Source organism: uncultured Butyricimonas sp., from assembly GCF_959596855.1.
Classification (GTDB): domain Bacteria; phylum Bacteroidota; class Bacteroidia; order Bacteroidales; family Marinifilaceae; genus Butyricimonas; species Butyricimonas muris.
On sequence record NZ_CAUFYA010000018.1, the window covers coordinates 1 to 57,671 of the forward strand.

Genomic DNA, 57,671 nt, shown 5'->3' on the forward strand with positions numbered 1-57,671 from the left:
CCTATACCCCACATAAAGAAGTTGTTTCCAACATTGAAATCACGGTAAAGAATAGTGCGTCTATCTTCACACGACCTGCCAATTAACCGAAATTAACAAGGAGAGGATAGTACTGAAAAAAGTACCATTATAGAATCAGAGTTATACTTTCTATATATCAACTCCCATTCATCTCCTATTCAACTCCCATTCAACTCCTATTATAAAGGTAAAAAAATAGTAATTGAATAGGAAATAAATCGAAATTGATTTATCGTTAATACTTAGTAAAACTATCTATTATATTAACTCCTACCCTATCTCATACAGGTAATAGAGAGAATTACTCGATTACCGCTACCTCTTCCAGTTCTTCGCGCGTGCCGACATGCTTACTGTTCCGGTTAATACGATCCATGATCACGGCGATAGCACCGTCACCCGTCACGTTACAAGCCGTACCGAAGCTATCCATGGCGATATACAACGCAATCATCAACCCTTGTGCCGTTTCATCGAAACCGAGCATGGACTGCAACAATCCCAGTGCTGCCATAATAGCTCCTCCCGGAACCCCGGGAGCGGCAACCATAGCGATACCCAGCATAAAGATAAAGCCCGCCATCATCCCGAAAGAAATCGGCATACTCGACATAAGCATGATCGCCATGGCACATGCCACGATCTTCATCGTACTACCCGAAAGGTGTATCGTCGCGCAGAGCGGTATCACGAACGCCGCCAGTTCTCGGTTCACGCCGTTTTTAATCGACTGTTCCAATGTAACGGGAATCGTGGCAGCCGAGGATTGTGTTCCCAATGCCGTCATGTAAGCCGGAAGCATATTACGGAACAAGCGGAACGGGTTTTTCTTTGACACGAACCCGGCAATAAAGAACTGAATGAACAACAGTACAATGGTCAGGAAGAATATGACCACGATAATTTTCACGAACACGCCCAGCACGCCGGACACCTGACCGGAGCCGGAAATATTCAAAAATATACCGAAGATATACAAGGGCAACAAGGGAATAATCACGGTGACAATCACTTTGTTGATAATATCCTTGAAATCTTCCATTGCCCCTTTCAGGGTTGCGCCGTTAATCACGGACATTCCCAAGCCAAGAGTAAATGCCAGAACCAGAGAACTCATCACGTCCATCAACGGCGGCATCATCACCGTGAAATAGGGAACCAGCAGCACCGCCGCGGAGGCTTCTATCGGTTGCAATTCTCCGGCATCACCGAGCAACCACGGGTAACTCAGATCACAGGCAAAATAAGTGAAGAAGCCGGAGAAAAGGGTAAAACCGTATGCCAGCAAAGCCGTGATCAACAACAAACGCCCGGCACCCTTACCGAGATCCGCTATACCCGGGGCAACCAATCCCAAGATCAACAAGGGGATGATGAATCCCAAGAAATTACTGAACAGACCATTTATGGTCAAAAATATCCTTACCAACCAATCGGGAAAGAAAAATCCGCATACTATACCCAGAATAATCGCCACGATAATTTTAGGCAATAGCCCCACTTTTATTTTTTTCATACACTCACTGTTTATATTACAAAAATAAGCTACTTTCGTATGACAATATAGATACATCAGCCTATGACAAAAGATAAATGGCACGGACACATCGCTATCTTCTCTGCTAACATTCTCTTCGGATTGAATATTCCGATCGCCAAAACCTTAATGCCGGAATGGATCGACCCCATCGGGCTCACGTTCCTACGCATGTCATTCGGTGCCCTCGCTTTTTGGATCACCTCTTTGTTTGTCTTAAACGAAAAAGTAAGTAAAAAAGATTTATTAATTCTGTTTTTTTGTGCCATTTTAGGCACAACCATGAATCAATTCACTTTCATTAAAGGACTTGGCATGACATCGCCAATCGATGCGGGACTGATCGTGACGATGAATCCCATGATGGTGATGTTGATTTCAGCCTTAATCTTGAAAGAACCGATCACCGCGAAAAAAGCGAGCGGAGTACTTATCGGGGCTTGCGGGGCGGTGCTGATCATCTGGCACTCTTACGCGGTAGGGACTTCGGGTGGTTCCGGCAGCTCGATGACGGGTAATTTACTTTGTTTTATCAGCGTGATCTGTTACGCCACGTATCTAGTTATATCCAAACCTATCGCGCAACGTTACAGTCCCGTGACGTTGATGAAATGGATGTTTCTTTTTTCCACGATTCTCATGTTCCCGTTCAGCATACAGGAAGTGGTAGAAGCAAAACTATTCTCCCCCGACACGACATTCAGCGCTTTGGCAAGCGTGTTTTACGTGGTATTCGCTGCGACATTCCTCGCCTATCTCTTTATCCCGATCGCGTTGAAACGCATCCGCCCGACAACAATCAGCATGTACAATTACGCCCAACCCCTCGTTGCCGCCACACTGGCAATCCTTATGGGACAAGACCGCCTCACGTGGGATAAGCCCGTGGCTGCCGTGCTGGTTTTTACCGGGGTGTATCTCGTGACTCAAAGTAAGTCGCGGGCGGACATAGAGAGAGCATCAGGCAAATGAGGGGGTGAGGATAACCGAAAACTGATCGGCGCCGTGTAGGTTGTCCGGAAACTGCGCTTTTTGATCGGACACCAAGCGGGGATGTATTTCGGGAAGCATCTTACTACCCGCTTCGCTTCTTGCTCCAAAAAGGGATTGCATCCTTTTACCACCTTCACGTCTGTGATAGAACCGTCGGTTTCAATCACGAAACTGACAAAAACCTTCCCTTGGGCATTTATTTTTATTGCCTCAGGGGGATACTTTACATTTTGAGAAATCCATGCCATCACGTTTCCTTGGGCAAATACCGGCATCTGTACGTAAAAACAATCTTTCAGCATCTCCTCGTCTGCTACCTGCCCATAAGACAAAGTGTAGGGCATTACATTCTTCAAGAAATGCCGACGACGGTCGTTCTCGTTCATAAATTCCCGTATTTTTGCCTCTTGTAGAATTTTCAAGTGAGCAAATTTCGGGTAAGCCACCAGATAATTATAAATAAAATTCTTCGGACCAAGTTCCTTCATCAACTTCAACTTCTCACCGTTAAAATAATAGCATACCGCTTCCAGATCGTCGATACGGGTATTCGTCAACTTCGCGGTAATCATTAATCTCCTTGCATGGTCATAGGACTCCTGCCTGATATGTACCCGAAGTTGCTCCACCATCGCGGTATACGCCCGCTTGTCGTTCCCGTACTCTTTTTTCATTGCCTTGATTCGTTCCTGCAAATACTTCATTCCCTCGTCATTCGGGATTTCGGATACCGGGACACGAGTTTCCCGTTCCAACATCTTGCAATAGTTTTCGTACGAGAGCGAATCTTTGAGCGAAGCGGAAACTTCCGCGACCGATACTCCCGTGAACCAACAAGTGAATAACAGGAATAGTCCTGTTTTCCACGCTCTTTTTATCACAAACGCCATAAGTAATATATTATTGATTGAACTTCTTCTATCTGATTCTCTATTGCAGTCTGAAATTAACAGGAGCTACCGAACGAAGTGCCACTCTACGCTTGTGCAGAAGGCAGTATGGGGGCACCGGGAAAGTGATACTTTTGAGAGCTCTTACCGCTTCTTTGTCCAAAACGGGGTCCGCACTACGCAGAATTTCCACCGCGAATACTTTCCCGTCCATCCCCACGGTATAACTCAACCAGACTTTCCCTTGAATATTCCTTTCCTGCGCGACAATAGGATATCTTACCGTTTTTGCTAACGCGTAGTTCAAATCCCTGTACGCAGTCAGAGGCGAGAGTATATGGAAGATACAACCACACGAGCACGAATCGCCGACAACTTCTTCCTGAGCCTGTATTCTAGGACTAATTTCTCGCGTGAAATACAGACGATGTTCCCGCTCGTTCATGCAATCCTTCAACCGTACCTCTTCCTGCATCCGCAGATGCCGGATACGGGGGGAGAGAGCGGCGTATCGCTTTATGAAATTCTCCTTTCCAATCCCTTCAACCAATGCTAATTCCTGTCCGATAATCTGTTCAAATACTGCCGCCAGAACTTTTATGTTAGCACTTTTGAAATTATAACATTCAAGTAACCCTGCCGCACGAGTGGTGACCGCATTCTTTTTCTTTCGTAAATCTTCTCGATAATACAAATAGGCTTCCGCATCCGTACGGAATCGGACACGCTCTCTATCCATCAGAATTTGAAGTATTTCCTGATCTTGTTCTTCAGCCACTTCATCCAGCGGAATCCCGGCTTCCCGATTTAACATTGCCACGTAATCCTCGTAAGAGTGAATTCCCGCCATCGGTTGTTCTATTTTGAAAAGCAAAGGAAAGGTCATGTAAAAACGCACCGCCTTACCGCCAATCTTTGCCGGGCTCCATTTCGGCATTGCCCCGATAACCCGTGTTGCCTCCATTTCCAAAGAGGGATGGGCACCTCGTAACACCTTGACCCCCGAAATACTCCCGTCCGGCTCTATCACGAATGCCATAATCACCCGTCCGGCAATCTCGTTATCCCACGCCTCTTGAGGGTAGCGGATGTTTTCACCCAACCATGTTTCCAATTCACCTTCGAATCGCGGAGCTTCATCCGCCACGAGATACACGGTCGTGTCCCGTTCTACTGTTCCAGAAAAGATTACACTCGCTTTCAAACCGGAAATACCTGCTCCCCCATATATACAGAAAAGCATTGTGATTAAACTATTTATCAAACAACGGGTAGTAGTCATAGTATTTTCATTAAAGTTACACACGCTTAAAATTGTTGATAAATATATAAATAAAAAACAAAAAAGCAAAGAGCCTTTCTCAAAAATCTCTTTGCCTTTTCACTATTTATTTCAAATTTCTCAATACTCTTCCGGGGTATTCCGGTAATCGGCATGGAACAAGCGAAGTTCCCGACGCATACGGTCGAGTTCCCGTTGCATATCGTGCATACGTCCCATCAATTCATGGATGACACCGATACCCTCGATGTTCACGGACAGGTCTTCATGCCAACGCACAAACCGTTCCAGATCTCCCAATTGCTCAACAGGTAAATAACGTTCGCCGTCAACGACCTGAATATCGATTAATCCATCCTCTTCCAGAGAGATGATAAACGACGGATCGACATGACTTTGCCGGCAATATTCTTTAATTATAATCAAATCTGTTTGCATAACTGACACGTTTTATTTAAGACCTTGTAATTCCTTGAACAACGCTTTCTGCTTCTCCGTCAAGTCGGTCGGTATCTGCACGGAGTAAGTCACGATTAGATCGCCGAACTTGCCGTCTTCCTTGTAGACGGGGTATCCTTTGCCTCTCAACCTTACTTTAGCCCCGTTTTGCGTGCCGGGTTTTACTTTCAATTTCACTTTCCCGTCCATGGTGTCTACCATTTGTTCTCCGCCGAGAATTGCGGTGTAGAGATCCAGCGGTGCCGTCACGTACAGATCATTCCCCAAGCGTTTGAACACGGGGTCTTCGGCTATCACGAAAGTGATATACAAATCTCCTGCCGGACCGCCATTCACGCCGGGAGCGCCTTGTCCCTTCAACTTGATGGTCTGCCCGTCCGCCACTCCCGCGGGAACGGTGATCCTTATATTCTTTCCGTTTACCGTTAATATCTGCTTGTGGGTATGTGCCGCATCTTGAAATGACAGGTGTAATTCCGCGTTATAGTCCTGTCCCCGGAATCCGGCAGAACGCCCTCCGCCACGACGGGAACCGAACAAGGATTCGAAGAAGTCCGAGAATTCCCCATCACCCCCCATGCCGGAAAAACCGCCTTCCGACGACCAGTAAGCACCACCGCCGCCACCGAAACCGCCGCCTTGCTGTTGCTGGCGCTGCCTTTGAGCCTCGAACTCATCGGCATGTTTCCAGTTTTCCCCGTATTGGTCATACTTTTTCCGTTTCTCCGGATCGCCCAATACTTCGTTTGCCTCGTTTATCTCTTGAAAACGTAGCTTGGCATTCGGGTCATCCGGGTTCAAGTCCGGGTGATACTTTCTGGCCAACTTTTTAAAAGCCTTCTTGATGGCATCCTGCGAAGCACTTTTATCAACTCCTAAAATCTTATAGTAATCTATATAGGCCATACTTTTATAATTTATACATTCTGTAATATGTTAATACAAACCATGTACCAACTTGTAATATACGTCTGAAAATGACGCATAGTTACACGAGAACTGACAAAGTGGCAAAAAGTAAAAACAGGAAGACCGACACACGATCCCCCTGTTTTCTAACCGGAGAAAATAAATCTTCCAGAAACTTAGAATGGTGTAGGTAATTCCTTTACTTTCTTTGCAAATCCCGGCAAGTCAAACCCGTAATTCTTAAATTGTTCGACGACCATCTTGTAGCGTGCGTTTACCAGAGGATATTTTTCGGGTGGGAATTTCTCCTCAAACTCTTCTTTCGTCCAACGCATTGCCGCACGGGTGAACATCATAAAATCACCTCCTTTCGCCGTGACCATCTGTTCTATATTCCCGTACCAATAATCACTCCAAGAAAATATACAACAGAAAGCAACCCCGGGCTCTGAATAAGTAATAAGACCGACAAAACCCCGAGTCGCGTAATAATTCGGATCTTCCGCATCGGATTTCTCAACCTCCGTCTTATAATCTATCCCCGACTGGAAATCATTCGGTTCCGGCACCAAACCTTTTACAACAGCATTCTCCACGATCTGATTATACACGAAGCTCACAAGTCCTTTTCTAAAATCCTCGACACCCTCGTATGGAAATATAATCTTTATCGTATCGACCAGACCGATAGCCCAAAAATCCAACCCCTTCAAGTTGACACCCAAATCCATCCCATAGGAGGCCATGCCTCCCCCTAAATCTTCAGCCAAATAAAGATAGAGCGGGGAACATGCCTCCACGATCTCTTTTTTCCCCAAGAAAGGAACCAAATAATTCTTTAACAAATCCTCGTATTTCGGCATATGGTCATCTGGAACCGGATGTCCGGTCCAATCTCCACCGGCAGAGATCGTCCAGTTTTTATTCAAATCTCCCGGTGTAAAATCCTTATAAATCACGCAAATACCAAAATCATCATACATTTGCTCAAAAAGTTTATCCCACGATTCACTCCCCTGCGGGAATTCAAAACGCACGGGAGAATAATCCCCGGACGGCACAGCCTTGTCTTCATCGTAACAACCGCCTAAAAAAAGACTTAGTCCCGTGATCAACAACAATAAATATCTCATTTTCATAATCGATGTTTTAAATTATACATTATCGCACAGCTACGCCTTCCCGCTTGGGGGCTAAAGGATTTTGCACCAACGATGAATTTCTCGTTCGTGTCGATTCCGGAATAGGAAGTGTATAAGCAGGATCTTTTTCTTTTAGCGTGTATTCCACCCATTGATTCCCATCCAAGTTCCAGCGATGCTTTATTTCCGGCATCCCGTACCTTCTTAGGTCATTCCAACGATGCCCCTCGAAACAAAGTTCCCGGCGACGCTCTTCACGGATATAAGTGATCAATGCTTCCGCATCGGAAAAAACACTCAATTTCCGATAGTCTTTTCTACGATATCTCATATAGCGTAAATCTTCCAAACGTTCCATGGCTTTTGTCTGCATTTGGGCGTCTCCCGCCTTGTACAAGAATGCTGCCGCCTCCATAGAATTCAAATACGCTTCAGCCACCCGAAGACTCAATACAGATTGAGCGCTTTCAATCACGCTCCGATTAGAATTCACACCATACTTCCCGACAGGACGACGTACCAACGTATCCCAAGGCATGCCTTCGGGAGCTTCTTTTTTACACCCGGGTTCATCAATAATGTAATTGTCTTTTCTCAAATCACTTTCCGAATAACATTTCAACAGACCATGAGAAGCGACATAATTCCACCTGTTTTTAGGTATTCCCTCCCTCGGGAAAACAGTCAAGCAACCATTTTGAGAATAAGAAAATATTTGCTCCGGGCAATTTACATTACAGAAATCATAATAAGGTACGTCTTCCGTGGGTACAAATTCATTCAAATCCTTCAACCGAAAAGCGTAATCGGAAATCACCTTTTCCGCGTACTTGTGAGCTTGTTCCCAATTCTCCATTTCAAGGTACACGCGGGACAATAACAATTGCGCCATCGGCAGACTGGCTTTATAGTCCGGTCTCCATCGTTTTTCCACAGGTATAGTCAAATACAGTCGTTCTGCCTCCAACAAATCTTTCTCGATGCGGGCGTAACATTCTTCCACCGTATTCCGGGACATCAACGATTCCTCGATATTACTATTCAGTTTTAACGGAACGCCCAATGCTTTTTTATCATAAGAATAAGGGGCCCCGAATATATTCACGATATACAAATAATTAAAGGCACGCATAGTAAAAGCCTGTGCTTTCAGCTCATTTCTAGTCTCTTCAAGGCCATTTACATCATCGACATAATCAAGCACGGCATTACACCCTAATATCCTGCTATACCCGTCTCTCCACAGGGCAAACCATTGGTCACTCATACCCGCGGCTCCAAATATCTCAAACATATCGGGTTGCCAACTAAAAGCAGCCAAGGGACCTTCAACCGCACTTGTCCTTCCCTCTATAAATTCGCCCCCGTCAACATCGTCATCCAAAAGCACCAAAGGTCCGGCCATGGCAATATTCAGCGTATATACCTCCGCAATCATCAGTTCCCGCAAAGCGGAAACATCTTCCGGTATAAATTGCGTGTTTGATCTCGGCTCTAAAAAATCACTGCAAGAAGCACACACGAGCAGTATTCCCCAAAAATATAACATCATCTTTTTCATAAACTTCCATTTTAAAATCCAATATTAATTCCCAAAGAATAAGTACGAGGCATGACACTGTTCCCCAATTCCGGATCGAAACCGTTGAATTTCTTGCTGGCAATCACAAATACATTGTTCACGTAAGCACTGATAGACAAATTGGTCAAATAAAGTTTCTTACACCATTCCCCGGAAACACGCCATGTCAATGACATCTGGGTACAACGCAGGAAAGAGGCACTAACTACCCGGAAATCGGATTTATCCCACATCTCATACATATTCGAACTACCTCCATCCGGTCTCTTTACCCAATAATCACTAAAATTGCTGCTCGTGTAAATCGCGGGAACCTTGGTCTTGTTTTCATCACCCGGCTCTCGCCAACGTTTAGCAATTTCTTTATCCACGTTGATAAACGGATCCGGCATAAATACACTTCCTCTTTCTCCCGAGTACAAACTCGGCAACCGTTTTTTACCTCCTAAAAGGACAGAGAAGTCCGCGCCAAAAGAAACGTCCTTGTAACGCAAACGGGTATTCAACCCGCCCGTAAAGTAAGGATCTGTCTGACCGGAATACACCAGATACTCTGTCGGGTCCATTTTTGAATCCGTTTCCTCAAAATCCATGTAATTAAACGTCGGATAACCTGTTTCGGGATCCAATCCGGCAAAGGAGAAAGACCAGATGGCAGATATCGGATAGCCTTTCTTTAAAACACGACTGGAGGAGCCAGACAAATACTCACTTAAATCAGGTGTACTGACTTCATTGACAGAACTGCCTTTATTCCAGTTTTTGGAACTATTGATCCCTATCGTCCACGCGAAATCTTTTCGTTGGAAAGGAGTAAAATGAACCGAATACTCCACACCGTGGTTCGTGATTCTTCCCCCGTTAATGTTCATTGAAGATATTCCATACTCTTCCGGAATCTTTTGCGCGACAATCGCATCAGATGAGCGTCCGTAATATTCAAGGTTCATGGTAATCCCGTTGAACAATTGTAAATCGAATCCCAAGTTCCAAGATTTCGTCCGTTCCCATTTCAAGTTAGGATTAGGTAAAGAACGTATTCCCGCCCCGTACTCGTTAAATGGCTTGAAAACTGTACTATATCTTCCTAAAATCATTTCAGGGCTTACCGTATTTACAGAATTTCCCTGCACCCCGTAAGTCGCTCTGAAATTCAATTGGTTCAACCAACTGATATGATTTTTTATAAAAGGTTCTTCAGCCATCCGCCAAGAAACACCAAAAGAATAAGTCGGGTCCATACGTTTATTCACGTCTTGCCCAAAAGCATTCGAGGCATCGGAACGAATATTCGCGTTGAATACATATTTATCTTTGTAAGAATAAGCCACGGTGGCAAACAAGGAAAGATAGTTATTCACCTGATCCGTTTCTTTCCATCCGCCACTATACAAAGCCTGCAATATACCCCAATCTTTGGGAGTCTCTGCTGTCACCAACTGTTTCAATCCGGTCGGTGCGACCAAGCCATTCCCCCTGTCCGGAGTATACCCCCATACCGTGTTTGCCGTACCGTCCGCATCCTCCGAACGCACCTCAATTCCTGCCATCGCGTTCAACCGATGATCTTCATTGAAAGTCTTGCTAAATACAAATTTGTTTTGAATGTTATAACTTTTATTCGAAAGGTATGAAGTCATGTATTCCCCCCCGAAAGGCAGCATGGCGGATTTAAATTCATCGCTTCCGGGTTCTGCCGTACCGTAATCATATCCCCTGTACTTGGAAGCAATATGATACGTTTGCTCACCCGCGAATGATTTGGAAGTATTCGATACCTCCGTGTAACCAAGTACCAATTCATAACGGAACCATGAAGTAACATCCCAATTCAAGTTGAGGGAGGCATTCGTATTCATATTAAACGCCTTGGCGTAACTATTATCTCGCTCGTTTTCAAAATTATAACTGTAAAGGATGTCTTTACCCGCGGGAGCATAAGGATTACTTCTCAAATAATAGAGGGGAGCGCCGTTCTCGTCATAAGCGGGCAGAGCCCGACTTGTTGATTTGGCATATTCCATCGGGTTGACTCCCGGACCGAAAGTTCGGTTATCTCCCCTTGCTAAAATGACGGAAGCGTCCACGTTCAAATTCTTCAGCAATTGCGCACCCACTCTTAACCGAAGTCCCATTTTCTTGGCAGAGTTGCCAATTTCCTGCCCTTGGTCATCACTAAAGTTAAATGACAAATTATAAGTCACTTTTTCCGATCCGCCCATCAGACTGAGATTGTGATTGTGGCTAAAACCATTTTGTGTCAATATATCAAACCAGTCGGTATTCACGGTTTCCAGCCTCTCCAAGTAAGTTCCATACTCTTCTATCGTGATTTCTTTGCTCGCGACAAGCCTCATCAATCCCTCGTACGACGAAGTCTGTGCCACAGGCTCTGCAATGAAACGTCCCCCGTTCTCGTAGGCTTCCTTGGAGTAATCAATACGCTCGCGGGAATTCATCATGTTGAACATCCCGTAACTGGGTTTCTGTTTGAAAGAAAAATTCGCCGTATAATTCACGCTCAGACGATCGGTTTTACTCTTTTTGGTCGTGATAACGATAACCCCGTTCGAGGCTTTCGAACCGTATATCGCCGTAGCCGAAGCATCTTTCAACACGGTGATCGTTTCTATATCCGAAGGATTCAACCAAGAAATCTGATTACCGAGTACATTTTTCAAATCTTCCGTCATGGTAGAGGATACGTCCAAGGGAAGCGGATCCGGTTGGATAATACCGTCAACCACCCACAACGGATCCTGATTCCCCAATATCGTGGAGGTTCCCCGAATCTGTATTTTAGGATTCGTCCCCACCCGGGAACTGGTATTCATCACGATCATTCCGGCTACCCGCCCTTGCAGCATCTGGTCGACAGAAGTATATACCGGTTGCATGATATCGGAAGCCCTTACCGTCGTGTACGCCCCCACCATATCTTTCCGGTTCACGGTTTGATAACCGGTACTTACCGTCACCTCTCCCAACTGCCGGATATCTTCTTCCATCACGATCACCCACGGAGTTTTCTGTTCATTCTCTTTATAGATCACTTCTTTCGTTCGCAAACCGATAAAAGAGAAGACAAGGCGTATTTCCTTATCTTTTACTTTTGGTATTTCCAAAGTAAATTCCCCTTTCGAGTTTGTTGAAGTCCCCAACTTCATACCTTTCAACAGCACCGTCACTCCCGGAAGAGGAAGTCCTTCAGTATCCTTCACGACACCCGAAATAACCACTTTAGCGACGGTTTTAGTAGAATCCTGTTCAGAGACTTTAAGAGGGACTATCAAGATATAATCATCCTCAAAACGATAAGTCATACCGCTTCCTTTCAAGATTAACTTCAAACACTCTTCCAGTTCCACATCTTTACAATTCAGTACCACCCGTTGGTCATTGGCCAAATGCTCGTCGCTGTAAATTACAATCTTATTGGTTTGACGTTGAAATTCGACCAGAGCTTCCTTTATCGTTGTCTCACCCAAATCTATCGTAACCCTCTTTTGAGAAAAACCATTTCCAAAAGAGAAAAGCACAAAGAAGACATTCATCAACAAAGTCAATCTCATGACAGTATAAAGCTTCCACGACCTGTACCGTAAAGGTTCAGGCCCTTCCTTTTGATTTTTTTCCATAAATTTGAATTTTAAGTTTTTACGTTCTATGTTAGTTTTGGTACCAATCTATGATTATTTCCTGCCCTTTTCTTTTGAATGAAATATTTATAATTTCTTCCAACATCTTGAGCGTATGATCCACGTCGTCATATTTCCGAAATCCCCCGGTAAAGCGAATTTTCTTTATCGCTTCATCTTTAAACGTGTAAGTAACAGGAATCCAGCGACTCAATTTCAACATCAACTGTTCCAGCGGCATCGCGTCAAACCGGAATAAACCACGAGTCCAAGCGACATACACGCTCGTGTCCACGTCACGTATTGTCTTTTCCGATGTTCGGTTATTCAATAAAAATTGCTGTCCGGGCAATAATATGGCTTGTTCCTCTTCACGCCCCACCTGTACGCTTCCGTTCAAAAGAGTAACCTCCGTGTTTTCCTCATCCGGATAGGCTGAAACATTAAACCATGTCCCCAATACCTGAACATCCGCATGATCCGTGTGAACCACAAAAGACTTACCGGGATGCTTCGCCACCTCGAAATAAGCCTCCCCGGATAAAAAGACTTCACGGGTATCACCATTAAAATTCACGGGATACCGGAGTTTGGATTCCGAGTTCAAGACGATTAAACTTCCATCCGAGAGACGCAATTTATATTCCCCGCATTTCGGAACAACGAGTTCGTTATACACGGTCTCTTCCGAAAGAGTATCGATGCTATGTTCCTCGTAAACCAGCAACGCGGAATCCGAACGAATCACCGATCCGGCTTCCCGAATCATCCGGTCTGTCCTATGACCTACATCCACTCGTTCACCTGAAGCCAGAATCAATGTTACATTAGCCTGTCTGGATTCCGTCACTCGCTCTACATGTCCTCTATCCATAAATCGGGACACGAAAAAGGCTCCCATAATCAATACAACAGAAGCTGCAACTCCCGCACTCCATATTTTGAGTAAACGTTTCTTCCGTCTTCCTTTCTTGATTTCAAGTATTTTCTCCCATCCTTCGGATTTTTGTATTTGTTCTCTTTTATAAGCCCATTTGCCACTATACCATAAAGAACAAATTTCCCGGTAAGCATTTCTGTTTTGTTCACTTTCATCCAGCCACGCCTGCAGACACTCCTTCCGGTTCTTGTCAAGCCCTTGACTAAGTTTCGTGAATATCAGTTCATATATTTCCTCTTGTATTGGCATACGAATACATATTTTTCTAGGAAGACAGAAAAAATAGAAAAATGGGTAGGTATTTTTCCGTTTTTTTTCCTAGAAAATCCTAATACATTATCTCCCAATACTAAAACAAGTGTAAGCGACGCAAGAAAAATAGAAGAATTTCGCTGCTTCTATGAGCAAGACGTTCGCGCAGACGCACAATACCTTTATTAAGCAAGAATTTTACGGTATTTACAGAAATGTGCAATTCCTCGGCAGCCTCTTTATATTTCAAGTTCCTCAACATGATACACTCCACGATCTGTCGGGTGCGCTCGGGAAGAAGATTGACTTCTTTCATCACGATGTCCATCCGTTCCTCGTCAATCCGCACGACCATCTCTACCGGGATGTCAACATCTTCCAACATTTCCCGTTTTTGCAAAACATCTTTCTTTTCAAAATAAGTACGACATTTATTCCTTATCGCGGAAAACAGATAAGTCGCCAGATTCTTTTCAGATACCTCCAAGAGATAATCACCCTCCCATAATTTTAAAAACAACTCTTGAACCAGATCTTCGGCAGTAGCTTGGTCCTTCAAGAATTCATCCGCGTATAGAACTAACGGACGATAGTATCGATCAAAAAGTAAATGTATACCTTCTGGTTTATTATTCCGGATTGAATTTAATATGACACTATCCTCTATCACCATATAGTCTTATCTTGGAGTGTCAAATATATGACAAAATTATTGAAATGTCTTATCTTAAGACTGAATTTAACAATGACGAGTCGGGGTATTTACATCCCGACCCGTCATTTAATACTTTGTAATAATTATTGCTGCAAAATATAATTCTCGAAATAGAGTTTAAAACGATCTTTCAATAAATCTTTTATCTGCAACATCTTGTCCATCTCGAGTTGTCTCATCTTGATCTCGGAAGATACAAACTTACTGACAAAATCATCTGTTCCCAGACTTTCAATCAATTTGATCTTCGCGTCAATCTCGTTCTCGTATATTTTTGTCAATTCTTTTACATCCGTCTTTTTCAACTTCAATACTTTGGTTTGAGCTTTCACCACACTGTCAATCTCGCCTTTGATAGCCTGACTCTTTTCCAGCAACAATTTGTAAAGCGTGGCATCATCTCCCAACTGTTTTTTGAAAGCCTCTACGCGGGCTGCCTGTTCCTCCGGCGTTAATTGATTGCCTTGTTTCAGCAACTCTTGCTCCTCTTCCAGATTCTTCAAGTATTGCTCGTAAGTCAATTGCTCCTCTGCCAATTTGAACGTGATCGGCAAAGTCTTGGAAAAACGTACCGCTTCACCGTTCATCATGGCGGGTTTCCATTTCGGCATACTTTGGATCACGCGCACAGCCTCCGCATCCAGAATCGGGTGAGCCGAACGCACGACGGTAACATGAGATATTGCCCCGTCTTTTTCTACCGTGAAAGTCACGAACACTTTACCCTCGATACGCTCCTGTTGAGCCTCTTCCGGGTACATGATATTCTCCCCGAGCCATTGATTCAGATTCCCGTTAAACTCCGGCTGTACATCTGCAACCACATGTACGGTAGTATCACCATCTGCCAAACACACTTCCGTGCCGTGTGCCATTACCGGAGAAGACATCCATCCAAGGCCAACGACCAACGCTACAACAAATATTGTTCTAGCCCAATTGTAATTATTATTTGATCTATGCATAATGTATTTATTAAGTACATACCTATTTAAACAGCCATAAAGCTACAATTATTATCACAAAAACGTACTTGAAATTGAAAATATTTGTCATATGACGAAGCAAAAAATGAAAATTTGACATAATATCCATGACAAAAAGTCCGTAAATCACGATGGCACAGGCTTTGCACTATTCCTTATCGAACGACGGTTCCTAAAAAGAACCGGAGTCCAAAGATAAGATTGAATGTTAAACTTAAAGATAGGAGACTGAAATTATGATGCCTGTAAGAAGAACTCAAAATTGGTTACCAAGTATCTTTAATGATTTCTTTGATAACGAGTGGATGACTAGAACAAACGCAACTGCACCTGCAATCAACGTGATCGAGTCGGAAAAAGATTATAAAGTAGAAGTTGCCGCCCCGGGTATGACAAAAGAAGATTTTAACGTTCGCATTGACGAAGATAATAATCTGGTCATCACCATGGAGAAGAAAATTGAAAACAACGAGGAGAAGAAAGAACAACGCTACTTACGCCGCGAGTTTTCATACTCTAAATTCCAGCAGACAATGATTCTGCCCGACGATGTTGACAAAGAAAAGATTGCCGCCGGTGTAGAACACGGTGTATTAACCATCGATCTACCGAAGATTTCCATCGAGGATATTAAAAAAGAACAAAGAACCATTGAGATAAAATAAGATTAAGGTAACCAATATAAAAAAGTCGGTCAAAAATTGACCGACTTTTTTTATTGACACGCTATTTTTTCTGTGCTTCAATCATTAACAAAAGGGATTGATAATGAATTTTATCCCCTACATTTGCCGTTGCCTGTTTTGTTTTTATCAAATTCTCTATTTTCTTCAACATAGCGGCACAATAAGCAGCAGATTCATCTATATCACTTACATTCACCTCTTTCTGCCAACCGTAATCGCCAGTATCCCCAAACTGACATTTCTCCCGCAAGCAAGCTGCAACATAACCTTTCCCGTGTTCTTCCTCGAGAGCTCGCAATTCCGGCAAATATTCATTAACACAACCCGTTTCATCCAACCCGTAAAGGGCAATCTCATCTACAGAAGGAGCATAAATCATATCTGCAATTTGAAGAGATTTACTTCCTTTTTTATCCATAACTTTTCCGGCTGCAGCTATCGCCTCCTGCACAGCCAACCTCTGCAATATTTTATCACCAGCCGTCAACTTACGCCCTTTCATAGCCGATTCCCAGATTCCGGCAAAAAGATCATCGTAGTAATTCTCCAATGTATAAGGTTGAGTGCTGACATGAGAAGACAATAATATGCCTTTATTAAGTTGGAATAATTTTTTCCCCACTCGAGATTTCAACATAAGAGATTGATTGATTGCCAACGGGAATTTGCTCGTCACATCTTTTTGATCCAACCAATCGCTTTCACGCAATTGTTTAATAACCCATTTCAACGATTTTTGTTGTACATCCCGAGGAACCGCTCTCCAACGCTCACCCGGAGTTCCGTCTTTCACCTCCGTTAAATAAATACCTCCCACGTTAGTCAAGGCATTCAACAAATAACGGGTATACTGGTTACAAAGTCCCGAATACAACTCCTGTCTGTGAGCTGTCGATTCATCATCTTTTATCCAACTATTCAAGTTCTCCAAAATATATTTCAGATTCTTGATCCCGTAATCTCCCGCTTTACAAGCATCATCTCCCAAATCTTCCTCAAGGGCACTCGGGTCATAACGAGAATACACTTGCTGTTTCCCGTAACGGTAGATAGGATCGCCAGCCTTCTCGTCTACCCAGCCTTCCAATATTTTAGCTTCCTCCCGTACTGATTTATCACCCGGGATAGGAGAATACAACCATTTAATGGCATACTCATCATACACACCCATATCCGGGGGTGACAAGCGTACTCCCTCGTCACCCGGCTGCGCCACGTAATTAAAACGGGCGTAATCCATAATAGAGGGTGTCGTACCGTATTTATTCGTGAAGGATGCGGAACGTAACGAATCCACGGGATAAGCACTGGAAGCAGCCATATTATGCATCAATCCCAACGTATGTCCTATTTCATGGGCAAACACGTAAGCCAAGGATTCATCCACCACCTCTTGCGGCAATTTCTTACCCCGCACTCTAGGGTCTAACTGCGCGGTCTGGATAAAACGCCAGCTATTAATCAATTTAATTACATCATTATAAACCAGTACGGTCGCATTAATAATCTCTCCGGTTCTCGGGTCTACCCAAGAAGGTCCCATGGCATTCTCAACCGAGATCGGCACATAACGAATACATGAATATTTCAAGTTGTCGGGATCAAAATTAGGATCATCTTTCGGGAAATCACGTGCAACCATCACATTTTTAAAACCGATTTTCTCGAAAGCCTGATTCCATATCAAAACCGATTGTTTCAAAGGTTCCTTCCATGATTCGGGGAAAGCATCATCAATATACCACACGATAGGTTTCACCGGTTCCACCAGTTCCCCGCGTTCCCATGCCTTCATATCCTTAGGCTCCAATCTCCAACGGTTAGCCAATGCATAACTTTCAATCCCATCTGCCGCCATAGTGATATTTCGTTTGCCGGTAAGAAATATACCTACACGGGAATCTGCGATTCTCGGTTTCATTCGCTCCTCCGGCAACAACAATATCGTACGCATTACTTTAGTCGTCAATTCTCCCGACCCGATATTCTGCCCAAAAAAGGATATACTATAATCATAAGTCATGTACGACGCTATCGTTACGTTATCATCGAAAGCTTTGATCTTATCCAACATACCAAATCCCGGTTTTAACCGAGAAGAGATCCCCAGAATACTGTAATTGCTCTCAACCGGCTTCAAAGCTTCCTCGTCCCCGACGAACAATTCCGTCATATCAAATACAACCGAAGTAGAATCATTATTATAAGCCGCTATCGGGTACTTCTTATAAAACGTGTCCATGTAATTTCGTTTTATGGCAATCTCCAATTCCTTATCCCCCTCCATCTCGGCATTTACGTTCTGGAGTACAATCGTACTATCCATCTTTATAAATCTGACATGCAAAGGATCAAGTGTTTTATACCCGACCATAGCCAATCTGGAATTACTGGATTCCGATGTCGTGGAAGCAATCAATAAATCACGTCCGCAATATTTCAAAGGAAGTTCCACGTAAAGTTTTCCCCCAATCTTGTGCAAAGAAAGAAACTCCCCTGAAGCGGTCTCCCGTCCCGCTTTTTTCATCAACTTCTCGTATTTCGTTTCCTTCGCGACATTCGTCTCTTCTTTGACATTTTTCTTTTTCCTTTCTGCCGCAAAAGATTTACACACGCAAGGTGCCATAAACACCAGAAGTAATAAACCTACAATACTTTTTTTCATACAATACATTTTAAACATACAACATTATTCATAAACAGTGTTACCGATTTTACAAATATCTATACCATATTGCTCCTTCAGACAGTTGACCAGTATTTGATATTTCTCTCGAATCAACGGGTATTCCAAATCCTCAGCCCACTCCCCGGTAGTGCGATATACCAAAGAAGCCAAATAAGCGTTTACATCATCTGTAGAAGTGATTTGGTAAGTATCATAACTCCATTCACTATCCGTTTTCGGATTGTACACGAATCCCCACTCTCTCGCTTCTTCCGAACTACTTGCATAAGATTTCGTGTAATCACTTCCAGCATAAAACTCATCAGGAATAGTTATCACACCATAAGCCACGCAGTATTCCAAGAACGTGGCTTGCAAATAAGATTTAAATTCTCTCTTTTCCGCGGCAGACATATCAGCCACATCCTTCTCCACCTTATTAATGGCTATCTGATTTTCCAGATAACGAGCCGGAATATCTACCCAATTTTCCCACCAAGAGCCAATATCTTCCTTCAACATCCCCGTTAAAAATATCCGATAAGGCATCATTCTTTTCAAAACCTCCGCATCATACAAATCAAACCAAGTAATTTCCAACAAGTTTAATAAATTCACAACATCATTGGGGTCTATCGGCTCATAATCATAATAAGCCCAAAGAGCCGTCTGAGTCCATTCTATATCTTTTTCCGTGTATTTATACAAGAAATAAGTATTGTACTTTTCATACAACTTCAAAATGACCTCATCCGCAGCAGCATTCCCTCCCTGTGGCAACACGTAATCCGGGTCAGTTATTTGAATCTCCCCAATCTCTTTGTCCTCCGCGCAGGCTCCTAAAAACAGGAGTGCAAACAAGAATACATATATACTCGTCTTCATCGTTGTAACATTTTAGATTCTACATTTCTCATTTTCCTTGCCTCAAAGGCTGCTTTGCCGATTCATTTTGCTGCAATCCCGGATTCTCGTCCATCACTTCATTAGGAATCGGTAACGTGTACAAAGGATCTTTTTCCGTCAACACGTAAGTCTGCCAATTCGCCGAACTCCTTGCCTTATACCGGTGAGAAATAGCAGGCATTCCATAACGCCGCAAATCAAACCAACGCACCTCGTCATAACAAAGTTCCAATCGACGTTCTTCACGAATTGCTTCCAGCAATGCCACCGCATCTGTAATTTCCGCTTCATCATAATCCCGATAACGATTCTCCCGCAAATGCTCCAAGTCATCCCATGCCAACCCGATTTGATTATCCTGTACCAAAGCTTCTGCCCGATTCAGGTAAGCCTCCGACATGCGAATCGAATTTGTCGGCATTCTTGGCGTACCGCTCGGGTAACTCAGTCGTTTTTTAGTAACATTCCAGTTCGCATCAAACCAAAGTAGCCGGCGGGTATCATTCGGGTTCGCATCAAACTTTTCACGCAAATCCGAAGAAACAAGAACCGTATTCAATCGACTCGGTGTATTTCCATTACCATACACCCACTCCACTTCCGAATAACTATAATTGGCAATACAAATTGCGCTTGCCGGTAAATTCACGTAATTCGTTAACAAATTACCATGTTCTATCGCCTTCGTGGCAGCAGCAATAGCTTCTTTCCATAACTCCATGTGTAAATAAACACGAGACAAAAGAATATTAACCGTTGGCAAATTTATCCGGAAACTTCCCCTACGCTTGGTATATTTTTCAAACAAAGCTGACGATTCCGTCAAATCCTTCACGATCTGTCCATACACCTCTTCCACCGTACTCCGGGCTTTCCCGTTCGTTTCCATATCAGCCGTTAACTTCAAAGGTACTCCTAATGCCTTTTTATTATAATTATAAGGTTCCCCGTAAAGATTTACCAACATAAAATAATAATAACCTCTCAAAGCCAAGGCTTCCGCCTTCACCCAGTCACGCTCTTCCACATCACCGGTTGCCTCATCAATCCCGTCCAGCACGGCATTCACTCCCATAATCCGCTCGTATGTCGGGGAATAAGTCTCATCATACGAAGATTTATCCACCTCCTGTCGTTCCCACATATCCGGTTGCCATGTAAAAAACGGGAAAACACCCACTGCACCAGCATTATCCGTTTCGTCGTTAAAATTATTATCATTCAGCATAAAATCGTCATCCAACAAATAGAGCGTATTATAAATCGCCTTTGTCGGTGACGGATAGCCTGCCCCCAAAAGCAATTCACTATAATCGGAAACAGTCTTCACGATTACCTCATCCGAGGACTCTTTCTCCAAATAATCGGAACAAGCCCCCAGCCCCAGCAATCCCAATAAGCATATCATGAATTGTAATTTCTTCATCATATCATTATTTATTATTTAACACTCAACTTACCTCTTAAAACATCACTTGTAAAGACAATGAAGTAACCCTTCTCGTCGGCCAATCTCCCGTTTCCGGATCCAACCCGTTCCATTTACTATCGGAAACCCACATAAACGGGTTCGTCATACTTGCCTTAAGCAACAACCGTTGCGCCCCGATTCGAGATAACCACTTCTGTTCAAAATCATAAGACAATGACAAAGAACGACAACGAATAAAATCCGTGTTAGCCACTCGTAAATCGGAATTATTATACATATCATACAACCGTCTTTCCGAACTCGCTACCGTGGCTGTCGTCGGCAAATTGATATAGGCTTTACTCGTCGGAATAGAAGGAATATTGGTTTTATCTCCCGCTTTCCGCCAACGCTTGGCTAAATCCCGGGATACATTCTGCTCCGGGGTTGGAATCCCGTAATTGCTATCCGTGTCATACAACTTCGGCAAACGGGCATGTCCTCCCCACTGCACGTTGAACAAAGCATACAACGACCAATTCCGGTACTTGAACATCATGTTCAAACCTCCCGAAAAATCCGGGGTAAACTTACCGGACTTCACCAAATAGGCCAACGGACTCTCCCCGTCCTCCACATCCATGTAATCAAATTTCGGGAAACCATTCTCATCATCCAGACCTGCATACTTGAAAGAATAGAACGTGGAAAAAGCCTCCCCGTTCACCACGGCACTACCATCCAGATAATCGTTCAAGGTATTAATCCGTTGATTCTTATTTACCTTATTCTTGGTCACGGCCGTATTCAATGACAACTGCCAAGTGAAATCTTTCGTCCGAACCGGAATCACGTTAATCACGAAATCATAACCGGTATTCGTCATCTCACCCCCGTCCACGATAGCTTTCTCCACTCCATTTTCCCGGGGGATATTACGGGAAGAAAGTACGTCGCTGACCTTTTTGAAATAATTCACCGTGAAATTCAATCGTCCTTCCAAGAATGCGGCATCTACCCCCAAATTATAGGTTTTCGTTTTTTCCCATCCAAGATCAGAATAAGGCAACGACTTCACGTTCAACACGTAATCATTATAATATTCATTCACGCCTCCCTGTTCCGCTATCAAATAAGGTGAAACCGTTTCCACCGCGTTACCTTGATAACCGTAAGAAGCTATCAAATCCAAATTATTCAACCACCACAAATCTCTCGCGAAATTCTCCGAAGCCACTCTCCACTTCGCTCCCACCGACCATGTCGGCTCGAAACGTTTATTTTTATCCTGCCCGAAACGATTGGATGCATCAAGACGAGCGCTGACATTCAACACGTAGCGATTATCATAAGCATACACGGCGGAAACATACTCGCTCAGTTTATTGTCAATCTTATTCAACACGGTAGCTTCTCCTTGTGCCAAATCATTATCTACCGGATCACCCAAATATATATACGTCATCGGCAACTTCACGAAAGTTTCGCCCCGATCCCTCAAATACCCGTAACGCTTTCCGGTCGACCCTCTCGTTTTAGTAGAATTAGTTTCGATACCCAACTGCAACGTCATCCGGTGCACATCCTTGAACATTCTATCATACACCAAAGCATTCCGCACCGTGATGGTAGTCACATCCGTCAACCCGGTTTCCAACAATCCCCCGAAAGGCAAACGGGTATACCCGAACTCCTCGGCAGAATTTTCGTAAGCCTCAAAATCATACCCCCGGAGAGTAGAAGCGTAAAAAGAACGCTCCGTGGCATACTTTTTCACGTCAGCCGACGAGGAAGCATAAGACACCAAGCCTTGGTATTCCAATCCCGGCAAAATATTCCATTTCAAGTCCAAGGTTGCCCCCCAACTCTTCGTGTTGTTCTCGCTTCCCGTGTTATCTAGCTCATTCTGAATATTATACAAGTAATTATATTTACTATTAATTACCGTACTTTCGGTTTCCGCCCATTTGTCATGATAATGCAAAGTACCATCCTCGTTATACATGGGGATCACACGGCTCGTGTTATACGCATAATTGAAAGGATCCACGTCATAGGCAAAACCTTCCGCTTTTCGCCAAGTACCCTTCAACAACAAATTCACCATCAATTTATTGTCAAACAAATTCACCGTCGTGTTAGAGGTAGCCGTAAACAACGCCACGTTATTCCCCTTCGCTTCTCCCCTCTCGTCCGTGTATCCCAACGAAGTCCTGTTCTGAATCTTTTCAGAACCACCGCTCAAATTCAAACTATGTTTATGACTAAACGAATTACGGAACAGCAAATCAAACCAATCCGTGTTTCGCTCGGCCATTTTCCTGTATTCCTTATCGAAATCTTCCTTCGAAATCTTTTTATCCAAATAAGATTTCAACAATCCGGCATACCCGACCTCCAAAATCGTGTTAGGATAAACCACCCGATCCTCGTACATTTCCCTCGAGAACTCCATCATCTCCTGTGAATTCATCCGGTCATACAACCCGTAACGAGGTCTCTGACCTATAGAAAAATCCCCGCTATACGATACCGAAACTTTACCCGCTTTTGCCTTTTTTGTCGTGATAACGATGACACCATTAGCCGCCTCGGAACCATAAATAGCGGTAGCCGAAGCATCCTTCAAAACAGTGATTGTTTCTATATCATTGGGATTCAACCATGAAATTGCATTACCCGCTAACTGGGAAATATCATCCGCGTCCACCGAAAACTTCGTGTTATCCTCCGAGTTAAACGGTTGGGGATCCCGTTGCACCACTCCGTCAACCACCCATACCGGTTCCTGACTCCCCAGCAAAGAAGAAGTACCCCTTACGCGTATCTTCGGTGAAGAGCCCACCATACCGGTTCCCGACTGCACCAGCATTCCCGGAACCACCCCCTGCAACATCTGGTCGATAGAAGAAGCTCCCGCCATCATAATATCCGCCACGTTCACCGTGGTTGCCGCTCCCGTGTAATTCCCCTTCGCCGTTCTCCCGTAGCCGGTAATCACCACGTCGTCCAAAGCCTTGATGTCTTCCTCCATCACCACGTTAATCGAATCTTGCCCCACGTACTTCACCTCTACAGTCTTCATTCCCATAAACGAAAACACGAGAGAAACATTATCCGTCATCGGCAAAAGCAAAGAATAATACCCGTTATGATCAGTCGTCGTTCCTAACTTCAAATCTTTCGCCATCACGGCTACCCCGGGGAGAGGCAACTTGTCTTTATCTGACACTCGCCCCACGATATTCAACGACTTTTTCTTTTCCTCCGGAGCTAGTTTCAAAACAATAAACTCATCCATCATCTCGTAAGTCAAACGTGTGCCTTCTAAAATTCTATCCAGCACAACCTTCAAATCCGTCTGCACGAATCCCGCTTCCACGGTTTGCGACTTATCCAACTCGTTGTTACTATACACCACGGTAAGCCCCGTCTGTTCTTTGATCTGTTTAAATAACTCCAAATAAGTCACGATCTTCGCCTCAACCGTGATCTTCGCTTGAGCCTTAACACCGGCAACCGCCAGATGCATGCTTGCCAATAATAAAATTACGCTTAGTTTCATTACTTTCAATAATTTTCGTGGTTCAAAACCTCGCATGAAAAACCACCTCGTTCGCTTTTTTTTCATACTTTTGCAAATAGGTATATTATTATTATTAATAAGCCCTATCCCGGATCGTGCGTCACCACTATTCGGGATAATTTATTTTATATAAGCTTCATCTTTTCACACGAATCACGACTTTCCCTTCCTCCTCCTCGAACTTCACATTTGTCGTCTTCGATATCATATTCAACACGTAATCCAAACTCCTGTATTTAGTCACCGCCCCGGAAAAACGGAATTTCTTTGCCTCCTCATCCATAAAAACAAAAGATACTCCATACCAACGAGATAATTTCACGGTCAATACCTCCAAAGGCATATCCTCAAAATTAAACTTACCGGTTTTCCAATCAATAATCATCCGAACATCACCTTCCCGAATAGTAGTTTTACCGTTCTCTTTGTTTAAAGATGCAACCTCTCCCGGTTCAAGCGCATAAGCCTCCTTTCCCACGTCAAAACTAACTTTCCCGTGCAAAAGCGCCACTTCCATCAAACCGTCATTCTCGTAAGCCGTCACGTTAAATGCCGTCCCCAGCACACGCACTTTCACTTCTCCCAAATGCACGTAAAACGGTTTATCCGGGTTTGACGCCACCTCGAAGTAAGCCTCGCCTTGCAAACTCACTTCCCGCGAATCCCCGTAAAAGCGATTGGGAAACTCCAACCATGAATCCGAATTTATCCAAACTTTCGTACCATCGCTCAACTCCACGAAGTACTCCCCTTTCCGAGGCACCACGATCGTGTTGTTCTCTCGTATCCCCTCCCCGGGCATCCCTTTATCCTCGAATCGAACTCCTCCCGTTGAATCCTGTATCACACCTACACCGGAAATATCCGCCACTTGACGAGTTTCACCTTCCTTTAACTCGATCCTTTTTCCCGACGAAGTCACTAAAATCGCTTTAGCCGATCCGGATTCAACTTGTAAAACACTCGCGAAAACATTTGATTCTCCCTTGATTTCCCGTTGTCCTCTCCAAACGAAAAACGCCCCTACCAACACCATTACCACGGCAGCGACACTACTTCCCCACGCGTACCACAATCTCCTTCGCCTCTCCAAAATCGGGGTTATACGCTTCCACACATCTTCTTGCATCCGCTCCAATCTACTCCGTTTTCCGACAGCATCCACATGCACCTCCGTCCGAAGAATCTCCCGAAAATACTTTTCATGCTCGGGGGAAGCATCCAACCACCGAATCAAACTACTCTTGTCTTGTTCCGGAAGCTCCCCTTGCAGGTATCGGGCAATCCACTCGTCTATTTCATTCCATGTATCCATAACCTATTTTCTTTTCCGTATAGACAATAAAAAAGAAAATCGGGTGAATCAAAAAGAGAAAAAATTCAAAAAAAATCAAGCACCAAGCATAACCATCAATTTATCAGCACCATAACAAGAAACAAATCCATCCGTTCGGCAAAACGCTCCCGCAAATGCCTCATCCCGTTTTTCAACAACGTTTTCACGGAATTTATAGATATTCCCAACGCATCCGCGACCTCTTGATATTTCATTTCATGAAAAAACACGCTTCTAATAATTTCCCGTGTCTGTTCAGGCATTCGCTCTATTTCAGCCTCCACCTCTTGAATCAACGTGTCGTTCCACTTCACCATCTCCTCCTCAACCACTTCTTCCCGCAACACATCCAGTCGATCACGCAATATATCTTTCTTTTTTAATCGATTCAGGCAACTATTCTTTACCGAACGGAACAAGTAAGTCTTCGTGACCTCACTCCGGATTTTTTGATACGTTTTGTCCTTCCAGAAATTTATAAAAACCTCTTGTATAACATCCTCCGCTTCCTCCTCCGAAATCAAAAAACTAAGGGCATACAAAAACATCGGCTTCGAGTATTCTCTATAGACCTGCTCAAACCTATCCGCCAGATTCATTTTATTCACAGACTCTTCCATGCTCCCCACTACTATTTTGAATTAAAGCTTATATCCTGTTCCATACGTTTCTGCCAACCAAAAACCGAAAAACCGGTCATAAACGTGATACACCCCTCCATCCTTAGTTATAAACTCTCTCTCGAGCAATTGTTTTATCGCGGATTGCACGGAACTCGGCGAATGCAATCCATGCCTTTTGACAAATTGCGTCGAGGTTATCTCCATGGCTTTCCCTTCTTTAGCTATTGCAAACAACACCTCTTTCTGCCTTTCGGGCAACATGGCAACCATACTTTGATAAACAGTTTTATTCGCTTCCACCGTTAAATGCAATATCTGGTCAGCAAGGTTTACCGTCATCTCTTCTCCTGCCTCTACCTGTTCATAAAAACGATTAAACAACATCTGCATATACCAAGTATGCCCCTCCAACAAATTATACACGCGTGTGATACACTCCTCCGTAATCTTTTTACCCGCTTCACGAAAATGATGATACACGAACTCCTTATACCGTTCCGGCCGAATGGCTTCCAGATTCAGAAGAGAAGCACTCTGGTAAAACGGTCTTGATGCCGAAAAAAACATATTTTGCATCATGTGGCGTTGGCTACCGGAAAACACAAAATTAGCATTCTTACATCTTTGAATACACGTGCGCAACATTGCCTCCACGTTTTTCTCCGGGTACTTGGCAATCTGCTGAAACTCATCAATAGCCACGATACAACGTTTATCGGCTCTTTCCAAATACATGAAAATCTCTTCAAGAGATAATTCCGGTTGCTTGATATCTCCAATCCCGATATCAAAAACAGGCTGCCCACTCATTGAGTCTAACTTAAATGCCGGACGCAGTGAACTGATAATGGCAAAGAATTGCTCGATAAACTTCTTCCCCTTGGGCTTCAAGGTTTCAAAAATATGCTTGCCAAGAGCGAACACGAATTCCCTTAACGTACCCGTGGCATAAATATCGATAAAAAACGTGTAGAACTCTTCTTGCACCTGCTTACGATGAAAACAATGTTCTATTAACCCTGTTTTACCCATACGCCGGGGAGAAACAATCACCGTATTACGCTCGTTAAAAAAAGCCCGCGTAAGTTCATCACTTTCCATCTCCCGGTCACAAAAATATTCGGCAGAAACATACCCGCTAATTATAAAAGGATTCCTAACCTTTGCTATCATCATCAGATTATTTAAATTGCAATTATTGCAAATATAATAATTGCAAATCAAATAATCACAAGTATCATAAAAAAACTTGGCTCACCGTAAAAGCGAGCCAAGTTCCCTGTGTTCTAAATATACTTTTCAGCACTGACTATTTCTGCAACGGGAAAGTCAATACCTGTTCTTTGTCTTTCTTCACGTCAGACTTGTTGATTTCTATATTTTCCACCAGAATAGAAGAAGGATAAATGATTGAAGACAACACCTCTCCGTTAGAAAGATAATTGCTTACATTCTCCTTGTTGGAAATATTCAACATACGTTTCAAGTTGGGTAACGTGAATCCGGAAACATCACCGAAACGTACTTGCGTTTCGCTTCCGTCTTTCAAATCCACCCGGTAGATGCGGGAAGCCTTTCCTGCCAAGCCGCGCACGATATAAGCGTATTTCAAACCTTCCTCCTTGGCAGCCTTGATCAAAGCGGCTTTCATCTTTTCCGGCTTGGTACCCTTGTCGGCTTTAATATGAATTGTACCGGGAGCCAACGTATAGGTTCCATCCATAGAAGAAAGCGTGAACCGGGAACTACCTGTCGATTGGGGCGCATGTAATGTCGGAACGGTTCCGTTCAACATCGCCTTGAAAATACCGTTCTCCACCAAGGTGATTTCCTTGGGCGGCACGATACCGTCGGCGTCAATATCATAAGCTCCCAATAAAGTGACACCATTGTATTTTTCCAAAGAAGAATAATTCTTCACCGTCAGACGGGTATCGATGATCTTCATATCCAGACGATCATCCAAAGTCTTGATCGGTTGCATACGGTCAGAAGCAGGTTTACGATAAGCGTAAAGAGCACCTCTCCTCAATAAATTAGAGGTCAAAACAGAAGAACTCGCTCCTCCTTCAAATAAAACCGGACCACCGTAATACTCCGTGATAACCGGGGCATTCTTCAACTTGATCAAATTATCGGCAAACGCTTTCACGCCTTTTTTCAACTCATCAAGCGAAGGTAAATCTTCCGGACGGTCTACAATCACGGAATAAGTATCATCGATACGTACACCATCCTCGGTCACCACGTAAGCCGTGGCATACAAGTTGGTATATCTCATCGGTTGTTTCAACACAACACCATCGGTCGTCATTTTATAAATCTCAATATCCGCACCGCTGATATTTACCGATGAATTGTATATATCCTTGTAATTCTTGAAGATGGCAGACAATTCGCTTGCCGTCTTCTCCAACGCGGCACGATCTATCGTGTAAGCGTTTTTAGCTTCCTCGATTTTCGTGACAGGCTCCACTTTCTGACGATCTTTCAAATTCACCTCTTCGGGCGTTCTCGGGTTCGCCTTCAAGTAAGATTCTTTCATGTTGGCAGCCTGTAACGACCACTTGTACATCATATCCGACCCCATCCAATAATTCCTGCGCATACCGTCATAATCGGGCTCTGCCGGCATCGGCAACTGAGCCGCGACACAGCTATACGCGAAATCGTTATTATTATCATCATTACCTAAAAACATTTGTACCGCCCCGCGGGAAGACCACGGCGTTTCCGTGAAATTAACGATACCGCCCAACGAGGCTCTCACCTGAAATTGACGAGAACGTCCCAAGGTATAAGAAATATAGTAAGGAGGCTGCATCCCCGGCAACATCAACTGTTCCTTGTTGCGTTGCATCTCATCCTGCATAGCTTTAAAGATCACCTGATCTTGATCATTCTGGGCGGCAAGCGGCGCCACAAGCAGGAAAAACAATAATATCGATAATATATATTTCATTTCAATTTTAGATTTTAGATTTTAGATTTACGATTCCATTCCCCTCTCTCGTAAATCATCATTTTCAATTTTCAATTCTCCATTTTCAATTGTTCGTCGGCGCCGGTAAAATAGGAGGTAAATCCATTGATTTCTGACGACGCTGCGTTTCAATCTTATTTACCAGAATCATCGGGGAACTAGCCGTAACAGGCACCCAGCCGGATTCAGCACCACACTCGCCCGTGAACACGCTCGGGGTATCACCACCGCACACGATATTGGAAAACATGGACAACGGGGTTCCGATCAAATCCACTCCGCGAACCAATTCGTCCGGACGACCGTCAACATATATCCGGTACACTTCCAACGGGGTCACGTTAAAGGAATTCAAGCTACCGCCTTCCCCGGTATACGTGAAACCGCTTGTCACTTCCTTGAAATAATAACCATATTCTTTTCCTTGCTTTTTAGCTTCTTCCAGCAACATCTGACGTAATTCCGCCTCCGTTTTCGGAGCTGTCGTTTCCACCACCAAGTTAGACTGACGGGAAACAGGATCACCACCACCGGAAGTACGAGCGTGTCCGTTCGTGCGGGGGAATCCGTCCAGAGGCACACGACTCATCAGGAACTCCCTTAATATACCGTCTTTCACGACATCTACATGACGTGCTTTTGCACCTTGATCATCATACAGGTAAAACCCGTTCAATTCCTCCCCTGCATAACTGCGTAAAGTCGGATCGCAATACACCTGAAATTCTTTCGGCAACACGTATTCACCCACCATTTTCTTGAAGGTCTGTCCACCCGATTTCAAACGATGTCCCTCGATACGGTGACCGAAGATTTCATGGAAGAAAACACCGCTTGCAGGACCCGACAACAATGCCGGACCCGTGTAAGGATCAACGACCGGGGCAACACGCAATACTTTCAAACGCTCTATCATTTTTTTCGCGTCGGCAATCATGATGCCTGCATCAGGAAGGTCTTTCAACTCGTAAGCGAAATAAGACATATTCAAAGGCAATTCCATCCCGTCATCCGCTTTCATCGAAGCACTCATCATGACACGGGCATACGTGCGGTTCTGCACCACTTCCGTGCCCTCAGTATTCACGAAATAAGTACGCAATACCCGGAAGGTCAAGCTTGTTTCCCCGCTCTGCAATAAAGGTTCACTCTTGAACACGGCGGAAACCTCATTCAGTTTCTTTTCCCACGCGGGAATATCAATAGCCTGTTTCTCGGCAGGAATCGGAGCCTCGTAATATTTCTCTACCGGGGCAGCAGAGAAAGAAGGAGCTTTATCCTCGTCGGCAACGCTTACCTTACTCTGCGTCTTTGCCTGCTCGTAAGCTTCCGTGGCAAAATTATAACGTTGCATCACCTCGTACCAGATTGCCTGACGCGTTGCATCAGTCCCGTTCTCGTCATCTAACCCGATATAAGCCATCCGGTAATTCCCGTTCCGGTCAGGCTGAGCCCCCATGGCGTTATATTTAAAGTTATCCAAAATCGTGTCTCCAACCCGAATCTGCGGCACCAAAGAACGTACATGTTGCTCCTGTGCCCGCATCGTCGCCCCGAAAGCACTCGAGATATTCACGGTACGATCATCCATTACCCGAAAATTCATGTGGTAAGGAGGATTCTCCTGTTTCTGCAACTCTTTCATATCGGCAGCCAACTCTTCCTTCAATAGTTGCAATAATTTGTCCTGCGCTTGTGCATACGTCTTTTGGACGGCAAACAGCGAGAGAACGCAACTAACAAAAATCAATTCTAATTTTTTCATCTTTAAATTGTTTTAATCATTTCCTTTAAAGTTCTTTGAAGAACACGCACTAATTATAACAACAAAATTATGCTTCTTATTTCTCTATTCAAAATGATTCTACATTAATTCTTTGTTAATTCTTCAACTTTCTACCTATATTTGAAACCATTCATTTTAACATTTCCATAACCGAAGGAAAAAATGAACCCTAAAAGTTTTTGTCTAACTTTTAGGGTTCATTTCATTTTAATGTGCCATCCCTTTATTTACCTCTTCTTCTGATCCAAATAAATAAAGCCAATAACAATAACAGACCGGGCAATACTCCCATAAACACGATTTTTGCCGTGTCCATATCGTCTTGGTCAAGATAAATATCATTATCAGGAACTGGAGGACGACGCACATCAACAGGCACTTCTCCATCCGACAACCAATAAAACCCTCCTGTAATAACCGTGTAATTTGCAGCCGGGACTCCATTTCGCCGATGTCCGAACTCTCCATTACTAATGCAATTGGCATCCCCAAGAATAATGATCTTCTGATCCTTTTCTCCTACCTTACGGGTTAAAGCGAGTCCGGTCGCGTAAGACTTCTGAACCTCCCCGATTTTAACGTTCAATCTCACGGTATCTTCCACGAAATTCTTGGTTTCCAACTCGTTCCATGCCAGCGAATCTGTTTCAAACCATCGATCCACCGTGTATCCCCGGTCAGTTTCATATTCCAACCCCACGCATCCCGGCATGGCAACAACTTGCCCGAACCGATACATTGTTTCAAAGGGATAAGACATTTTCGCTGCTTTTAGAGTTGCCCGAGAACAAATCAAATCCGATTGAAAATTTTCGGTAGGACGAACCAGACAACCTTCAGCGAATCTCACGCCGAATCGTTCCACAACGGGACTCATCACCTCCTGACGTTTGGGTTCTCCTGCAATCATCAAATTACCTCCCCGTGAAACATACTCGTCCAAATTTTCCATTTCTACAGCAGATAAAGGAGTCTTCATATCAGCAATCACCATAATGTTTACATCTTCCGGGATACTGTTATTCAATGTCACGTCCGTCACGTCAAAACCTTGATTAATCAACGCGTACCGGAATGTTTTCTGCCGGGCGAATTGACTATAATCCCGTTCCCCGTCTTTTTTACTATCCCGTTCTCCGTGTCCGACTAGGAAACCGACCTTAGGCAAGGTCATCACCAACCTCTTGAGTGCGGCTGATATTTCCGGCTCTTGTGGCATAACCAGCATATCGTTATATATCCGCAAGAAAGTTTTTTCCCCGTTCTCTCTTTCCAGCAAACGCACGAAACGATTCCCTTCCGGGGAGAGATCAATTTTCTGACGAATCCGCTCAGGGGTAAGGAACAATTTTATATTGACATTTTGTATTTCTGCCAATTTCTTCGCCTGTTCTTCCATCGTCATATCCGGAAAACGAAGATTCAAATCCGAATTTGCCACGGTATCATAATAATACACGTATTTCATCTTGATTTCCGGCTTAAAACGGGTATATTGACGAAATTGCTGCAAATCCCCTTTCACGCTGGCAGGCAACGCGATCCCGGCATAATGGTCGAACAGATTCACGTAAGTCGTAATCGTCAAACCACCCTTCATTTTAGCCACTATGTTCTGGCTGTTCCGCGTCAGCGTGTTCATCTTAGTCCTTGTAGCGTCGTAATACGTCATGAACCTCGGGAGTGCCGAGAAATATCCCAACAGCACGGCAATAGCACAAACTCCGGCATACTTCCCCCAAGTCGCCATCGCCGAAGACCTTTGTCGCCGGGATTGCAAACGAATGATCGTCAGGAAAAGAAACAAGGCAACGATAATCACGAAATACAACACGTCTTCACTACATATCAATCCCCCGATAAAATTACTTGCCCGCCCGTTAATGGACAACCAGTAAGTGATATCCCGGACAAATTCGATATCCTGCCACATCCTCCCCACGAAATTGAGGAAAGCCAGAATAGCCAATGTACCCATGGCGGCAACAACCTGATAAGAAGTCTGGCTCGACATAAACAACCCGATTGCCGCGTACGCGCAGATCAACAAGTACACTCCTAATAACCCGGAAAGAATCAATGGGAAATCTACATCATTAATACTGAAAGCGACAAAAATAATAAACACCATCAATATCAAAATCAACAGCAAGCCATAAAACATCATGGAAAGGAACTTCCCCAGTATGATTTGCCGATTGGTCACGGGCGAAGAATACAGTAGATTTATCGAACCGCTTCCCAGTTCCCTGCTCATCAATCCCATCGTCAAAAGGGGAAGATACAAGTAAAGATAACTCTGCACGACAGAAAACAAACCTCCCGTTGTCGAGAAAATCCGGTAAGTAAGATTCCCATTCTGGTATCCCATCATTTTCATCCTGACCAAATAACCGAATGAGTCAGAAAAATCCATACTGACCTGAAAAGTAAAAATAATAAGAATAAACCACGCCACCGGCGAGTAAAACAATGTCCGTAATTCCGTGCGGGCAATCTTGTATATTGTTCTCATATATTAAGCTCTATTTTTTTACTACTTTTTTGACAATTCCGCGAATATCTCGTTCAAAGAACTTTTCTCCACGTGTACCTCCGTTAACCGCCATCCCCGGGCAACACTGGTCTCGACAAGTCGTTCAGCAGCTTCCTGCACATCCGTGAATTGCAAACGGAAATGCGCTCCCCCCAGTTCATTTACCCCGATAACACCCGGAAGAACCTCCAACTCCTCGACCGCGGGTTCCGCCATTAACGTGACGAACAACGTGTTCGGCATGATATAATTATCAAACTCATCCACCGTCCCTGAAAAAACAAGATGTCCCTGCTCGATCATCCGGATATAATCACACGTGGCCTGTACCTCGCTCAAAATATGCGTGGAAAGAATCACGGTACGCTCTTCCGCGATTTCTTTGATCAGATGCCTCACCTCCAGAATCTGGTTCGGGTCCAACCCGTTCGTCGGTTCGTCCAGCACCACGAAATCCGGGTTGTGAATAATAGCTTGCGCTATTCCCAAGCGTTGCTGGTATCCCCCCGACAAATTACGAATCAAACGTTTTTTAAAATGAGCGATACCACATTTCTCCATGACCTCCTGAATGGCTTTCGGCATATCCCTTGGCGGGATATGCCGCAACTCGGCACAATACTCCAGATACTCCGCCACGTTCAAGTCCGAATGCAGGGGAGGCTTCTGCGGTAAGAAACCGATATGCCGTTTTGCTTCCACGGGATTTTTTCCGATATCAATACCTTTAATCAGTACACGCCCTTCCGTTTGTTTCAATATGCCGCACATGATATTCATGGTAGTCGATTTACCGGCTCCGTTGGAGCCGAGTAAACCGTAAATACCATTTTTCGTGATCTCAAAATTAATATCCCGTATCGCCCACTGCACGCTATAACGATGGGACAAATTTTCTACTTTTACAATCGATTCATCCATACAATCATGATTTTACACCTACAATATTCTCCCTCTAATAATTATCAAAACCACTCGTCTCGTTCCTCAACTCCATGGCATCCACCACACGTCCGCCCAAGTTTGCCCGGGATTCCTCGTACACGTAAGGAGCATTCAATGACGAAATATCCACCATCATAAATTCCCCGTTCTCCAACCCGATAGCAACCTGTCCGTTATTCACGTTATACGTTGTCAAACGCAACATCGTGATCTTCGCGTCAAACTTCAACAGAGGATTATCACTCCGGGTACTTTTGTTAATATAGCGTAACTCGTTATCTTTCGTGTAAAAAATAACCATTCCCGCGGTTCCCATTTGTACCAACAGCGTCGTAATAAAACGACTATCCTTATCCAGATTCCCCCCCGGGAAAGGCATGGGTTTAATAATCATTCCAACGGGCAAAAACCATTCTAATTTATCCGAATCAAGACATTCTATTGTATTACGATTTACCACGAAATCAGACAAATAAGTTTTCCCTCCCTGGTTATAAACAATCGTGAAAAGGCTATACGGGAAAGTGTAAGGCATTAAATCGATATTCTTCATCTCGGCAATATACAAAACTTCAGTTCCTTCATCCATCCCCCAAACCGGCAACACGGGCTGGTACGGTCCTTTCGTAACCGGCTTTATGGCATAAGGATAACCTGCATTGACCATCATCACCCTCCGGTTCAATTCATCATAACACGGGGTAATAAGGCACTCCCACCGGGAAAAACCTCCTACCCCGAACCGGGTGATTTTATAACCTTTATTATCCGTAGAATAAGGTTCATTCACGTACTTGCCTCCCAACCAACTCTGAAGCATCTCGCGTCGATACAAACGCCCGTCTTCCATTGCCAGATAAGAAACCCTCTCCATGTGAAACACGTCAACGGCTGAAAAATCCGCCGGGATACCTCCCTCGAATTGGTCTTTCACGTCATGCGCTTTCAACATATTCTCGTTGTTCAATTCGTAGACTGCCTTATCTGTAATAATTGTTGCACTACCACTAGCCTGCGAGATATTTCTTGCAAGGTTATAGCGAATCCGCCGGGGTTTTCCCGGTATATCTTCCCCGTTCAACGTTTTATACAAATTATCACGAACCTCGTAATAAAAAGTGGATTGCCCGTTAACATTTCTGGTTCTTCTCTTTACAAACGACAGCTTCGTGTCATTCCCGTTCTCGGAAATGACCAACCAGTCCCCACCGTAATATTTGGGAGTAATAAAGTAAGATACCCTATTCATGTAACGAATCCCGGTAGACTTGTCTATCACAATAAAATACCCGAAAAGCGGATCATCTGAGAACTTCGTGATTCCCGCTCTCTTGATAAGCGTATCTGTACTTATGAAAAGCCCCCGTTCCTCAGAAATAACATCCCCATTCAATGTCCATTCATAACAAACCTCTGCCAAACGTTCCGTGGAATCTTTTTCAAAATAAAAATCAGACGCGGCATTAACCATCTCCCCTTCATAACCAAACACCATGATAGGTTCTTCCTTAAACACCGGTTCGTTAAGCTTCTTGTAATTATAATTTCCCTCGTCGTCGATACATCCTGCAAACAAACTCAGAAAGAAATACACGAGTATAATTCTATTTCTCATAATATTCATTTTACTGGTTAAATAGAAACTGTCATTAGTGATCCGTCTCGTTCTTGAATAGCCGGATTCTGCTCGCTCAACCATTTTTTGAATTTCAGCACCAATAAAATCGTCTTATCCGGATTTTCCCGTATAAATCGGGCATTTACCTGTGCTTCCTTGTCCGCGTGATTCAAAAACAATTTATATTTTTCAGGGGAATACTTCCCTAGCAAACTAGACGCGGACTTCCACCAGTCCGGCATACTTACTGCCGTTGTCAAAATAATCTTCGCCCGGCGACGTTCTATCTGCCCGACTCCCATCGTTTCGCCCGGGACCAATTCAACCACAATTCTCACGCCGTCCGGAAGACTTTCTAATCGGTCACTACGATGCAACTTCACTTTTACGGTATCAATCAAGTTACCCGCGTGGAACGTGTACAGGGGAGCAATCGTGTACTCGCCGGCTTCCGCTGTCGTCTCCTCCTCTACGACCTTCAACCCGTAATGAAGATCGGACGTCAATGTATCCCCGGACAAGTGGACGAACAGGTCTACCGTGGCATCATTCGTCCCGTCCGGATAAAAGAAAAACGATACGACAGTCGAATCAGCAGTATTGGTTCCGGGATAAGACTCGTTAATGAAAAATTTATCAAAATATACTTCATGCCGGTCTTTAAAAACCTCCACATCTTCTTCACTACACGAAAACAAAAAGATGCTTAAAAATACAATTATATAATAACTAAAAATTCTCATAATTCTCATTTTTATAATAATTACAAAGACTGGTCATCCGGTATCGGCAACACGCTCTCGGCTTTCGTCAGAGGACGTTTCACATTCCCGTCGAAATCCACGTCCGCGTTCAAACGTTTATACAAGAAAAACAATTGCCCTTCCCCGATCCATTCTCTCCGGGCATCACTGATCAACTCTTTCTCGAAATCGCCCCAGTTATCAACGGAAACGCTGGCATAAAGACCTCGCCAATATTTCATCATTCCCAATACATTCTGAACTTGGGCAAAATCATTTTTACGAGCGGAACATTCGGCAACGATATATTGCATTTCCGAAGACCGAATCATCGGTACAATCGTCACGTTCTGTTTACGGGTATTAACGTCATTACTGCAATAATATTTCCCGGATAACGCGTATTGCTGCTTCGCCATATATCTCAAATGGCTATATCGGCTATCCTGCTGTGACTCATCCGTTCCCGCCGGATTCGTGAAAAGAGACTTTTTCATCACGAAATAATAATTGTCCAAACCAGCCTCTTTCGAGAAAAATCGGCTTAAGCCAAACTCATCGTAAGCCTTTTCATTATAAAGGGCAAACACGAGATTTGTCAATAATTTCAGATCCGTACTTTTCTCCAGGTCAAGCCCGTACATCATATTCATCCAAGACCCGTCAGAAAACATCTGCGTCGGGTTATATTGAACCGCGGTTGCATCAATCACCGATTGAGCCGCGGTCAACGCGTCGTCATATCGTTCCGTGTAGAGATAAGCCCTGGCAAGAAGTGCCGTGATCGCGTAATAACTCAAACGATACCCTCTCCCCATAAAGAAACTGTCATAATCTTTTGCTTTATTATAAGCCGGCATACTTGTATTCAACGTGTTTTGAAAACGACTCTTGGGCGACTCCATGAAACACTGTCCGATAGCAGACGTATCCAAACCGATGGTCAAATCTCTCGCGTGTTCCAAATCCCGGATTACTTTATCCATAAACTCCGAGACCCCGATCCCATCAGCCATAATATCCGGGTAAGTTTCCACGTAAGGCACATACGCCCCGTTATCCTTGCTCACGGGTGCCGGAGCGAACAATCTCACCAGATCAAAATGCATCATTGCCCGGCAAGCGTACGCTTCCCCTAACATCATATTCTTTTCCACATCCCCTTTCCCGAAAAAATCAGAAGAACACTTCTCCAGGTTTTGTATCAGATTATTGGCATTGGCAATCACGTTAAATCCCTTTGCCCAAATCTCGTTAATCGACGAATTCAAATAATTAGAACGATAATCGAATTTCCCGGCATCAAGATATTTCTGATCTTTCATCGTCTCTTCTCTCAAATCATATTGCTGGGACATACAATCCAGCATGCCGAAAGTAAGTTCTCTCCCGTACAACGAAGCCGAAGCCATCGATTTGTACAAACCGTTCAACACGGATCGATACCCGTCCACGGTACTAAACACCTGATCCTCCGTAGCCTGAGTTTCCGGCTTCAAGTCCAGCCATCCTTCGCAAGAAGCAAAAAAGAAAGCGGACAATACAATAACAAGTCTTGCATAGATTCTCATAACCTTATCTCTTTATTAGAAACCAACGTTCAAGGTAAAACTAAAATTTTTCGCGTACGGGTAACTCGTCCCTCTCTCCTGCTTCACGGTCGACCAGCGGTAAACATCATTCATGTTAAATCTCAACCCGAGAGAGGTCAGATTAATTTTCCGTATCAATTCCGGTAAAAAATCATACCCCAGAGACAGCCCGCTAAAGGACAACAAATTATAATCCTGCACGAAACGAGAAGTAGGCTTAGTCTCCACGTTTTTCTGCAAATCATAATAAGGAGCAACGTCACCGGGCTTCTTCCATCTTTCCGCGAGTACCCGCTTATCGACATTACCGTTCTTGATATCGGCATTCTCGACCTTGTTCAACAACGTTTCGTTATAGACTTGCCCGCCCCATTGATACAAGAAAGAAGCGTTCAGGTAAAAACCCTTGTACCCGATATTAATCCCGAATGAACCCTGTGCATCCGGGTTATTATCCCCGACAACAACCTGATCATTCGCGTCCCACGTGTAAGTACCCGACCCGTCTTTCCGGATAAACTTCTCTTTCCCGTTCACCGGATCGATTCCCGCTGAACGAACGGCATAAATAGCCGTGGAAGAAGCCCCCACGTAATATTTTTGCATAGGTTTCGTGACTAAAGCCTGGTAATATCCATCCTTCCCCGTGGCGGAAGCAAGCACGTCTTCCAATTTCGTGTTATAATTATCATCCAACGCCTTATTATAAGCCATAGAGGCTGCCCCCAATTCTGTAATTTCATTTGAATTCGAGGCTATATTACCGGTCACGCTAACGACCCAATCGCGATCACGGAACACCGTGGCACTCAAATTTACCTCGAATCCTTTATTTACCATCGCACCGGAATTGGAACGGTAAGTATTAAAACCAGACGAGGTACGAATAGACACGGCATCAATCAAATCAACCGTCTTCTTGTAATAATAACTGGCATTCACGTTCACGATATCATTGAAAAAACCTAATTCCAGTCCGCCATCCCATGACTTCGTACTCTCCCATTTCAAATTCGGATTTCCCAAGGCTACCAAATGTGAAGCCGGTCCGGTATAATACCACGCGTCCGACTCCGATTCATAGGTCGTGATTGCCGTGTAAGACGGAAAATTCACTTTACCGGTAACCCCGTAAGAACCGCGAATCCTCAATCGGCTCAACAACCAGTTATCTTTCAGCCAACTATAATTATGCACGTTTACCCCCAGTCCTACCGACCAGAAAGGAGCGAACCGCTTATCGCTCCCGAACTGGGAAGATCCGTCAAAACGCAAAGAAGCATCCAATAAATACACGTTATCATACGAATAATTCAAGGATGCAAGGACACCAAGCAATCTATTCTTAGAAAAATTCCGATTCGTCTTATCCAATTGTTGCGCCGCGAAAGATGAAGAATGCATACTCCCCAGCCCGAATCCCACGAAAGTCATATCCTTACTTTCCGTCCGCACCTCCTGCACGTTCACACCCGCGGTAGCATTGATAAAATGTTTCCCGAGAGCCCGGTTATAATAAAACATCGCGTTCATATTCCAGTTATAATCATCCCCGGAAACTTGCGACAAAGATCCCTTCCTGTCATTCGTGGTAGAGCTAAAACTTGCATCCCGCGGGTCGACAAACGATTCGCTTTTATTCGTTATCCTGGAAATGGCGAATTGTCCCCTAAACTGGAATCCATCGAAAAAATATAAATTCACACTTAAATTATTCGTCATTTCCTCTATACGGCTTTTCCCCGAATAGCTATTCAGTTCCCGTGCCGAATACAAAGGATTATTCCTTATTTCACCTTTACCCACGTCAACCTTTTCCCGTAAATTCCCCTCATCATCATATATCGCCGCGTAAGGCTGCATCTTGGCATACTCGCCGAACGTGCCGTAAGGCGAATCCTGCGAACGGGTCGCGTTATAGGAAATATAATTCCGTACCTGCAACTTCTTGTAGCGATAATCCAACGACAACCCCACGCCCATCCGGCTACGGTAAGACCCCTTCATCGTCCCGTTGTTGCTGTCATAATTAAAATCCGCGGCATATCGAAGACTTTCCGTCCCCCCGTCGATATAAAGGCTGTGCGTGTGGTTAAACACATTACGCAACGGTCGCGACATCCAATCAGTATCCACGCCCCGTTGTATCATTTGCAACACATCATTATAATCTTTGTCCGATCTTTCCAGCACATCCTTGTCAATCGAAGAATACACTCCCGACAACCGTTCCACTTCCAGCTTCTCCTCCGCGTTACAAAGATTATAATCCGAAAGATCAGGGAACTCCATCCCACCGCTCAGGTTATACATCACGTTCAACTTTCCCGGGCTCGGGGCTACCGTCGTAACCACCACGACCCCGTTCGCCGCCCGGGAACCGTATATAGCCGTGGCAGCCGCATCCTTCAAGATCGTCATGCTCTCGATACGGTTCATATCCATATCGTAAATCTTCTGCACGGAAACCTCGAAACCGTCCAGAATAAATATCGGAAGATTCGGGTTATCCTTCAGGTTCGTGCGTTGCGTCTGTTTCAAATTCTCCACTTCCAGACTCTTGTTCATCCCGATACTCGATTCTCCCCGGATATTAAACTCCGGCAAAGCATTCGGGTCTGATCCCCACGTATTATTCTCCTTGATACGGAACGACGGGTCGAAAATCTGCAAAGCCGCGATCACGTTCTTGTTATTCGTCTTCAACAGTTGATCCCGCGTCACGGTAGTCGCGTTACCCGTGAAACTAGATTTTCTCACGTTCAAGTATCCCGTTATCACGACATCCTCTAACGTTTCCACGTCCTCCTTCATCACCACGTTAATAGAATCTTTCCCCGCGTAAGGGATCTCTTGGGTAATCATCCCGACAAAAGAAAAAACCAACGAAAATTTTTGAGGCGCATTAGGAATCACGAGTTGATAATGCCCGCCCGTGTCAGTCGCCGTACCGATAGAGAAACCCTTCAATTGAACAGTAACACCGGGAAGCGGTTGCTTTTTCTCGTCACTCACGTTCCCCTGTATCGTGATCTTTTTCACGTCCTCGACCTCTTTTTTTTCCCGGGACTGTACAACAATCATATTTCCGTTAAACACCCAAGTTAGAACGGAATTCTTGAAAACCGACGCCAACACGGACTCAACTGTCCCATTTTCCACTTTCACGGAAACCTTTCCAAGTTGGGCAACCTGTTCTATATTAAAAAGGAAATACAGGTCTGTCTGCCGTTGGATCTCATCAAAAAGTTTTTGCACATTCACATTTTTCATGTTCAAACTCACTCGTTCCTTTTGCGCCAAACTACTAGCCGACAAGGAAAGAGTAAAACAACATGTAAGCAAAACAAATAATCTCATAATCATCAATTTTTTTCGCCAACGCCTTTTTAAAAGACGATGACATAATCGTTTTTTTTTCATAAATTTGCATTCTAAGTTATTAATACTCCAACAAGCAACTGCGCCAAACAGTTCTTGTTGTATTTACTTAAAAACACGGGAGGTGCGCCAAACACCTTCCGTTCTATTTTGACACGACAATCGTTCTGCCTCGAATAGTAAACTGCACGTCAGTTGATAAAGTAATTGCTTTTAAAATGGTATCGATCTCTTTATATCTTTCCATATAACCGGAAAAATGTAAATCTTTCACGGACGGTGTTTGGTAGAATATATCCACATCGTACCAATTGGACAAAGTTGTCAAGATATCCTCCAGTCGCTGATTCTCAAAACGGAAAATCCCGTCCTTCCAATCCGTGTAAAGTGCCACATCCACCTCTTTCACGTCCACACTCTGCTCTTTCCGGTTATACTCGGCCATTTGCCCCGGCTTTATCATATTTTCTTCAGTCGAACCTAACACCCTCACACTAACCTTTCCATGAACCAATACAGTCCTAACGTCCCCGTCCGAGCATGAACTGATATTGAAAGACGTTCCGTACACTTTCACTTCGATACCACCCACTTCGACCAAAAAAGGACGTTCCGCCGAATCTTTCATCACTTCAAAATAAGCCTCTCCCGACAAATACACCTTCCGTTCTTTCCCGTTAAAAACCACCGGATATTTCAGACGAGTCGCGGAGTTCAGGTACACGACCGTCCCATCGGCAAGAATCACTTTATACTCGCCACCGCGAGGGATTTCCAGTTCGTTAAACCGAACCGGATTCTCCCTCTTTGCATCCATCGGCATATACACTAGCATATCTTTTTCCCGGGTAGCTTTCACACCTTTACCCGCGAGTATTTCACCTTCTTCACGATCTTTCAATACCACCTTCTGCCCGTCATCCAAGATCAACACGGCTTGGGAAGAACCGGGATGAATTTCACCAACGGACGAGGCGACCACAAGAGGTTCTTCCCCTTCATCATATCCCCACATCCATACCCCGGCAATAGAAATGACGAATATCAATATCGCCACATACTTCCACCATGTACCAATACGCCGGGGTACCTGTCCCACTTTTCTCTCGAAAACACGCAAAGCCTTTTTATCATTAATTTTATTGTAAACGGGACGTTCCTCGGCAAACAGCCTTTCCCGGCAAACCCGTTCAAAGAATTGCCGGTTCTCTTTCTTCTGCCGACACCATTCTTCCAACTCGTGCCTTTCTCTTTCCGAAATCTCGCCAATTTGATACAATTGAATCAATCGGACTATTCCATCATTATAACAATCATCCATTCCAATTTATTTTGCACCATATACAACCGAGGTGCAAAAACGGGGTATCCGATTTTGATTTATTTTTCGAAAAAATACTGAAAACCGCTTTTTTGATAATCAAACGATATTTAAAGCAACCAAGATATCAAACAATTTGCCCAGCCTTTCCCGCAAGGTATGCATTGCCTTCTTTTTCTGAGTTTTCACGGTTTCCACGGAAAGTTTCAGTAATTGTGCAATCTCCTCGTTCTTCTTCCCCTGCAAATGCAATTCAAACACTGCCCGACAACGATCCGGCAACTCATCCACCGCCCGATGTAACTCCCGGTACATCTCTTCCCGCATCACCCGGTAATCCTCGTCATCTTCCTCCACGTACCGCATCATCAACTCCGCATGACGCCTTTCTACCTCCTCGTGCTTCAAGTAATTCAAACATTTATTTTTCACGGAATCGTACAAGAATGCTCGAAAACCGTGATAAGAGTTATACTCCTTATCACTTTCCCATATCGCCACGAAAACCTCTTGCACCATATCTTCCGCCACCTCCTGCTGTCGCACGAGACGCATGGCATACAGCACCAGATAACGATAGAACACACTGAACAATTCACGAAAAGCCGCGATATGTTTTCCATTTATTTGTTTTATAAATTCCTCTGGTGCCATTCTTTTTAAACTCCAATTGTCTTATCCACCACTTGCGAGTAACAAAATTATGACTTTTAATTCAATAAACAAAAATAACACGCCATAAACAAACGCAAATTAACCGAGATAGCAACGTATTTCTACTCGTAATACCAGACAAGTACCAGATTGACAACCTATACAGATTATTCTTCACCTTATTCTACTTCCGCATTACCAATAATTGTCAATTCTGCATTAAATATCAAACGTTTATCCACCCTCTCGTCTATCGATTCAGCTATATTCTTCAACGTCCGCTTCACTTTTCCGCTAAAGAGTTTATTCCCTTGGTAAAATATCTCCACGGGCTGCTCGAAATCAATCATCTCATCATTCAACCGAATTATCAATCGCTTGTAATCATTTTTCAGAATCGTGAACGTGTTCCCGTTCCGTTCCACGACGACCTCCATGCCGTGTTTCGCCTCATCCGTATCAACACGCAGCCAATATAAAGAAGGTATCACCACCTCTTCCTGTCTCCACACGACCTTTGTCGGGTTTGGCTCTCGTTGATATTTCGCCATCCAAGGGATTGCCGCACGATCTTCCCGATCCATCCAATGCCCTTTCCCCTTCACGATACGCGTTTCGTGAATATACCCTTCCGGGTCGGAAGCGTGCAAAGAATCCATCACCACTCCTTTCTCGACAGCTAAAGTATTCCGGTTATAAGCCGCATCCCGTTCCCCCATCCAAATCATGAAAGGAACGTTACGCAAATTAACTTGAGAAGCCTCACCGGGATGCCCTGCCATCATGGAAGCTGCAGCCCAACGATCCGCCATACGGGGAGCCATACGCCACACGCCGTCACCCCCTGCCGAATAACCCAACAGATACACCTTATCCGGGTTCACGTCCATCATCACGACCGCCGTCCGGATCAACTCGTCGAAAAACTCGTCCAACCCCGGCTTAAACCACATATTCCAATCATCCCAAGGCGCCCGGGGTGCCACGTACACACCCTCCGTCGGTTGATACAACTGAATCTGATTCTTCCATTGTTGCGTATTCAAAGCCTCCGGGGCGCTTCCCCCGCCATGCATGGAAATATAAAGACTCCTCCCGTCTGCCGGTTTCTCCCCGAACACCTTATAATCAAAAGACATCCGCAACCCCTCCCTACTAAAACATTTCCCTCCCCACATCCGCTCGTTTTTCTTCTTCACCTCTTTCAGCTTCTCGTCAAACAACAAAGTCGCGATTTCCCTTGCCTCCTCCTTATTCAACGCCTTCTCGTAAAAAGCAAATTTATTCAACGGTTTTCGTTCCTCCGCTTTTCTTGCCACCCATGTTTTCACGGCTTTCACTTGCGCGGATACACAGGACGGTGATAACCACACGCTTACAAAAAACAAAACACAAACAATTCTCATCATCATCAAAATCACTAAATAACACAAAACACAACTTATTTCTCCTCTACCCCTCTGGGTTGAAGAGAAATTTTCGCCCTAAAAATAATGAAATTACACTCGCGACACAATTATCATTAAAGCAAAAAAATAAAAGGTGGGTTTCTAGCATATTCAAATATCCTACCTGAATCAATCATAAATATACTATATATTTTCATGATATTAAATTTCATTCAAATTCAATTAAATTACTATTTCTTTACCTTTAAAATAGGCCTTGAATAGGAGATGAATAGGAGTTGAATAGGAGATGATACAAATCAACTATAAATAATATACAATTTACATATATATTATTTAACTTATTTTATCAGAAACGGGGAAGAAAATCGACTCCATTTTAAACTTGAACAGCCCTTTGAAAGTTCATTATTCAACTTTCAAAAGGCTGTTCAAAATTCCAAACCAAGTAAAAAATATACTTTACTTCAAGTTAAGAAATTGTTTATACCACTGTATATATTTAGGGTCAGTAAGAGAATCAACTATCTCTTTCCCCCACGCGTTCCACTCTTCCGTTCTCCCCGGCTCCATCGCGAGGACATTCGCGTATAAATCCGCGAACGGAATCTCTTCCGGCTTCATGCCTTTACTTGCTTTCTTGTATTCCTTAACGCTACAAACCTTGTTCTTGAACAGTTTGACAACATTTGCCAACCCTATTAATTGACCCGAGTTCTGTAACTTATTTTGTTTAATAAATTGTATCGTTCTATCTATATCTTCGGCAGTGGTTCTTGCTTTCGCGTTATAAAGGACTTGATTTAGGTCGGAATTAATTTGATACGCGACCAACTCATCCACTTTCTCGACACCTGATTTCTCACGAAATTCCTGAATATTCGAAAACAAATAATTCTTCATATCCGAACTAATCATGGAAAATTGAGGGTGATACAGCATCCAAAATTCGGGAGAAACTCTCTGCTCGTCATCAAGCAAAGCGAATAGCTCCACGGCAACAAGCGAAGTTCTCGGGCTAGATATCTTAGCCAGTGCCATCAAATATTTCACCATAAATTCGGGCGAACGCTCACCCATTGCATATCGTGTTTCAAGTTCTCCCACGGCTTTATTATCATCAAAGGTTTCGCTCATCCGTTCGATGAAATCACCTTGCATGAGATTGGACACCCGGTGACGAACATCCCCGTATTTATCAATCATAACCACCACGTTGGGAACAATGACACCATATTTTCTGGCAATTCTAGCTCCATCCCCTTCTCCAACGTGTATTTTATAATTTATAAAGAACTTATTCAAGTAATCCCCCACCTCTTTGCTAGAGAAGAGCTTTTCATTGATAAGTTTTGAAGTTTGACCGTCATTGTGGAAATACAAGAATATATACCTCCCCTCGAGGAAAGCTCGCTCCACGACCTCTTTCAATGATGCCAAATCTTCCCAATACACGCCGTCCTTCCCAGACACTCTTCTGGAAGTGAGCCCTATTTTAATAATCCCCTCTTTAACCACCTCATCTTTCACGGTTTCTTGTGCCCGTAAGGCTATATCTCCCAACATTCTCGTGTGTTCTTTACCATTGGCAAGCGAGATAAATAATTTTGCCGCCTCGAATATCGTTCTTTTTTCCGAATCATCCCATACATCCAAATTGGCATCAAGAATATCCAGATAAGCCCTTTCATCATAATTTCCCCGGGCTTCAGCCAATTCGGTTATCTTCAAAAGAGCCTCTTTACGAGGTACATCGTTATTTTTAAGCAAATCCTTAATAACCGGAACCTTCTCGTATTTTTTCGCTGGTAACTGGTACACGATCATCATGTTCAATTCGGTTATAAACGAATTATAAATCAACTTACCAACCTCTTCTTTCCCGACTTCTTTTTCAAAATATTCCCTATTGGCGCAAACGAACTTCATCTCCTCGCCCTCTATGGTCGTTGCCCGCGAGCGTAACAATGTCCAATAAGTCGGGTTTAGCTTATCCTTTTCTGAAAGTTTTCCCCAAAGGTCATCACCCACGGTTTGAGCCTTCACCACCTCTCCGGAGATAGAGAGCAATTTCCAATATGCCATTTGTTCCGTTTTATCCAGCTTCCCCGACTGATACAACGTTTCATACTCCGCAATGCTGCTTGCCTTTAAACCACACTCGACGTTTTCAATCAACTCCTCGAGCGACATCGCCCCGACAAGTTTATGCATCAGTTTTCCATCAGCATTAATAATCAAAAAGGTAGGATACGCATCAACCCCGTACTGTTTCCCGATAGCCGGACCTTCACCTTTTTCCATATTGATTTTCACGCAAACAAAGTTCTTGTTGAAATAATCACCGGCAGCTTCAAGCGTGAAGACATTATTCGCCATCATCTTGCACGGACCGCACCAAGAAGTATAACAATCCAAAAATATGGGTTTATTCTCTGTCTTCGCTTGCTCGCGAGCTTTCTCTAATGACAATTCCTGAAAGTTGGTTTGAGCGAAGATAACTACGGAACACAAGAGTCCCACAAATACCAATAATAACTTTTTCATTTTCTTTTACTTGTAATATTAATTCTGTTTTTGTTCCCTAGCATTGAGCATATTTCCCAGTCCGATTTGCAAAGGTTGATGCCCGGTATGCTCGTAAGTGTACTCGTGTAATTTCACCACGCGAGCGTATTGTTCCTCCGTCCCGGAACCCGCGATGAAAATTGTCACGGGAAAATAAAACCAAACCAAATCCTCTCCATCAATTTTCGGGAATTCTTTTTCACATAACACGAGTACTTTTTCTATTTTTTCTTTGTTCTTGTTATCCGCCCAAGCGGCACGCAACGCTTGCGCCAAAGAGGCATAAACATCAAGGCGTGACCGAGAGTTAAAGTGATGAGGTTTCATCTGCTTTATCACTTTATCCAAGTCATCCATCTTTTCCCGACCGCGAATCATATCCCTCAATTTTATCTCAAAAGCCATCGAGATTCTCTCCAACACTTTTTCCTCACTCATGCTCTCGCGAAATTGGTCGAAATGTGCAAACAGGAAATCCATCGGTTCCGAACAAATCGGGGATAATACCTGATTATCATAAATGTACCAATATTCTCTATTCGACTTTTGGGCGTCCGGAACCACCTTGAACAATTCCGCGCGTACTTCTTGTGCTTCCGCGATCATTTGGGCTTTCAACAATTCCTGCAAATAATTTGTCAAGAAAGAAGCATCCCGGTTACCCTCCGCATACTGTTTTCCCAAACTGGCAATTGAAGCCGACATGGCCTCTTCCACCATTTTTTTAAACTCTGACGGGTCAATCGTGGCGCCGACAATTTGATTTTCTAACCCTTGAGCGGTATTCAGTAACAGGAATGTCGGGTATGCCTGAACGTTGAACTTTTGCGCGAGGACTTTGCCATCTTCCTCCGCACCCGTGTCATATTTCACGCACACGAAATGCTTGTTCATAAACTCACCCAACTGTACGTTCGGGAATACATCGGCAGCCATCACTTTACAAGGCCCACACCACGATGTGTAAAGATCTACAAAAACCATTTTCCCTTCCGCTTTCGCCTTTTCACAGGCTTCGTTTAATGTCAATTTCTGGAAATTTGTCTGCCCGAAAACCAGCGCAGAACACAAAATCCCGACATAAATCAATAGAATTTTTTTCATTTCAGTTCATTTTATACAATACAAAACATACTTCTTTCAATTACGGCGATGTGTTCCTTAATGGAAGAGAGTTTGACTCTCTTCCATTAATAATAACACTTTATGAATAAACGAATAATCTATATAGGAACCCCTATTTCCTTCAATACTGACACTATAATTCTATACTTGATCATCACGGCATCAAATGCCCCGTACGACGCTTCGAACTCTTCCGGCGTAGAAGTAAATATCGCACTGATATACATACCGACATCCTGAGTTTCCGTGGGCATATTACCATAATCATAAGGATTCGGGTCTTTCAAGAAACCGACAGTTCTCGGATCAGAGAACCCGTAAGTATTATAAAAACGCCACCCATTACAACCATACAAATCTGCCTGCGTATAGCAGCCGCGTGTCGTCTGATAGAACACTGCCAGTTCTTCAGCATAAGCAGCGATCGGCGTGGCAAGGACTGCATTAAGAACAGCTCCTTTCATGTTCAGCCGTTCCGCATCGCTCATGTCCCCAAATTCGGTAACACGGGAAATCAGCACGGTGTTCAATCCTTTGAAAGCCTCCTTGCTTGTTGCCGGATTATAGGGCGTTAAAGATTTCAACAACAAGAAACTGCGAATTTTAATACTCTCGGGCAGAACAGGCACGATTTCTTCACGCAGGAATTCAAGCCCGTCGACAACATTTTCTCTCGGACATAACTCGTAAGCTGAAAACGGATTAGGGGTTTCCGTTCCTCCCAACGCTGATGCACCGAACTGCAAGATTTCGTAATGTGTATAAGAATTACCCCAGTTATCGACGCGGGTTTCTTGCCCGATCGTATCGTTATAGAACACGGGAATCCCCGTTTCCACGTAGAATTGATAAATCGCCCGGTCGACAGGATCATCCGAATTTTCAATCGTGAACCAATCTTTACCGAGGTTGGAAGGCGTCAAATTATCTTCCTTGTCACACGCCGTGAATAACACGGACAAAAGCAATACATAAAGGAATTTATTCTTTCTCATAATCAATCTCTTTGAAGTTCTCTATTCGGGCGAATCTCGTTCTGGAGTTCTCCCCGGTTAAATTCAATAGCATAGTTCGGAATCGGAATCATCCAAGCCGCCCGATCTCGCGTGTAAGCATTCAACTCGTAATAACCGTTTTCATACCAAGTTCGTGAATTTGCTTCATAAGCATTATTCCGGTGTCGGATAGTGAAATTATCCGGCAGAGGGTGAATACTATTCACGGCATAGCGTCGCAAATCAAACCAACGATGTCCCTCGAAGCAAAGCTCCCGACGGCGTTCATCGCGGATAAAGTCAATCAATGCCCCACCCGTTTCCGTTACCGACGGAGCTACCACGAATCGTTTGGAACGCAACTTTTCCAACTCGGTTTTCGCATCCCCATCCCGGTTCAACATTGCCAATGCCTCTGCCTTATTCAAAATCACTTCCGGCAAACGAATCAAAAAATCCGCCCCAATCTCGTCATTATCATTATAATCCGTCCACGTCTTATACTTATCGGGAATAGCCGCGTGCAAAGAATTCTTGAAAAAAGCGGTTCTGCGCAAATCCCCATCGCCATAACATCTCAACAGCTCCTCGGACACTTGGTACGAAAACGCTTGCTCCGGATATGTATAATCCGGATTCGGATTATTCCAATCGGTCGAAGAATTCAAGAATGTCGAAACAACAGCATTCCCCCCCTGCGTGAAAATCGTTTCAGGCGATGTCCATGAAATCACGTTTTTCCCATCTGTCCAACTGTTCAAATCCATCACCGAATAAGCCCCCGACATTGCCTCGTCTGCGGCGGCAATACATGCCTCATATTCTTCCATATACAAATACACTCTCGACAACAGCGCGTTGGCGGCAACTTCCCCAACCCGCAATGTCGAAGAAGGTATTATACCTTCCAGACAAACAGTTGCACGTTTAAGATCCGTGACTATCTGCGAATACACCGCTTCCACCGAACTACGGCTAAAATATTTATCCTCTATATGTTCAGTGATTTTTAAAGGCACTCCGGCATCACGGGACGCGGTAGCTTTGCTATAAGGCATCCCGTAGATATTTACCAACAGGAAATAATAACCTGCCCGAAGAAAATGCGCCTCGCCTTCCACCCTGTTCAACAACTCGATATCCTCTTCTTTCGAACGAAATTCGTCCGCCATGTAAATGATGGAATTCAATACCCCTATACTCTTGTAAAACCGTTCCCAATCATTATCCCTGTACTGGTCGTTCTCCAAAGTCAAAAACGGGTCGGAACCCCAATGATAGAAAGAACCCAGTACATTACGCGGGTAATTCGAAGTGTAAGGGAATACCCCCTCCACGAATTCCTCCGCGTCATCATCCATCACGTGCAACCACGGGTAATTCATGGTAAGCCCGCTACTGAAACTCATCGTTTCCTGAGTACTGGAAGTAAGGTTCGGCGTTTGCATAAAACATTCACCTCTAAGCAACTCGTCCAAATCCTGCGCCGTGGTTGCATATCGCTGATTCTGCGAATATTCTTCCAAAAAATCACCGCAAGAGCCAAGACCAAGGGCAAGCACCCCGAATATATAAATTAAAACTCTTTTTTTCATCGCTCAAATTTTAGAAAGTGATACTAAGATTACACGAGTAAGTCGGACGTACCGAAAGATTTACACTCGGCGACGAACCGGACTGGGTAGGATCCTGTCCCCGTAACTTTTTATGGGCTATAGTGAACAAGTTCGTTCCCGTCAAGTTGATATAGGCAGACTTAAGACCTAATTTCTTGCAAAACCGATCATCCACGTTGTAACGGAAAGAAAGCGACGATAAGCGCAAGTAATTTCCACTTACCACCCGGATGTCCGAATTATCATACATCTCGTAAATATTAGATGCAATTGTATGTGTCACATTCGATCCACTATTCCACCATGGATTAGTATGGGCTCCCGCAACTGTATTCAACGCAGGAATATTGGTATAATTCTCGTCACCCGGCTTTCTCCAACGATTTACAAATTCACGCCGCAAATTGCTTGACGGATTGGGGTTGGTTGTCCCGTATTCGGTACACAATTTCAACAAACGAATTTTGTTACCCAAACTATAAGCCAGATTAAACGATAAACCGAAATTCCGATACCCGAAATAATTCGAGATTCCCCCTTGCAGGTAAGGCTCACGCCGTCCTGATCTCTCCATTACCTCCAAAAAGACATCTTCCCGTTCCATATTGTTATATTTCTTGCTCAGCTCATCCTGCAATTCATCCTCCGCCCCGTAAAAAATAGGAGAACCGTCTACCGGACTCAATCCTTTAAAGCGATATGAATAGAATGTATTCAAAGGCTCCCCGGCAATATCCACGTCACCGGTCAACATATCAGTATACTCGATCTCATCCCGCAACACGTTATTCCGGTTATTTATCGCACTATTTACCAATTCATTCAACACCTGCCCCAACTGAGGATCTATGCGCCAAACAAACCCTCTCTTCCCGCCATCCAGCCCGGCACGATTGATCGGGGTAAAATTCAAACTCACCTCTATTCCCTTGTTTACAAGCGTCCCGCTATTTACCACGTATTGCTTGGTTCCATTGATTTCGGAAATAGTCTTGGTCAAAAATGCATCCCGTGTCTTTTTATAATAGTATGAAACCGAACCGTTAATCTTGTTTTTCAAAAGCGAAAAATCCAATGTAACGTTCGTGGAGGCTGTCTTTTCCCATCTTAAATCAGGATTCGGGTAATGGGCTACCTTCGAATTAAACTCACCGTATTTCCCTGAATAGTCAATATCTTGCCTAATAATCATATTCGGGGTCTGGTTACTCAACATATTCCCCTGATAACCGAAAGAACCCCTTAACGCGATGTCATCCACCCAATCAACAGATTTCAAAATATCCTGCTTCACGTTCCAACGACCGGACAACGCCCAAATCGGCATCATTCGATCATTTGCCCGTGACCCGAACAAATTGGACGCCTCCCCTCGAATATGCAAATTCAACATATAGCGGTTGTCATAATCGTACCCGGCCATCGCGTACCACGCTACCGAATTCGTCAAATTTTCCGTGATAACCCCCAAAGCATTGGCACTTGCCATAAATCGGTTATAATATCCCGTGTAAGTCTGGGGAATAGAAGAAAACAATTTACCCCGATCTCTATGATACCCACGACGTGTAATATTGAAACCATCGTATCTTTGAGAATTCAATTCCAAACCGGCAGAACCACTCACGTTATGCTTACCCTCTTTTCCCACGTTCTTGACGTAATTTGCTTGCACCCGGGCCATCCAGCTGGTATTGCGCACCTCACTTTTCCGCAATTCACCACCGATAGGACACAAATCATTCCGTTCCGTCTGGTCGTCACGTAACTTGTGCACGTAATAGGTATCCTCCGTGAAATAAATCTCTTGATTCGTGTTGCTTACCGCGTAAGATAATGTCCCCTCCAGTTTTAAATCATCGATAACGTTGTAACCGATATGTGCCTGCATATTAATAGCGCTTCCCTTGGTTTTATCCCCGGAATTATCCATTTCGTTCAACACGTTGAAATTAAACACCGGCATAGTGCTACCTGTCCGCTGATAAAAATAACGGGAACCATCGGGATTAAAAGCCGGAACGGCACGACTCATGTTATAAGCATAATCCAAAATGCCTAATTCCGAAGGATTGTAATCACGGCTAGATACATTTCCCTGAAGCTGGAATCGTGCAGTAAAACGCTCGTAATTAGCCGTCAAGTTCAACGTCGTTGAATAGCGTTTGTTATTCTCGCCTTTTATAGCCCCGTTCTCATCGCTCATCCCGAGAGAAGCATAATAGCGGATATTGGTAGAACCTCCCGACAGGCTTAACGTATGGTTATGTGAAAACACATCTTGACACACAATATCAAACCAATCCGTGTTCAATGTCTCGTAATACGAAACCAACCGGTTATACTCCTTATAATCGATCGCACCATTGTAATAATCTTGTACCACAGCCTCGTATCCTACCCAGCTATCCACATTGTTATAATAAACACCCCGCTCTACCAACTCCCGGGAAACATCTACCCGCTCCTTTGAATTCATCAGATATATAGCCCGGTCGCTGTAACGCGGACGCCGTGTAAAAGAAGCCGTCCCGGAATAAGTCACGCTGGGAGGACCAGCCTTCCCTTTTTTCGTCGTGATCACAATCACCCCGTTACCCGCTTTAGCACCGTAGAGAGCCGTTGCCGAAGCATCCTTCAACACGTCGATTTGTTCTATATCGTTAGGATTCAATCCCGAAATGGCATTCCCCAACAGATTCACGAAGTCCAAGTCATTGATTTGTGCCGGATCCACGTTCACCGGATCGGTCAAAACCACCCCGTCCAGCACCCACAACGGCTCCCTATTGCCCAGAACAGTCGAAGTACCCCGTATCCTCAATTTCGGTGCGGCACCCACCTGACCGGAGTTCTGCATGAAAATCATACCCGGAATACGTCCTTCCAACATCTGGTCGATGGTGTTCACTCCCGCAACCCTTATATCATCCATCTTGATGGTTTGCACGGCACTGGTCAATTTACGCTTATCAATATTCTGATACCCGGTTCGCACGATCACTTCATCCAATTGTTCGGCTGATTCTTTCATGACAACACGAAGAGTATCCTGCCCCGTGTATTTCACTTCTTGTGTTTCCATCCCGATAAATGAAAAAAGCAACGATATATTCTCTGCTTTCGGTAAAGTCAACGAGAACGCTCCCTTCGTATCGGTAGCTGTCCCCAGCGTCAAACCTTTCACGATAACAGTTACCCCGGGAAGCGGCTGTTTTTTCTCGTCCGTCACTTTTCCCGTGATACGTACGACTTCCTTTTTCTCGTCATTTCCTTTGCCCGATACAATAATAATCACACCTTGCTCCACGCGATAAGCCAAATTCACTTTCCCGAGAATCGCATCCAATACCTTCTCCAACTCCTCGTTCTCGAACTTCGCGGAAACATCTTTCACCTTTTCTAATTCGTTGTGATTAAAAAAGAATTTATAGCCCGTCTGCTGGCGTAATTCTTGAATTACATCCAACATGCTTACATTCTCGACATCCAAGTTCACCCGCTTCTGCGAGTAAGTTGCCGCCGAAACTTGTAATAGTAAGAGCACCGTAAAAAAACACGTCAGTTTCATCACTAAAATCATTTTTTTTAGACATACCCACTTAGCGGGGTAGCCCTCGTTTCGATTTTTTTTCATACATTTGTCTTGTTAATGTTAAGATTGATACAAAGATTAACACATTTTCAGCCGGCAGGTGGTCGCAACACCTTCCGGTTTTTACTTATTACATTTTTACAGTTATTGTATTATCCTTTACTTCAAAAACCACGTTTGTCGTCATGGATATAATATTCAATATGACCTCGCAGTTATTGTATTTTTCCAAGTCACCCGTGAAAACTAAATCCTTGACTTGCGGGTTTTGATAAAAAACTTTCACATCATACCAACGAGCCAGTTGTTTCATGATATTTTCCAATCTCTCGCCCTCGATAATCCATTTCCCCTCAGCCCATGCCGTGTAGATTTCCGTGTCTACTTTCACGACATCCGCTTCCCGGGTTTCTTTATCGTAGGTTACTTGTTCTCCGGGAGTAATTACCAATGCATCCGGCATTCCTGTTCCTTGGAATGCTACCTTCCCCTCTACCAGCGTGGTTTGCACGAATTCTTCATCGGGATACGCGTTCACGTTAAACACCGTTCCCAAAACTTCGACCTCTCCATTTTCCGTTTCCACGATAAAAGGATGCCCCGTGTCCTTTACCACTTGAAATAAAGCCTCACCTTCCAATCGTACCCTTCTCTCTTTCCCGATAAACCTCTCCGGGAAACTCAATTTCGAATCGGAATTCAGTTTCACACTTGTCCCGTCTGCCAATACCAAATTGTACTCACCTCCTCTTGGAATAACAAGTGTATTATATTCTTCTTTTTCCTGTTGCATATCTCGAGAGGTTACCATTTTTTGCTTGTACTCCTCAACCACCCGTTCCAAGACGGACGAATCGGTCAACGCAATTTGTTCTCCCGAATTAAATACTAAAAACGCTTTCATCGTACCCGGTTTCAACGGTTTATTCACGGCTACCGCCTCCGGCTGTTTTACCCGGCTATCCGACATCCAATACGTGAATCCCACCCCAAAAAGTATAAGCACCGCTGCTGCATACCCGATGACTTTCTTCCATAAAAATTTACGGGAAGACTTATCGGTATAAATAACGAACTCCGCCCACGCACCTTCCGAATCTACTTTCCGGGACTCCTCTCCCGTGTAGTACACGTCAAAGTAATGCTTCGCCTTCCGGTAATATTCCCGGTTCGCTTCATCCTCCGCAAGCCATTTCTCCACTAGCTGATTCTCCTCTTCCGAAGATTCATGCAATAGCCGTCGCACAATGATATCCCAATTTATATGCATCCTGTCTGTCATAGTTTCATCACAATTACACACCTAAGACACACCGGAATAAAAAACGGAGTACAAAAAAAATGATTTTAACAAAAAAAAATAATGCGAAATAAATGCACTACACTTCATTTCCCTATCAAAAATCAAGTTTTGTTGCAACAGAGTTCATTTTTATTAATCACATCTCTTGCTGGAGCCATTCTATCAACAAGAGAATCGGCACCAACTTCTCACGCAACATCCGGTATGCCCGTTGTACCTGAGTCTTTACCGTCGTTTCGGCAATATCCAATTGCTCGGCTATTTCCCGATTCTTCTTTCCTTCCACCACCTTCAACAAGATAATCTCTTTGCACCGATCCGGCAATGAGTCTAAGGCTTCTTGCAGACGCCGCTGTACTTCTTCATCAATCACAACATCTTCCGTCCCGGAAAACAATTGTGCTTCAAATAACTTATCGTTATGCTCATCCCGGATTTTACGATCACGCAACACATTCAGACAGCGATTCCGCAAAGAGGTATAAAGATATGCTTTCAAAGAGGTCATCACCTGCAAGGTCTTCGCGTGATCCCAGATATAAAAAAATAAATCCTGTACCAGATCCTTTGCCTCCTCCTCGTCATACAAGTAACTCTCGGCAAATAAAACCATTTTAGCAAAATACTGCTCGTAAAGAAACCGAAACGCTTCCCGGTCACGCTTCTGCAAACGAATTAAAATATCGATTTCCTTATCTTCCATGTACATATTACTATCACAGCAAAAATAAACGATATAATCGAGAAAAACAACCACACCAGTAATTAGCTATAAAACAAATTACCTCATCGACAATTAATCATCGACGAGGTAATTATATCATCCGGAATATCCCCTTTACTTCACTTCCCGAATCAGCTCGACAATCCGCTCATTATTAATGATTATCATACCGTGTTTATCATTGGTTATTCCCGGTTCCAACTTATAGGTGTAAG

The 57,671-nt window shown here is 43.9% G+C and carries 39 protein-coding genes (1 of these 39 running past the window's edge); 2 read left to right on the forward strand and 37 right to left on the reverse strand.

All coding sequences use genetic code 11. The features are described 5' to 3' along the window. Positions 1–322 precede the first annotated feature (322 nt). Entirely contained in the window at positions 323–1,537 is a 1,215-nt protein-coding gene (locus tag Q5866_RS09615; RefSeq protein WP_292270255.1) for a dicarboxylate/amino acid:cation symporter, read from the reverse strand. A gap of 63 nt (positions 1,538–1,600) precedes the next feature. Here Q5866_RS09615 and Q5866_RS09620 point away from each other — a divergent pair, with 63 nt between their 5' ends. Then, positions 1,601–2,530 (forward strand): DMT family transporter, encoded by a 930-nt coding sequence (locus Q5866_RS09620; RefSeq protein ID WP_292270252.1) that lies wholly within the window; start codon positions 1,601–1,603, stop codon positions 2,528–2,530. On the opposite strand, the gene Q5866_RS09625 is transcribed toward Q5866_RS09620, so the two are convergent. From Q5866_RS09625 to Q5866_RS09670, 10 genes are all read right to left on the reverse strand, one after another. Continuing rightward, a complete protein-coding gene (locus tag Q5866_RS09625; RefSeq protein ID WP_292270249.1) occupies positions 2,485–3,441 on the reverse strand; it encodes an energy transducer TonB in 957 nt (318 codons plus the stop codon). The genes Q5866_RS09620 and Q5866_RS09625 overlap by 46 nt on opposite strands. A gap of 40 nt (positions 3,442–3,481) precedes the next feature. Then, positions 3,482–4,684, reverse strand: coding sequence for an energy transducer TonB (locus Q5866_RS09630; protein ID WP_292270246.1), 1,203 nt, complete (start codon positions 4,682–4,684; stop codon positions 3,482–3,484). Between the two features lie 159 nt (positions 4,685–4,843). Next, positions 4,844–5,161, reverse strand: a complete 318-nt coding sequence (locus tag Q5866_RS09635) for a chaperone modulator CbpM (protein WP_099291786.1) — start codon at positions 5,159–5,161, stop codon at positions 4,844–4,846. A gap of 12 nt (positions 5,162–5,173) precedes the next feature. Beyond that, positions 5,174–6,088: a DnaJ C-terminal domain-containing protein gene (locus Q5866_RS09640; protein WP_292270243.1), complete on the reverse strand. Its 915-nt coding sequence runs from the start codon at positions 6,086–6,088 to the stop codon at positions 5,174–5,176. 179 nt (positions 6,089–6,267) lie between these two features. Further along, positions 6,268–7,230, reverse strand: a complete 963-nt coding sequence (locus Q5866_RS09645; RefSeq protein ID WP_292270242.1) for a hypothetical protein — start codon at positions 7,228–7,230, stop codon at positions 6,268–6,270. A 22-nt stretch (positions 7,231–7,252) separates the two neighbouring features. Further along, complete coding sequence (locus Q5866_RS09650) at positions 7,253–8,794, reverse strand: RagB/SusD family nutrient uptake outer membrane protein (protein ID WP_292270240.1); 1,542 nt, start codon at positions 8,792–8,794, stop codon at positions 7,253–7,255. 11 nt (positions 8,795–8,805) lie between these two features. Continuing rightward, entirely contained in the window at positions 8,806–12,453 is a 3,648-nt protein-coding gene (locus Q5866_RS09655) for a SusC/RagA family TonB-linked outer membrane protein (protein ID WP_303179958.1), read from the reverse strand. 31 nt (positions 12,454–12,484) lie between these two features. Continuing rightward, entirely contained in the window at positions 12,485–13,642 is a 1,158-nt protein-coding gene (locus Q5866_RS09660) for a FecR family protein (RefSeq protein ID WP_099291782.1), read from the reverse strand. A 100-nt stretch (positions 13,643–13,742) separates the two neighbouring features. Beyond that, complete coding sequence (locus tag Q5866_RS09665; protein ID WP_099291781.1) at positions 13,743–14,318, reverse strand: sigma-70 family RNA polymerase sigma factor; 576 nt, start codon at positions 14,316–14,318, stop codon at positions 13,743–13,745. Between the two features lie 125 nt (positions 14,319–14,443). Further along, positions 14,444–15,325, reverse strand: a complete 882-nt coding sequence (locus tag Q5866_RS09670; protein WP_303179959.1) for an energy transducer TonB — start codon at positions 15,323–15,325, stop codon at positions 14,444–14,446. A 257-nt stretch (positions 15,326–15,582) separates the two neighbouring features. Between Q5866_RS09670 and Q5866_RS09675 the strand changes: the two genes are divergently transcribed. Beyond that, on the forward strand, positions 15,583–16,011 hold the full coding sequence (locus Q5866_RS09675) for an Hsp20/alpha crystallin family protein (protein ID WP_099291779.1): 429 nt from the start codon (positions 15,583–15,585) through the stop codon (positions 16,009–16,011). A 61-nt stretch (positions 16,012–16,072) separates the two neighbouring features. Here Q5866_RS09675 and Q5866_RS09680 read toward each other — a convergent pair whose 3' ends face one another. The 26 genes from Q5866_RS09680 to Q5866_RS09805 form a co-directional block, all read right to left on the reverse strand. Beyond that, positions 16,073–18,697, reverse strand: coding sequence for a zinc-dependent metalloprotease (locus Q5866_RS09680; RefSeq protein WP_303179960.1), 2,625 nt, complete (start codon positions 18,695–18,697; stop codon positions 16,073–16,075). Positions 18,698–18,721: 24 nt separating this feature from the next. Next, positions 18,722–19,585: a hypothetical protein gene (locus Q5866_RS09685; RefSeq protein ID WP_303179961.1), complete on the reverse strand. Its 864-nt coding sequence runs from the start codon at positions 19,583–19,585 to the stop codon at positions 18,722–18,724. A gap of 28 nt (positions 19,586–19,613) precedes the next feature. Then, on the reverse strand, positions 19,614–21,035 hold the full coding sequence (locus Q5866_RS09690; RefSeq protein ID WP_303179962.1) for a RagB/SusD family nutrient uptake outer membrane protein: 1,422 nt from the start codon (positions 21,033–21,035) through the stop codon (positions 19,614–19,616). A gap of 34 nt (positions 21,036–21,069) precedes the next feature. Then, the gene (locus Q5866_RS09695; protein ID WP_303179963.1) at positions 21,070–24,582 is read right to left on the reverse strand and encodes a SusC/RagA family TonB-linked outer membrane protein; all 3,513 of its coding nucleotides are present in this window, start codon (positions 24,580–24,582) and stop codon (positions 21,070–21,072) included. Positions 24,583–24,739: 157 nt separating this feature from the next. Then, positions 24,740–25,918, reverse strand: a complete 1,179-nt coding sequence (locus Q5866_RS09700; RefSeq protein WP_303179964.1) for a FecR domain-containing protein — start codon at positions 25,916–25,918, stop codon at positions 24,740–24,742. Positions 25,919–26,013: 95 nt separating this feature from the next. Continuing rightward, complete coding sequence (locus Q5866_RS09705; RefSeq protein ID WP_186975862.1) at positions 26,014–26,559, reverse strand: RNA polymerase sigma factor; 546 nt, start codon at positions 26,557–26,559, stop codon at positions 26,014–26,016. Between the two features lie 21 nt (positions 26,560–26,580). Continuing rightward, the gene (locus Q5866_RS09710) at positions 26,581–27,735 is read right to left on the reverse strand and encodes an ATP-binding protein (protein ID WP_186975863.1); all 1,155 of its coding nucleotides are present in this window, start codon (positions 27,733–27,735) and stop codon (positions 26,581–26,583) included. 136 nt (positions 27,736–27,871) lie between these two features. Continuing rightward, on the reverse strand, positions 27,872–29,524 hold the full coding sequence (locus Q5866_RS09715; protein WP_303179965.1) for a hypothetical protein: 1,653 nt from the start codon (positions 29,522–29,524) through the stop codon (positions 27,872–27,874). Between the two features lie 85 nt (positions 29,525–29,609). Further along, the gene (locus tag Q5866_RS09720) at positions 29,610–31,310 is read right to left on the reverse strand and encodes a TldD/PmbA family protein (protein ID WP_303179966.1); all 1,701 of its coding nucleotides are present in this window, start codon (positions 31,308–31,310) and stop codon (positions 29,610–29,612) included. A 244-nt stretch (positions 31,311–31,554) separates the two neighbouring features. Then, positions 31,555–33,846, reverse strand: a complete 2,292-nt coding sequence (locus tag Q5866_RS09725; RefSeq protein WP_303179967.1) for a Gldg family protein — start codon at positions 33,844–33,846, stop codon at positions 31,555–31,557. Positions 33,847–33,867: 21 nt separating this feature from the next. Then, positions 33,868–34,788, reverse strand: a complete 921-nt coding sequence (locus Q5866_RS09730; protein WP_303179968.1) for an ABC transporter ATP-binding protein — start codon at positions 34,786–34,788, stop codon at positions 33,868–33,870. Positions 34,789–34,822: 34 nt separating this feature from the next. Beyond that, complete coding sequence (locus Q5866_RS09735) at positions 34,823–36,427, reverse strand: PKD-like family lipoprotein (protein ID WP_303179969.1); 1,605 nt, start codon at positions 36,425–36,427, stop codon at positions 34,823–34,825. Between the two features lie 17 nt (positions 36,428–36,444). After that, on the reverse strand, positions 36,445–37,173 hold the full coding sequence (locus Q5866_RS09740) for a DUF4843 domain-containing protein (RefSeq protein WP_303179970.1): 729 nt from the start codon (positions 37,171–37,173) through the stop codon (positions 36,445–36,447). 20 nt (positions 37,174–37,193) lie between these two features. After that, the gene (locus Q5866_RS09745) at positions 37,194–38,744 is read right to left on the reverse strand and encodes a RagB/SusD family nutrient uptake outer membrane protein (protein WP_303179971.1); all 1,551 of its coding nucleotides are present in this window, start codon (positions 38,742–38,744) and stop codon (positions 37,194–37,196) included. A gap of 15 nt (positions 38,745–38,759) precedes the next feature. Further along, positions 38,760–42,125, reverse strand: coding sequence for a SusC/RagA family TonB-linked outer membrane protein (locus Q5866_RS09750; RefSeq protein WP_303179972.1), 3,366 nt, complete (start codon positions 42,123–42,125; stop codon positions 38,760–38,762). A 166-nt stretch (positions 42,126–42,291) separates the two neighbouring features. After that, entirely contained in the window at positions 42,292–43,467 is a 1,176-nt protein-coding gene (locus Q5866_RS09755; RefSeq protein ID WP_303179973.1) for a FecR family protein, read from the reverse strand. A 99-nt stretch (positions 43,468–43,566) separates the two neighbouring features. Beyond that, positions 43,567–44,121, reverse strand: a complete 555-nt coding sequence (locus Q5866_RS09760; RefSeq protein ID WP_303179974.1) for an RNA polymerase sigma-70 factor — start codon at positions 44,119–44,121, stop codon at positions 43,567–43,569. Positions 44,122–44,300: 179 nt separating this feature from the next. Next, the gene (locus tag Q5866_RS09765; protein WP_303179975.1) at positions 44,301–45,533 is read right to left on the reverse strand and encodes an alpha/beta hydrolase; all 1,233 of its coding nucleotides are present in this window, start codon (positions 45,531–45,533) and stop codon (positions 44,301–44,303) included. A gap of 459 nt (positions 45,534–45,992) precedes the next feature. Next, the gene (locus Q5866_RS09770) at positions 45,993–48,077 is read right to left on the reverse strand and encodes a thioredoxin family protein (RefSeq protein WP_292270219.1); all 2,085 of its coding nucleotides are present in this window, start codon (positions 48,075–48,077) and stop codon (positions 45,993–45,995) included. 18 nt (positions 48,078–48,095) lie between these two features. Next, a complete protein-coding gene (locus Q5866_RS09775; protein WP_303179976.1) occupies positions 48,096–49,202 on the reverse strand; it encodes a thioredoxin family protein in 1,107 nt (368 codons plus the stop codon). A 119-nt stretch (positions 49,203–49,321) separates the two neighbouring features. After that, the gene (locus Q5866_RS09780; protein ID WP_303179978.1) at positions 49,322–50,218 is read right to left on the reverse strand and encodes a hypothetical protein; all 897 of its coding nucleotides are present in this window, start codon (positions 50,216–50,218) and stop codon (positions 49,322–49,324) included. Between the two features lie 2 nt (positions 50,219–50,220). Continuing rightward, a complete protein-coding gene (locus Q5866_RS09785) occupies positions 50,221–51,813 on the reverse strand; it encodes a RagB/SusD family nutrient uptake outer membrane protein (RefSeq protein ID WP_186975869.1) in 1,593 nt (530 codons plus the stop codon). Positions 51,814–51,823: 10 nt separating this feature from the next. Beyond that, the gene (locus Q5866_RS09790; protein ID WP_303179979.1) at positions 51,824–55,471 is read right to left on the reverse strand and encodes a SusC/RagA family TonB-linked outer membrane protein; all 3,648 of its coding nucleotides are present in this window, start codon (positions 55,469–55,471) and stop codon (positions 51,824–51,826) included. An 88-nt stretch (positions 55,472–55,559) separates the two neighbouring features. Beyond that, entirely contained in the window at positions 55,560–56,711 is a 1,152-nt protein-coding gene (locus tag Q5866_RS09795; RefSeq protein ID WP_303179980.1) for a FecR family protein, read from the reverse strand. A gap of 157 nt (positions 56,712–56,868) precedes the next feature. Continuing rightward, the gene (locus tag Q5866_RS09800) at positions 56,869–57,435 is read right to left on the reverse strand and encodes an RNA polymerase sigma-70 factor (RefSeq protein WP_303179981.1); all 567 of its coding nucleotides are present in this window, start codon (positions 57,433–57,435) and stop codon (positions 56,869–56,871) included. A gap of 135 nt (positions 57,436–57,570) precedes the next feature. Then, positions 57,571–57,671, reverse strand: partial view of a hypothetical protein gene (locus tag Q5866_RS09805; protein WP_303179982.1) — the final stretch only. The gene runs 1,228 nt beyond the window's last position; only the last 101 of its 1,329 coding nucleotides appear in the window; its start codon lies beyond the right edge, outside the window — the gene reads right to left on this strand; the stop codon is at positions 57,571–57,573.

Coding starts and splice junctions, on each gene's coding strand:
- Q5866_RS09615 (WP_292270255.1), bottom strand. CDS start 1,537: ATGAAAAAAATAAAAGTGGGGCTATTGCCTAAAATTATCGTGGCGATT.
- Q5866_RS09620 (WP_292270252.1), top strand. CDS start 1,601: ATGACAAAAGATAAATGGCACGGACACATCGCTATCTTCTCTGCTAAC.
- Q5866_RS09625 (WP_292270249.1), bottom strand. CDS start 3,441: ATGGCGTTTGTGATAAAAAGAGCGTGGAAAACAGGACTATTCCTGTTA.
- Q5866_RS09630 (WP_292270246.1), bottom strand. CDS start 4,684: ATGCTTTTCTGTATATATGGGGGAGCAGGTATTTCCGGTTTGAAAGCG.
- Q5866_RS09635 (WP_099291786.1), bottom strand. CDS start 5,161: ATGCAAACAGATTTGATTATAATTAAAGAATATTGCCGGCAAAGTCAT.
- Q5866_RS09640 (WP_292270243.1), bottom strand. CDS start 6,088: ATGGCCTATATAGATTACTATAAGATTTTAGGAGTTGATAAAAGTGCT.
- Q5866_RS09645 (WP_292270242.1), bottom strand. CDS start 7,230: ATGAAAATGAGATATTTATTGTTGTTGATCACGGGACTAAGTCTTTTT.
- Q5866_RS09650 (WP_292270240.1), bottom strand. CDS start 8,794: ATGAAAAAGATGATGTTATATTTTTGGGGAATACTGCTCGTGTGTGCT.
- Q5866_RS09655 (WP_303179958.1), bottom strand. CDS start 12,453: ATGGAAAAAAATCAAAAGGAAGGGCCTGAACCTTTACGGTACAGGTCG.
- Q5866_RS09660 (WP_099291782.1), bottom strand. CDS start 13,642: ATGCCAATACAAGAGGAAATATATGAACTGATATTCACGAAACTTAGT.
- Q5866_RS09665 (WP_099291781.1), bottom strand. CDS start 14,318: ATGGTGATAGAGGATAGTGTCATATTAAATTCAATCCGGAATAATAAA.
- Q5866_RS09670 (WP_303179959.1), bottom strand. CDS start 15,325: ATGCATAGATCAAATAATAATTACAATTGGGCTAGAACAATATTTGTT.
- Q5866_RS09675 (WP_099291779.1), top strand. CDS start 15,583: ATGATGCCTGTAAGAAGAACTCAAAATTGGTTACCAAGTATCTTTAAT.
- Q5866_RS09680 (WP_303179960.1), bottom strand. CDS start 18,697: ATGAAAAAAAGTATTGTAGGTTTATTACTTCTGGTGTTTATGGCACCT.
- Q5866_RS09685 (WP_303179961.1), bottom strand. CDS start 19,585: ATGAAGACGAGTATATATGTATTCTTGTTTGCACTCCTGTTTTTAGGA.
- Q5866_RS09690 (WP_303179962.1), bottom strand. CDS start 21,035: ATGATGAAGAAATTACAATTCATGATATGCTTATTGGGATTGCTGGGG.
- Q5866_RS09695 (WP_303179963.1), bottom strand. CDS start 24,582: ATGAAACTAAGCGTAATTTTATTATTGGCAAGCATGCATCTGGCGGTT.
- Q5866_RS09700 (WP_303179964.1), bottom strand. CDS start 25,918: ATGGATACATGGAATGAAATAGACGAGTGGATTGCCCGATACCTGCAA.
- Q5866_RS09705 (WP_186975862.1), bottom strand. CDS start 26,559: ATGGAAGAGTCTGTGAATAAAATGAATCTGGCGGATAGGTTTGAGCAG.
- Q5866_RS09710 (WP_186975863.1), bottom strand. CDS start 27,735: ATGATAGCAAAGGTTAGGAATCCTTTTATAATTAGCGGGTATGTTTCT.
- Q5866_RS09715 (WP_303179965.1), bottom strand. CDS start 29,524: ATGAAATATATATTATCGATATTATTGTTTTTCCTGCTTGTGGCGCCG.
- Q5866_RS09720 (WP_303179966.1), bottom strand. CDS start 31,310: ATGAAAAAATTAGAATTGATTTTTGTTAGTTGCGTTCTCTCGCTGTTT.
- Q5866_RS09725 (WP_303179967.1), bottom strand. CDS start 33,846: ATGAGAACAATATACAAGATTGCCCGCACGGAATTACGGACATTGTTT.
- Q5866_RS09730 (WP_303179968.1), bottom strand. CDS start 34,788: ATGGATGAATCGATTGTAAAAGTAGAAAATTTGTCCCATCGTTATAGC.
- Q5866_RS09735 (WP_303179969.1), bottom strand. CDS start 36,427: ATGAGAAATAGAATTATACTCGTGTATTTCTTTCTGAGTTTGTTTGCA.
- Q5866_RS09740 (WP_303179970.1), bottom strand. CDS start 37,173: ATGAGAATTTTTAGTTATTATATAATTGTATTTTTAAGCATCTTTTTG.
- Q5866_RS09745 (WP_303179971.1), bottom strand. CDS start 38,744: ATGAGAATCTATGCAAGACTTGTTATTGTATTGTCCGCTTTCTTTTTT.
- Q5866_RS09750 (WP_303179972.1), bottom strand. CDS start 42,125: ATGAGATTATTTGTTTTGCTTACATGTTGTTTTACTCTTTCCTTGTCG.
- Q5866_RS09755 (WP_303179973.1), bottom strand. CDS start 43,467: ATGGATGATTGTTATAATGATGGAATAGTCCGATTGATTCAATTGTAT.
- Q5866_RS09760 (WP_303179974.1), bottom strand. CDS start 44,121: ATGGCACCAGAGGAATTTATAAAACAAATAAATGGAAAACATATCGCG.
- Q5866_RS09765 (WP_303179975.1), bottom strand. CDS start 45,533: ATGATGATGAGAATTGTTTGTGTTTTGTTTTTTGTAAGCGTGTGGTTA.
- Q5866_RS09770 (WP_292270219.1), bottom strand. CDS start 48,077: ATGAAAAAGTTATTATTGGTATTTGTGGGACTCTTGTGTTCCGTAGTT.
- Q5866_RS09775 (WP_303179976.1), bottom strand. CDS start 49,202: ATGAAAAAAATTCTATTGATTTATGTCGGGATTTTGTGTTCTGCGCTG.
- Q5866_RS09780 (WP_303179978.1), bottom strand. CDS start 50,218: ATGAGAAAGAATAAATTCCTTTATGTATTGCTTTTGTCCGTGTTATTC.
- Q5866_RS09785 (WP_186975869.1), bottom strand. CDS start 51,813: ATGAAAAAAAGAGTTTTAATTTATATATTCGGGGTGCTTGCCCTTGGT.
- Q5866_RS09790 (WP_303179979.1), bottom strand. CDS start 55,471: ATGAAAAAAAATCGAAACGAGGGCTACCCCGCTAAGTGGGTATGTCTA.
- Q5866_RS09795 (WP_303179980.1), bottom strand. CDS start 56,711: ATGACAGACAGGATGCATATAAATTGGGATATCATTGTGCGACGGCTA.
- Q5866_RS09800 (WP_303179981.1), bottom strand. CDS start 57,435: ATGGAAGATAAGGAAATCGATATTTTAATTCGTTTGCAGAAGCGTGAC.